The 53,300-nt window shown below is 73.7% G+C and carries 53 protein-coding genes, 1 tRNA gene and 1 riboswitch; of the genes, 21 read left to right on the top strand and 33 right to left on the bottom strand.

Annotation, left to right across the window (positions count from 1 at the left end; genetic code table 11):
* Positions 1 to 158: 158 nt before the first annotated feature.
* Positions 159 to 659 carry a DUF3145 domain-containing protein gene (locus QOZ86_RS04765; protein WP_284490813.1) on the bottom strand — a complete coding sequence of 167 codons (501 nt, stop codon included), beginning with the start codon at positions 657 to 659 and terminating at the stop codon, positions 159 to 161.
* Positions 660 to 1,316: 657 nt separating this feature from the next.
* The gene (locus QOZ86_RS04760; protein ID WP_284490814.1) at positions 1,317 to 1,538 is read right to left on the bottom strand and encodes a diguanylate cyclase domain-containing protein; all 222 of its coding nucleotides are present in this window, start codon (positions 1,536 to 1,538) and stop codon (positions 1,317 to 1,319) included.
* 559 nt (positions 1,539 to 2,097) lie between these two features.
* Between QOZ86_RS04760 and QOZ86_RS04755 the strand changes: the two genes are divergently transcribed.
* Complete coding sequence (locus QOZ86_RS04755) at positions 2,098 to 2,973, top strand: maleylpyruvate isomerase N-terminal domain-containing protein (protein ID WP_284490812.1); 876 nt, start codon at positions 2,098 to 2,100, stop codon at positions 2,971 to 2,973.
* Here QOZ86_RS04755 and QOZ86_RS04750 read toward each other — a convergent pair.
* Positions 2,970 to 3,641, bottom strand: a complete 672-nt coding sequence (locus QOZ86_RS04750) for a TVP38/TMEM64 family protein (RefSeq protein ID WP_284490811.1) — start codon at positions 3,639 to 3,641, stop codon at positions 2,970 to 2,972. The two genes, QOZ86_RS04755 and QOZ86_RS04750, sit on opposite strands and share 4 nt — an antisense overlap.
* Before the next feature lie 40 nt (positions 3,642 to 3,681).
* Complete coding sequence (locus QOZ86_RS04745) at positions 3,682 to 4,848, bottom strand: M23 family metallopeptidase (protein WP_284490810.1); 1,167 nt, start codon at positions 4,846 to 4,848, stop codon at positions 3,682 to 3,684.
* Between the two features lie 88 nt (positions 4,849 to 4,936).
* A riboswitch (cyclic di-AMP (ydaO/yuaA leader) is annotated at positions 4,937 to 5,085 on the bottom strand.
* 167 nt (positions 5,086 to 5,252) lie between these two features.
* Between QOZ86_RS04745 and QOZ86_RS04740 the strand changes: the two genes are divergently transcribed.
* Positions 5,253 to 5,329, top strand: a tRNA-Ile gene (locus QOZ86_RS04740).
* Positions 5,330 to 5,356: 27 nt separating this feature from the next.
* Here the strand turns inward: QOZ86_RS04740 and QOZ86_RS04735 are convergent.
* Genes QOZ86_RS04735 through QOZ86_RS04720 form a run of 4 tightly spaced genes read right to left on the bottom strand, consistent with a single transcriptional unit; the run spans position 5,357 to position 8,225 of the window.
* Positions 5,357 to 5,632 carry a hypothetical protein gene (locus QOZ86_RS04735; RefSeq protein ID WP_284490809.1) on the bottom strand — a complete coding sequence of 92 codons (276 nt, stop codon included), beginning with the start codon at positions 5,630 to 5,632 and terminating at the stop codon, positions 5,357 to 5,359.
* Between the two features lie 4 nt (positions 5,633 to 5,636).
* A complete protein-coding gene (locus QOZ86_RS04730) occupies positions 5,637 to 7,037 on the bottom strand; it encodes an esterase/lipase family protein (RefSeq protein ID WP_284490808.1) in 1,401 nt (466 codons plus the stop codon).
* Complete coding sequence (locus QOZ86_RS04725; protein ID WP_284490807.1) at positions 7,024 to 7,806, bottom strand: hypothetical protein; 783 nt, start codon at positions 7,804 to 7,806, stop codon at positions 7,024 to 7,026. Before QOZ86_RS04725 ends, QOZ86_RS04730 begins: the two co-directional genes overlap by 14 nt.
* Positions 7,803 to 8,225: a hypothetical protein gene (locus QOZ86_RS04720; RefSeq protein WP_284490806.1), complete on the bottom strand. Its 423-nt coding sequence runs from the start codon at positions 8,223 to 8,225 to the stop codon at positions 7,803 to 7,805. The genes QOZ86_RS04725 and QOZ86_RS04720 overlap by 4 nt, the downstream gene beginning before the upstream one ends.
* A 116-nt stretch (positions 8,226 to 8,341) precedes the next feature.
* Between QOZ86_RS04720 and QOZ86_RS04715 the strand changes: the two genes are divergently transcribed.
* Positions 8,342 to 8,758, top strand: coding sequence for a PaaI family thioesterase (locus QOZ86_RS04715; RefSeq protein WP_284490805.1), 417 nt, complete (start codon positions 8,342 to 8,344; stop codon positions 8,756 to 8,758).
* Positions 8,759 to 8,765: 7 nt separating this feature from the next.
* Here the strand turns inward: QOZ86_RS04715 and QOZ86_RS04710 are convergent, their stop codons facing one another.
* Complete coding sequence (locus QOZ86_RS04710) at positions 8,766 to 10,055, bottom strand: hydroxyacid-oxoacid transhydrogenase (protein ID WP_284490804.1); 1,290 nt, start codon at positions 10,053 to 10,055, stop codon at positions 8,766 to 8,768.
* Positions 10,056 to 10,400: 345 nt separating this feature from the next.
* Here QOZ86_RS04710 and QOZ86_RS04705 point away from each other — a divergent pair, with 345 nt between their 5' ends.
* Positions 10,401 to 10,544 (top strand): hypothetical protein, encoded by a 144-nt coding sequence (locus QOZ86_RS04705; protein WP_284490803.1) that lies wholly within the window; start codon positions 10,401 to 10,403, stop codon positions 10,542 to 10,544.
* A gap of 5 nt (positions 10,545 to 10,549) precedes the next feature.
* On the opposite strand, the gene QOZ86_RS04700 is transcribed toward QOZ86_RS04705, so the two are convergent.
* Positions 10,550 to 11,581 carry an ion channel gene (locus QOZ86_RS04700; RefSeq protein WP_284490802.1) on the bottom strand — a complete coding sequence of 344 codons (1,032 nt, stop codon included), beginning with the start codon at positions 11,579 to 11,581 and terminating at the stop codon, positions 10,550 to 10,552.
* 133 nt (positions 11,582 to 11,714) lie between these two features.
* Between QOZ86_RS04700 and QOZ86_RS04695 the strand changes: the two genes are divergently transcribed.
* Positions 11,715 to 12,902, top strand: coding sequence for an acyl-CoA dehydrogenase family protein (locus QOZ86_RS04695; protein ID WP_284490801.1), 1,188 nt, complete (start codon positions 11,715 to 11,717; stop codon positions 12,900 to 12,902).
* A 57-nt stretch (positions 12,903 to 12,959) separates the two neighbouring features.
* Here the strand turns inward: QOZ86_RS04695 and QOZ86_RS04690 are convergent, their stop codons facing one another.
* The gene (locus tag QOZ86_RS04690; protein ID WP_284490800.1) at positions 12,960 to 13,220 is read right to left on the bottom strand and encodes a hypothetical protein; all 261 of its coding nucleotides are present in this window, start codon (positions 13,218 to 13,220) and stop codon (positions 12,960 to 12,962) included.
* Between the two features lie 174 nt (positions 13,221 to 13,394).
* Here QOZ86_RS04690 and QOZ86_RS04685 point away from each other — a divergent pair, with 174 nt between their 5' ends.
* Together QOZ86_RS04685 and QOZ86_RS04680 are read left to right on the top strand one after the other, a co-directional pair.
* Positions 13,395 to 13,700 (top strand): hypothetical protein, encoded by a 306-nt coding sequence (locus tag QOZ86_RS04685; protein WP_284490799.1) that lies wholly within the window; start codon positions 13,395 to 13,397, stop codon positions 13,698 to 13,700.
* 30 nt (positions 13,701 to 13,730) lie between these two features.
* Positions 13,731 to 14,504: an esterase/lipase family protein gene (locus tag QOZ86_RS04680; RefSeq protein ID WP_284490798.1), complete on the top strand. Its 774-nt coding sequence runs from the start codon at positions 13,731 to 13,733 to the stop codon at positions 14,502 to 14,504.
* Positions 14,505 to 14,545: 41 nt separating this feature from the next.
* Here the strand turns inward: QOZ86_RS04680 and QOZ86_RS04675 are convergent, their stop codons facing one another.
* From QOZ86_RS04675 to QOZ86_RS04655, 5 genes are read right to left on the bottom strand one after another with little or no spacing between them, the layout of a single operon-like run.
* Positions 14,546 to 14,830: a hypothetical protein gene (locus tag QOZ86_RS04675; RefSeq protein WP_284490797.1), complete on the bottom strand. Its 285-nt coding sequence runs from the start codon at positions 14,828 to 14,830 to the stop codon at positions 14,546 to 14,548.
* A gap of 57 nt (positions 14,831 to 14,887) precedes the next feature.
* A complete protein-coding gene (locus QOZ86_RS04670; protein ID WP_284490796.1) occupies positions 14,888 to 15,688 on the bottom strand; it encodes an adenosylcobinamide-GDP ribazoletransferase in 801 nt (266 codons plus the stop codon).
* On the bottom strand, positions 15,685 to 16,227 hold the full coding sequence (locus QOZ86_RS04665; protein WP_284490795.1) for a bifunctional adenosylcobinamide kinase/adenosylcobinamide-phosphate guanylyltransferase: 543 nt from the start codon (positions 16,225 to 16,227) through the stop codon (positions 15,685 to 15,687). Before QOZ86_RS04665 ends, QOZ86_RS04670 begins: the two co-directional genes overlap by 4 nt.
* Positions 16,224 to 17,942 (bottom strand): 5,6-dimethylbenzimidazole synthase, encoded by a 1,719-nt coding sequence (bluB, locus tag QOZ86_RS04660; protein ID WP_284490794.1) that lies wholly within the window; start codon positions 17,940 to 17,942, stop codon positions 16,224 to 16,226. The genes QOZ86_RS04665 and bluB overlap by 4 nt, the downstream gene beginning before the upstream one ends.
* On the bottom strand, positions 17,939 to 18,388 hold the full coding sequence (locus tag QOZ86_RS04655; protein ID WP_284490793.1) for a MarR family winged helix-turn-helix transcriptional regulator: 450 nt from the start codon (positions 18,386 to 18,388) through the stop codon (positions 17,939 to 17,941). The genes bluB and QOZ86_RS04655 overlap by 4 nt, the downstream gene beginning before the upstream one ends.
* Before the next feature lie 21 nt (positions 18,389 to 18,409).
* Here QOZ86_RS04655 and QOZ86_RS04650 point away from each other — a divergent pair, with 21 nt between their 5' ends.
* The 4 genes from QOZ86_RS04650 to QOZ86_RS04635 all read left to right on the top strand — a co-directional run bounded on the left by QOZ86_RS04650 (position 18,410) and on the right by QOZ86_RS04635 (position 22,790).
* Positions 18,410 to 19,453, top strand: coding sequence for an ABC transporter substrate-binding protein (locus QOZ86_RS04650; RefSeq protein WP_284490792.1), 1,044 nt, complete (start codon positions 18,410 to 18,412; stop codon positions 19,451 to 19,453).
* Between the two features lie 85 nt (positions 19,454 to 19,538).
* Positions 19,539 to 20,984 (top strand): APC family permease, encoded by a 1,446-nt coding sequence (locus tag QOZ86_RS04645; RefSeq protein ID WP_284490791.1) that lies wholly within the window; start codon positions 19,539 to 19,541, stop codon positions 20,982 to 20,984.
* Entirely contained in the window at positions 20,981 to 22,012 is a 1,032-nt protein-coding gene (locus QOZ86_RS04640; protein ID WP_284490790.1) for an acetamidase/formamidase family protein, read from the top strand. Before QOZ86_RS04645 ends, QOZ86_RS04640 begins: the two co-directional genes overlap by 4 nt.
* Before the next feature lie 136 nt (positions 22,013 to 22,148).
* A complete protein-coding gene (locus QOZ86_RS04635) occupies positions 22,149 to 22,790 on the top strand; it encodes a Rho termination factor N-terminal domain-containing protein (protein WP_284490789.1) in 642 nt (213 codons plus the stop codon).
* 70 nt (positions 22,791 to 22,860) lie between these two features.
* Here the strand turns inward: QOZ86_RS04635 and ku are convergent, their stop codons facing one another.
* The 5 genes from ku to QOZ86_RS04610 all read right to left on the bottom strand — a co-directional run bounded on the left by ku (position 22,861) and on the right by QOZ86_RS04610 (position 27,483).
* Positions 22,861 to 23,865, bottom strand: a complete 1,005-nt coding sequence (gene ku, locus QOZ86_RS04630) for a non-homologous end joining protein Ku (RefSeq protein ID WP_284490788.1) — start codon at positions 23,863 to 23,865, stop codon at positions 22,861 to 22,863.
* A gap of 85 nt (positions 23,866 to 23,950) precedes the next feature.
* Positions 23,951 to 24,871 carry a hypothetical protein gene (locus tag QOZ86_RS04625; RefSeq protein ID WP_284490787.1) on the bottom strand — a complete coding sequence of 307 codons (921 nt, stop codon included), beginning with the start codon at positions 24,869 to 24,871 and terminating at the stop codon, positions 23,951 to 23,953.
* 136 nt (positions 24,872 to 25,007) lie between these two features.
* Complete coding sequence (locus QOZ86_RS04620) at positions 25,008 to 25,415, bottom strand: hypothetical protein (protein WP_284490786.1); 408 nt, start codon at positions 25,413 to 25,415, stop codon at positions 25,008 to 25,010.
* Between the two features lie 11 nt (positions 25,416 to 25,426).
* Complete coding sequence (locus tag QOZ86_RS04615) at positions 25,427 to 26,233, bottom strand: TIGR02587 family membrane protein (protein ID WP_284490785.1); 807 nt, start codon at positions 26,231 to 26,233, stop codon at positions 25,427 to 25,429.
* Entirely contained in the window at positions 26,230 to 27,483 is a 1,254-nt protein-coding gene (locus QOZ86_RS04610; RefSeq protein WP_284490784.1) for a cation:proton antiporter, read from the bottom strand. The genes QOZ86_RS04615 and QOZ86_RS04610 overlap by 4 nt, the downstream gene beginning before the upstream one ends.
* A gap of 113 nt (positions 27,484 to 27,596) precedes the next feature.
* Between QOZ86_RS04610 and QOZ86_RS04605 the strand changes: the two genes are divergently transcribed.
* From QOZ86_RS04605 to QOZ86_RS04580, 6 genes are all read left to right on the top strand, one after another.
* On the top strand, positions 27,597 to 29,660 hold the full coding sequence (locus tag QOZ86_RS04605; protein ID WP_284490783.1) for a PEP/pyruvate-binding domain-containing protein: 2,064 nt from the start codon (positions 27,597 to 27,599) through the stop codon (positions 29,658 to 29,660).
* Positions 29,657 to 30,208 (top strand): hypothetical protein, encoded by a 552-nt coding sequence (locus tag QOZ86_RS04600; RefSeq protein WP_284490782.1) that lies wholly within the window; start codon positions 29,657 to 29,659, stop codon positions 30,206 to 30,208. The genes QOZ86_RS04605 and QOZ86_RS04600 overlap by 4 nt, the downstream gene beginning before the upstream one ends.
* Complete coding sequence (locus QOZ86_RS04595; protein WP_284490781.1) at positions 30,205 to 30,603, top strand: hypothetical protein; 399 nt, start codon at positions 30,205 to 30,207, stop codon at positions 30,601 to 30,603. Before QOZ86_RS04600 ends, QOZ86_RS04595 begins: the two co-directional genes overlap by 4 nt.
* 101 nt (positions 30,604 to 30,704) lie before the next feature.
* Positions 30,705 to 32,198 (top strand): phosphatase PAP2 family protein, encoded by a 1,494-nt coding sequence (locus QOZ86_RS04590; RefSeq protein ID WP_284490780.1) that lies wholly within the window; start codon positions 30,705 to 30,707, stop codon positions 32,196 to 32,198.
* 71 nt (positions 32,199 to 32,269) lie between these two features.
* On the top strand, positions 32,270 to 33,679 hold the full coding sequence (locus QOZ86_RS04585; RefSeq protein WP_284490779.1) for a purple acid phosphatase family protein: 1,410 nt from the start codon (positions 32,270 to 32,272) through the stop codon (positions 33,677 to 33,679).
* A gap of 73 nt (positions 33,680 to 33,752) precedes the next feature.
* On the top strand, positions 33,753 to 34,637 hold the full coding sequence (locus QOZ86_RS04580) for an alpha/beta fold hydrolase (protein ID WP_284490778.1): 885 nt from the start codon (positions 33,753 to 33,755) through the stop codon (positions 34,635 to 34,637).
* 93 nt (positions 34,638 to 34,730) lie between these two features.
* Here QOZ86_RS04580 and QOZ86_RS04575 read toward each other — a convergent pair whose 3' ends face one another.
* The 5 genes from QOZ86_RS04575 to QOZ86_RS04555 all read right to left on the bottom strand — a co-directional run bounded on the left by QOZ86_RS04575 (position 34,731) and on the right by QOZ86_RS04555 (position 41,092).
* Complete coding sequence (locus QOZ86_RS04575) at positions 34,731 to 36,326, bottom strand: molybdopterin-dependent oxidoreductase (protein ID WP_284490777.1); 1,596 nt, start codon at positions 36,324 to 36,326, stop codon at positions 34,731 to 34,733.
* Between the two features lie 225 nt (positions 36,327 to 36,551).
* Positions 36,552 to 37,769 carry a phospholipase D-like domain-containing protein gene (locus QOZ86_RS04570; RefSeq protein ID WP_284490776.1) on the bottom strand — a complete coding sequence of 406 codons (1,218 nt, stop codon included), beginning with the start codon at positions 37,767 to 37,769 and terminating at the stop codon, positions 36,552 to 36,554.
* A gap of 157 nt (positions 37,770 to 37,926) precedes the next feature.
* Positions 37,927 to 39,510 (bottom strand): patatin-like phospholipase family protein, encoded by a 1,584-nt coding sequence (locus QOZ86_RS04565; protein ID WP_284490775.1) that lies wholly within the window; start codon positions 39,508 to 39,510, stop codon positions 37,927 to 37,929.
* On the bottom strand, positions 39,507 to 40,757 hold the full coding sequence (locus QOZ86_RS04560) for a cytochrome P450 (RefSeq protein WP_284490774.1): 1,251 nt from the start codon (positions 40,755 to 40,757) through the stop codon (positions 39,507 to 39,509). The genes QOZ86_RS04565 and QOZ86_RS04560 overlap by 4 nt, the downstream gene beginning before the upstream one ends.
* A 17-nt stretch (positions 40,758 to 40,774) precedes the next feature.
* Positions 40,775 to 41,092: a hypothetical protein gene (locus tag QOZ86_RS04555; protein ID WP_284490773.1), complete on the bottom strand. Its 318-nt coding sequence runs from the start codon at positions 41,090 to 41,092 to the stop codon at positions 40,775 to 40,777.
* A gap of 393 nt (positions 41,093 to 41,485) precedes the next feature.
* On the opposite strand from QOZ86_RS04555, the gene QOZ86_RS04550 reads away from it, so the two are divergent.
* Together QOZ86_RS04550 and QOZ86_RS04545 are read left to right on the top strand one after the other, a co-directional pair.
* Complete coding sequence (locus QOZ86_RS04550) at positions 41,486 to 42,115, top strand: hypothetical protein (protein ID WP_284490772.1); 630 nt, start codon at positions 41,486 to 41,488, stop codon at positions 42,113 to 42,115.
* A gap of 206 nt (positions 42,116 to 42,321) precedes the next feature.
* Positions 42,322 to 43,500, top strand: a complete 1,179-nt coding sequence (locus tag QOZ86_RS04545) for an AI-2E family transporter (RefSeq protein WP_284490771.1) — start codon at positions 42,322 to 42,324, stop codon at positions 43,498 to 43,500.
* Positions 43,501 to 43,539: 39 nt separating this feature from the next.
* Here QOZ86_RS04545 and QOZ86_RS04540 read toward each other — a convergent pair whose 3' ends face one another.
* From QOZ86_RS04540 to QOZ86_RS04530, 3 genes are all read right to left on the bottom strand, one after another.
* Entirely contained in the window at positions 43,540 to 44,175 is a 636-nt protein-coding gene (locus tag QOZ86_RS04540; protein ID WP_284490770.1) for a hypothetical protein, read from the bottom strand.
* Between the two features lie 201 nt (positions 44,176 to 44,376).
* Positions 44,377 to 45,312, bottom strand: a complete 936-nt coding sequence (locus QOZ86_RS04535; protein WP_284490769.1) for an alpha/beta hydrolase — start codon at positions 45,310 to 45,312, stop codon at positions 44,377 to 44,379.
* Between the two features lie 74 nt (positions 45,313 to 45,386).
* On the bottom strand, positions 45,387 to 46,901 hold the full coding sequence (locus QOZ86_RS04530) for a flavin-containing monooxygenase (protein ID WP_284490768.1): 1,515 nt from the start codon (positions 46,899 to 46,901) through the stop codon (positions 45,387 to 45,389).
* Between the two features lie 89 nt (positions 46,902 to 46,990).
* Here QOZ86_RS04530 and QOZ86_RS04525 point away from each other — a divergent pair, with 89 nt between their 5' ends.
* The gene (locus QOZ86_RS04525) at positions 46,991 to 48,025 is read left to right on the top strand and encodes an AraC family transcriptional regulator (RefSeq protein WP_284490767.1); all 1,035 of its coding nucleotides are present in this window, start codon (positions 46,991 to 46,993) and stop codon (positions 48,023 to 48,025) included.
* Between the two features lie 314 nt (positions 48,026 to 48,339).
* Here the strand turns inward: QOZ86_RS04525 and QOZ86_RS04520 are convergent, their stop codons facing one another.
* The 3 genes from QOZ86_RS04520 to QOZ86_RS04510 form a co-directional block, all read right to left on the bottom strand.
* Positions 48,340 to 49,527, bottom strand: a complete 1,188-nt coding sequence (locus QOZ86_RS04520; RefSeq protein ID WP_284490766.1) for a PP2C family protein-serine/threonine phosphatase — start codon at positions 49,525 to 49,527, stop codon at positions 48,340 to 48,342.
* Positions 49,528 to 49,823: 296 nt separating this feature from the next.
* The gene (locus QOZ86_RS04515) at positions 49,824 to 50,447 is read right to left on the bottom strand and encodes a GVDTG sorting domain-containing protein (protein ID WP_284490765.1); all 624 of its coding nucleotides are present in this window, start codon (positions 50,445 to 50,447) and stop codon (positions 49,824 to 49,826) included.
* A gap of 189 nt (positions 50,448 to 50,636) precedes the next feature.
* A complete protein-coding gene (locus QOZ86_RS04510; protein WP_284490764.1) occupies positions 50,637 to 51,623 on the bottom strand; it encodes a sensor histidine kinase in 987 nt (328 codons plus the stop codon).
* 443 nt (positions 51,624 to 52,066) lie between these two features.
* Between QOZ86_RS04510 and QOZ86_RS04505 the strand changes: the two genes are divergently transcribed.
* Positions 52,067 to 52,270, top strand: a complete 204-nt coding sequence (locus tag QOZ86_RS04505; protein WP_284490763.1) for an ANTAR domain-containing protein — start codon at positions 52,067 to 52,069, stop codon at positions 52,268 to 52,270.
* Between the two features lie 829 nt (positions 52,271 to 53,099).
* Here QOZ86_RS04505 and QOZ86_RS04500 read toward each other — a convergent pair.
* Positions 53,100 to 53,300, bottom strand: a 201-nt coding sequence (locus tag QOZ86_RS04500; RefSeq protein WP_284490762.1) for a transposase, incomplete at its 5' end; no start/stop codon positions are given.

Raw genomic sequence — 53,300 nt, 5'->3', positions numbered from 1 at the left:
GGGTCGCCCACCGCCCCGTCGTCCGGGGGGGGGGGGGGGGCGCCCCCCCCCCCCCCCCCCCCCCCCCCCCCCCCGGTTCCAGGCTACGACGCCTTCCGGGTCCGGCCGGAAGTGTCGTGTTCGTTTCGTGACCCGCCCGCGCGCGGCGGGGGCCCTCTTCAGACCACCTGGTGCAGCCAGGTCGCCGGGCTGCCGTCACCGGCGTGCCGGTAGACCTCGAGGTCGGCGTCCCAGGCCGCCCCCAGCAGCTGGTCGACGCCGTGCCGGAACGCCTCGATCGACGTGGTCGTGGCCGCCAGGTGGCGCAGCTGCTGCTCGGTGACGATGAGGTCGCCGTTGGCGCTGGTGGGCGCCCGGAACACCCCGTGCCCGGGCACGTAGGACATGCGCTCGCCGTCGTTGCCGTGGCTGGCTTCTTCGGTCACCTCGAAGCGCAGCATCGGCCACGCGCGCAGCGCAGCAACCAGCTTGGCGCCGGTACCGGGCGAACCGGTCCACGCCACTTCAGCACGGTAGGAACCGTGCGCTGCGGGCTGCTCAGCCCACGACAGGGAGACCGGCGCGCCGACGACGCGTTCCAGCGCCCACTCGACGTGCTGGCAGAGCGCCTTCGGGCACGCGTGCACGAAGACGACACCCTGGGTTGACCGTCGCTGCACGGGGCACCTCCATCGACTCGATCGGTCTCGTCTTCCCCTACGGACCCATCGATTCGGTGACGCGCTGTGTTCGGCAGTGACAGAGCAGGGCTCCCTGGACAAGTCTGCACGATGGTGCCCCCATCGCGCCAGCCCGGGTGCGATTCCTGGGGCGAAAGTGGTTCCTGACCACTCGGGCGCGGTCTTGTTGCTGGTCAGCGACCGATACCACGGCGGGAAGACGGCGTCTACCCGCTTGATGTCATTCGCCGGGTCGACACCTCGACCGATGTCCGACCGGACGGCATGCAGCGCCCGCTCCGGCGTGGGTGCGAGGTGGGCATCACGGAGAGTGACATACGGGCGGCCGGACACGCCGAGCCGCTGCATCCCACCTGCACAAATCGCGCCCACGACCGGTTACCAAGCGTGGTTATCGCAGCACGAGGCGTGGAGTTGGCGGGATGGGCGGCGGCACGGCACGCTCCGCCCGGTCCCCACCGAGGCCTTTCGCGCGGTACATCCCGACATCGGCGCGGTGCAGGAGGCCTCCACGTCGTCACCCGCTCGATCTCGACACTCCCACACTGGCGGTGACCCCGAGCCCTGTCCCCCGTGGCGGCGACGGCCTCGCGGAGCCGCGCCGCCATCAGCCCGGCGGAGAAGCCGGCGGTGGCCTCAGCGAGAACCGTGGACTCGTCGCCGCCCAGGCGGGCCACCGGGGTCGGGCTCCCGGACGGCGCTGCCGAGTGCCTCGGCGACCGCCGTGAGAAGCACGTCCCCCGCCGCGTGCCCCTCGGCGTCGTTGACCGCCTTGAAGCCGTCGAGGTCCACCAGGTGCACGACCGACGCGCGCCCCACGGCAGCGTCGTCCACGGCGGCTACCCGCTGGAGGAACAGCCGCCGGTTCGGTGATCCCCGTGAGTGCGTCGGTGGAGGCGAGCGTCTTCTGCGTGCGCATCAGCTCTACCTGCCGGTCGTAGGTGGCCCAGGAGTTCGCCGAGGACATCGCGCAGACGATGGTGAAGACCGCCATGACACCCACGAAGAACGCCCCGCGCGACGTCAGTGCGGGCATCTCCAGGAACAACAGGTAGACCACCGTCATCACGCTGCCCATGGCGACGACGCCCTGCGGCGGGTATGCGACGGCCAGGTGGGGAAGCGTGAGGAGCATCAACGCGTCCAGCGGGCTGGACGCCCCGCCGTCGAGCCACGTCGCGGTGATCACCACGGCGGCGGCGGCCGGCGACCGGAGGTGGAACAGCGTCGGGCCGCGCCAGTCGCGCATCATGGCTCCCACGGGCAGCACAGGATCGCCGGCGTGCCGACCAGCACGGTCGCGGTGACCGCGAGCAGCGCGGGGGCCCGGGGTGAGGAGGCACCGGACGCCCGGCGGCATCCATGCCTGCCGGGACGGGAGGCCGGGTAGGGGCCGGACGTGGGTGGACACCGGGGCATGGCCGGCAGGGGCCGGGACGAGATCGCCGGGATGGTGCTCGGCGCGTGGGATGCCTTCCTCGAGCGGGCAGAGTCGGTCGACCTCGACCGGAGCTCCCGCCTGCCGGGCTGGCGGGCACACGAGATCTGCGTGCACCTGGGGTGCTGGGACGACCACGCCGCCCTGCACGACCTCATCGTGTCGGCCCGCGCCGGTGCTCCGGGAACGCCGCCGGACCCCGACGCGGTCAACGCCCGGGTCACCACCGCCCACCGGGACGCCTCCCGGGACGAGGTCCTGCACGCTCTGCGGCGCAACCGGGCGGCCACCGCCCGGTACCTGAGCGAGGAGCCCGAGGAGCTCGACACGGCACCGGCCGTCTCCGTCGTCGGGCGCCTGCCCCTGCTGAGCGTCGTCCTGGGGCAGGCCTACGAGCTCGCCGTCCACGGGCTGGACCTGGTCTCGTGCGGCGCGGAGCCCCCGCCGCCGGCCGTGCTGCAGTCCGGCCTGGCGGCCCTGACCGACGTGACCGGCGCCCTGGCCGCCGCCACCGGCACCCGTGGCCGGGTGACCCTCGTGACCCCGGACGGCGGGTGGGGCTTCGTCGCGGACGGCGACGGGTGGCAGGTGCGGCGCACCCCGGCGGGGGTGGTCGACGGCCCGGCCGTGGAGGCGGCGGCCGATCTGCTGCTCGACGCCGCCTCCGGGCGGGTGAACCCGGTGCCGGCCGTGGCCCGGCGCGCCCTCAAGGTGCACGACGTCGGCGGTCTGCTGCAGCTGGCGCCGATCGTGCAGCAGGCGCCCGGCATCCCCGGCGGGCCGATCCTGCAGCTGGCCGCGCGCACCGTCGGCGGCGCCGGCGGGCTGCTGGGCCGGCTGTTCGGGCGCCGCTAGGCCGCTCCCCCGGCTCCCGCGCGCCGGCGGTACCACCACGCACCGCCCGCCCCGAGCGCGAGCAATCCGAGGACGACGGTCGGGACGGCGACCAGGGCGCCGGCCCGCGCGACGACGAAGCCGGCCGAGGCCCCGATGCCCACCTGGACGACCGTGCTGGGCACCAGCCCGATCGTGGTGGCGGCCAGGAAGGACATGAACCGCACCCCACCGACGCCGGCTGCGTAGTTGACGACGACGAACGGCACGACCGGGACCAGTCGCCCTACGAGCACCGAGACGAATCCACGCTCGGTGAGCAGCCGGTCGGCCCGCTGCAGCCGCGGCCCGGCGATCCGGGTGACGGCCGGGCGGCCGAGCACGCGGCCGAGCGCGAACGCCGCGCCGGCGCCCAGCAGACCGCCGGCGACCGCCACGGCGAGCCCCGGGCCGAAGCCGAGGACCACCCCGGCCAGCACCGAGAGGGCCGACCGCGGAACCGGCGCCACCAGCACCACGGCCAGCCCGGCCACCAGGAGCAGCCAGCCCTCCGGGCCGCGCCCGTCCAGCCACGTCCGCACCTGCGTTCCCGACGGCAGGTCCACGGTCAGCGCCAGGACCGCGCCGGCGAGCAGAACCGCGACCAGCGCGGCCGCCCGCAACCCGATGCGCTCTCCCCCCGTCCGCACGCCCCCATCCTGCGCGAGACGGCGCGACGGCTGGGTGGGATCAGCCGCAGCTGCCGCCGAGCGAGACGCCGCGCTGGGCCAGCCACGGCGCCGGGTTGGACCGGTCGGCGTACAGACCGCCGTGGTGCACCTCGAAGTGCAGGTGCGGGCCGGTGGACTGGCCGCGGTTGCCGACCTCGGCGATCTGCTGGCCGGCAGTCACCACCTGACCGGCCTGGACGAAGAACTGGTTCACGTGGCCGTAGACGGTGATGGCCCCGTCGGGGTGCTGGACGGCGACGGCGAGCCCGAAGCCGCTGGCCGGTCCGGCCTGGAGGACGACGCCCGGCTCCGGGGTGAAGACCGGCGTGCCGATCGGGGCAGCGATGTCCACCCCGAGGTGCATGGTCCCCCACCGGGCGCCGTAGCAGGAGGTGACCCGGCCCTGCGTGGGCGCGATACCGCCACCAGTGGCCGTCAAGGTGCTCACCGCCTGCTCGGCCGCCTCCTGTTCCGCCTTCTGCGCCGCCCACGCCGCGGCGGCATCCTCGGCCCCGCGCAGTTCGAGCAGGCGGACCTCCGCGTCACGCAGCTGCTCGTCCAGGGCTGCCTTCTCCGCGGTGAGGGCGTCGAAGGTGGTCTGCGCGCCGGCGAGCAGGGCATCGACCGCCGCCTGGGCCTCCTCCGCCTCCCGGGTGACCGCGTCGCGTTCCGCGACGGCTGCCTTCGCCTCCCGGTCCAGCCGGGCCTCCCGCGCCTCGGCGACCTCGAACTCCTCCAGGACCTGCGCCCGCTCCTCGCCGAGGATGTCGAGGGTGGCGGCCTGCTGGAGCAGCTCGCCGGGCCCGTCGGCGTGCAGGACCATCTCCATCTCACCGAAGGTCTCGTCGGCGCCCATGTAGGCCTCCCGGCCGAGGGTCGCGACGTCCTTCTGCGTGCTCGCCACGGCCGCCCGGACCGCGGCGAGTTCGGCGGCGACGGCGTCGGCGTGCTGCTGGGCGGTGACGAGAGCCACCTGTGCGGCCAGCGCGGCGCCGCTGGCCTCCTCGGCCCGGAGCGTCATCTGCTCGAGACGGGCCTCGGCGTCACGGACGCGCTGCTCGATGCCGGCGACCTCCGCGGCCATACGGTCGTGCTCGGACTGCGCCTCGGCGGCGGTGCTGGGCGCGGCGACCGCCGGCCAGGCACCGAGGAAGGACACGGCCAGCAGAACGGTGAGTGCCGCCACGTGCCGTCCAGTCCGGCGTGGATTCGCCCCGCGGCGCGTGGGTAGGGGCAGGTGACGCAGGTGGTGCAGAGTCGCCAAGGCGACGGTCTCCGTTCCTCGGTCCGCCTACCAGGTCAGCTGACGGGTTCGGGCCGGAACGTGGCCCTACCCGTCTGCCTGCGGGAGCGCAGACGGGATTCACCCCAGAGAACGTGGGTCCCCGGTCCACCCGGCCATCAGGACGGGCAGCTCGGCGGGGTCCGCCCGAGCCCCCGGGTTCGGGGGCGGGATCGGGTGGACCGCGAGGAAGGCTACAAGCGCGGAGCCAAAATGTCACAGGGTGATAACGGATCTTGCTGGTCCGCCCCATGCGCACCACGGCGCGGCGACGGCGCGGCCGCGGCATCTGGCAGGCTGTCCGCAGCGGGGCGGTAGCTCAGCCGGTCAGAGCATGGGACTCATAATCCCTGGGTCGTGGGTTCGAGCCCCACCCGCCCCACCAGCGGCTTTTCCGCAGGCCGTCGCGCGCCTAGTCGGGGTGCGGGCCGTGCTGCTCCTCCAGCACCTTGCGCTCGTCCCCCTCGTCGAGGTCGATCGACCGCGAGAGGCCCGACGGCGGGTCCCCGGGGATGTCGTCCCGGTAGCTCAGGTCCGCGCTCGCGACGTCCCCGCGGCCGGTGAGTCGCTCCTCGATGCCTGCTCCGGTGGTGGACCGGCCACCGGAGCAGGCGGCCATCGTGGCCAGGACGAGCGGCGCGAGGGCAGCGACCGCCCCACCTCGAGTGACGGAGCGGGTCGGGCGCACCGGGTCATCTCCTGCCGATCGAGTAGACGTGCGCGACCACCTCCGCACCCTCACCGGGACCGGCGAAGAACGGGGCGGCACTGGCCCGGTACGCGGCGATCGACGGGTCGTCGCTGCGGTCGATGATCCGGGCCGCCCCCAGGTACGCGCTGCCGATGCCGTGATTCTCGTCGACGGAGCCGTACTGGGTCCCGAACGTCACGGTGGTGACGTTCCGGTCGTCGTCGTTGGCCCGTCCCTCGAGGTACGGGACGACGTCGTGGGCGTTCTCCAGCGCGAGCACCTGGACCGACGAGGGAACGTCCGCCCGGCCGATCGGTGACCCCACCGTGAGGACGTTCCGCACGTCGTACGGGAAGTCGACCGTCCCGGCGTCGTGCGCGGCCTGGGCGGCCACCATCCCGCCCTGGCTGTGACCGACCAGCATCACCGGATCGCTCGACCCGGCGCCCGCCCGTCGCAACGCCTCGGCGACGGCCGCCTGCCGTGTGGTGCTGTCACCGCCCAGCACCCGGACGTTCGTGCCGAGGTCATGGGCCGACGGGTTGACCGACGCACCGGGCGGCGACCAGCTCCTCGTCCCGGGGATGTCCACGATGTAGGCCCTGCTCCCGTCGGCGCGGAAGAGCACCCGGACGCTGATCTGGTCCTCCTCGGCACTGGAGCGGACGGCGCGGAGATCGAGGGCCACCAGGAGGTCGCTGACGTTCCTGGGTGGTTTCGTCACCGGTCCGCGCTGGTCGTCCGGCAGCGGAGTGACGACGGGCCGGCCGTCGGGCCACAGCCGGCCGAGCCGGCGCGCGGCAGCCCGGACGTCGCTCCCACCGAGCCACGGGGAGAACAGGCCACCGGTCATGGCGTTCACCCGCGAGGCCAGACCCGGCGCCATGCCCACCGCGTGGTCGACCAGGCCGGGGTGCTCGGTGAGCCAGCGCTCCGGATCGTCGATCAGCGCGTCGGTCTCGGCGACCGTGCCGGCCGGGTCGACCAGGAACTGCCCCACCCCCAGTGTGACCAGCCCGGCCAGGGTGGCTGCGGGGAAGTAGCCCGCCGCCCAGTGCAGGTCGTCGGCCAGCTCGGCGAGGGCGGCGTCCGCCGCCTCGTACGCCGCGGCGGCCGCCTGCAGCGCCGCCGCCCGTGCCGTGAAGTGCACGGCCAGGGCGGTCAGACCCCGCGGACCGTGGAGAGACTCGAGCAGCGCAGCCTCGAACCGGACGACGCCGACCGGATCGAGTACGGCCGATGCGAGCAGATCCGGGTCGGTGAGCACTCCGGAGCAGGTTCCGCCGGTGCCGGCGAGCATCTCGGCCAGATCGAGGCTGCTGCGCCCCAGGACGGCGAGATCGGCGAGATCGGCCTCCAGGCCCCCTGCGCCACCGCTGACCCGGATCTCAGGACTGCTCACGGGGACTCTCCAGGAGCGCGCCCACGACCGGTGCCATCCAGGCGCCGATGTCTCCCGGCTCCACCCGCACCAGATCGACCATCCGGCGCGGCCCCCCGTCCGGTCGCGGCCGGAGGCCCACCCAGCCCGCGTCGGTCGCCAGCCAGGAGAGCTCGCCGGCGCCGACGGCCGAACCCGCCCGACCGACGACCAGGCAGCTCAGCGAGCCGGCCGTCCGCCGCTCCAGTTCCTGCGCCAGCGCCCGTTCCTCCGCGGTCGCACCGGGCGACGGCGCGTCCTCCAGCAGGGCCAGCGGGAGGCGACCGGCGACCGGGACGCCGTCGCCCGGCTCCTCCCCTGCCGGCCAGGGCCCGGTCACCTCCGCCGCGTCGGGCACGGCCCGCGCCAGCTCGACGCCCAGCCGCACGGCCGGCGCGAGCGACAGCTCCACGCCGCCGTCCGCCAGGGTGAGCAGCCCGACGACCACGTCCCGGCCAAGGGCGAACCACCCCTGACGGGCACCGGTACGGCCGGTGACCTGGAGCCGGATCGTCAGCAGCGGGCGGTCCAGCGTGGCCAGGTCGGCTGCCACGGGCGGCACCGGCTCGACCGCTCCCCCGCCCTGCGTCACCACGATCCCGGCCTCGACCAGCGCGGAGATCGCGACGTCCCGGCCGGCAGGGCTCAGCGGGACCGGGGCGAACGCCGGCGGTGGGTGCGTCAGCCGGCCGGCCGCGACCACCGACCATTCGGCGGCGGTGAGGGTCAGCCGCCGCGGCCCGGCGCTCACCACATGCCCAGTCGGCTCAGCCGGCCCGACGCCTGGCGCCAGGCGTCGGCGCCCGCCTCGGGCAGGTGGCCCAGCACGCCGCCGACGTCCTCGAACAGCTCGACTCCTCGGGCGGCCCGCTCGGAGAGCCAGGCCCGGACCGCCCGCTCGGCGCGGGCGATCTCCGCCAGCCGCTCGCGCAGCGCGTCGGCGTGCCGGCGCAACGCCTCCGCGGCCTGCTCCATGGCGTCGGTGGCGGCATCGACGTCGGCGCAGTCGCGAGCCACCTGCCGGCGGTACGCCGCGGCTGCGTCGGACACCCAGCGGGTGCGCTCGGCCTCGCGCCGGTGCTCGGCGCCGGCTGCACGCACGTCCCGGGCCCGCTGCGCGAGCTCCGCCGCCAGCGCGTCGAGCGCATCCGGGTCTCCGTACAACCCCACGGCGGCCGCCTCCCGGTTCCAGAACTGCAGCGGAGCCTAGGTTCGCGCCCGGTCCCCCGTGGGGCTTCCGGAGCACCTGTGGAGACCGGCTGGACCTGTTGAGGAATGCTGGGCCGGTGCCTGGTGAAGCCTCGTCCGACGCCCGCGTGCAGGCCGTCCTCGACATCCCGCTGCACCGGTTCCTCGGCGTCGAGCTGCGCGACGCGCGGGACCCGTCGGCGGGGATCCGCTTCCCGGTCGGCGAGGCCGCGCAGAACCCGGCGGGGATGCTGCACGGCGGCATCGTCTACGCGCTGCTCGACGTCGCCTCGTTCCTCGCCCTGCTGCCCTCGCTCGGCGACGGAGAGCACGCCGTGACCCACGACGTCGCCGCCTCGCTGCTGCGGCCGGTCGCCGCCGGCGCGACCGTGGAGCTCTCCGCGACAGTCCTGCGGCGGGGCCGGGCGGTGGCGTTCATGCGGGCCGAGGCCACCGTCGACGGGGTGCTCGTCGCCACCGGTCAGGTGACGAAGACGGTCCTCACCCCTCGCTGAGCCGGCGTCACCACAGGGACATCGACCGGCGGAAGATGCCGGCGAGGTCGTCCGCGGTGACGTCCCGGGGGCAGGTGGCCAGCAGTCGCTGCTGCTTCATGGCACCGTCCACGAGTTCGGGAACGTCGCCCTCGCCGAAGCCGACGGCGCCCACACCGTTGGGGATGCCGATGTCGCGCATGAGATCGGCCAGGACCGTGGGCAGGAACTCGGCGAGGTCGTCCGGCCGGTCGGCGCCCGGGGCCAGCAGCTCAGCCGCGCGCACGTGCCGCTCGGGCGAGGCATCGAAGGTGAACCGGAAGGCCTCCGGCGCGGTCAGGGCCACCGACATGCCGTGCGGCACCATCGGCTCGTCGCCCGGGTAGTCGTCGGGGTGGAAGTTCTTGACCTGCCCGGCGATCGGATAGGCGTTGGCGTGGGGGATGTGCACACCGGCGTTGCCGAAGCCCATGCCGGCGAACGTCGCGGCGAGCGCCATGTCGGAGCGGGCCTGCACGTCGTCCCCGTTGCGGACGGCCGTGCGGAAGGAGCCGGCCAGCAGCGTCATGGCCTTCTCCGACCACATGTCCGAGATCGGGTTGGAGCCGCAGTAGGGCACCCGGTTCCCGGCCGCTTTGCGCTCGTAGCTGGCGTACCAGCGGGCGGTGTAGCTCTCCAGGGCGTGGCAGAGGATGTCCATGCCCGACGCCGCGGTCACCCCGGCCGGCTGGCTGCGGGTGAGGTCGGGGTCGATGACGGCCAGGGTGGGGCGCAGCCGCGCGTGGCTGATCCCGGTCTTCACCTTCAGCGACAGCACGTCCATCACGCAGATCGTGGTGCTCTCCGAGCCGGTGCCGGTCGTCGTCGGCACGGCGACCAGCGGCTTGAGCTGCTCCGTCGGCGCCTGCCCCTTCCCCACCGGCACGTTGACGTAGTCCATCAGCTCGCCGGGGTTGGTGGTGAGCAGGTTGATCGCCTTCGCGGTGTCGATGGCCGAGCCGCCGCCGACCGCGACGAACGCGTCCCACGGGCCCGACGCCCGCGCCTCGTCGATGGCGGCGATCAGGCTGACGTCGGTCGGCTCGACGTGCACGCCGTCGAAGACGCGCGCCTCGATGCCGAACCGCTGCATCTGCTCGGCGACCCGCTGCGGATGGCCGGTGGCCGCGACACCCGGGTCGGTGATCACCAGCACCCGCCGCACGCCGTACCGGCTGAGGTCGTAGCCGATCTCGTCCGACGCGCCACTGCCGAACTTCAGCTGCGGGGCGCCGTAGGTGAAGACGGACTCCGGATTGCCGGGCACGCTGCTCGTCATGGAATCCCCCTGGGCGGGTCGGGCGGTGCGGTGACGGTGATCGGGTGGACCGAATGGTGCACCAGCGGTCGTGCTCGCCACCACGGCGGTCCGGACCACCCGCCAGAGCTGAAGGAGCCCGGCGAGTGCGACGGACTCGTGGTCATCACCCCGCTGATGGCCACGAGTTCGTCGCACTCGTCGCTCACATCCGTACGGGCGGCTCAGCCGCGGGCGACCAGACCCTCGGGACGTCGACGAGCTGCCCGAGACCGTCACCGGCAAGATCCTCAACCGGGAGCTGCGCGGCTGACCGTCGGTCGCGATGACCGGGCGCAGTAGGGCCGGTTGCGGCAGGGTGGGGCCATGACGACGCCGGAGACGCCGCAGCCCCGTGACATCGCCCTCGAGCAGGAGAGCGCCGATGTGGCGGCGGACCTGGAGGCGCAGAGCGAGCCGCGCGAGGCGCCGCAGGGCGACGAGAGCGACGTCGAGGGCCACCCCTCCTAGACGGGTCAGCGCCCGCCGGTGAACTGCCGGACGGGGATGCGGGCCTCGGCGACGTAGTACAGGGTCGCCCCGACCGGCACCGGCGTGTCCCACGGCGGGTTGAGCACCGGCCCGTCCGCACCGCGCAGGGCGAGCGCCGTCGCCCGGAATTCCCGACCGAAGTGGGTCTGGCAGTCACCGAAGGTCGCGTACGGGAACCCGGGCGGTACCGTCAGCGAGTAGGTGTTGCCGTTCCCGCCGCTGCGCATGAGGTCGGTGTAGACCTGCGCGATCCCGGGGTCGGTCGCCTCCTCGGTGAGGAGGAACGGCATGTGCCACTGCACGACCTGGATCGTGTTGTCGACGTAGCGGAGGTTCTCCGCGCGGTCGAGATCACGGACGGCGGCGACCACGTGCGCCCGCCGGTTGGCGTGGACGACGGCCACCGCGATCGCCAGCGTCTCGTTGTCGTCCCGTCCGTCTATGACGACGGTGCGGGCAGCGGCCACGCAGGCCCGGGACATCACGTCCTCGCGGGTGAGGTCGCCACGGACGAAGTGCACCGCCGCGCGGTCGGGCACGGGATTCTCCGGGACGTCGTCCCAGGCGCAGAGGACGACCTGGGTGCGCCCCTCGGCGGTCAGCTCGGTGAGGATCCGCTCGGTGCGCCCGGGCCGGTAGCCCAGCAGCACCAGGTGGTCGGACAGCTCCAGGGGGACCACACCTCTCAGACGCCGGCTCCGGACCGACTGCAGTGCCTCGGAGAGCCGGGTGAACAGCAGGGTCAAGGTGACGATGCCACCCACGATCACGTACGCGCCGACGATGCGGCCGCCGAGCGAGGACGGGAAGACGTCCCCGTAGCCGACGGTCGCGGCGGTGACCAGGAAGTACCACCAGTAGGTTCCCGGGGCGGCGATGTCGGTGCCGGCCGGTTCCACGAGGGCCATCGCCAGCCAGCTGCTCAGGAAGACGAACAGCGCCACCGCCAGCGGCAGCCGCCAGCCGGTCAGGCGCGCCCGGACGAACCGCGTGAAGCGGTGGAGGAGGAACGGCAACGGATCTCCTGGCGACGGCGTCCGGACGAGGCAAGCTACCGCGAGCCGTCCGAAGGTGGGCTGCCGCGACGGTGTGTTTTCCCGTTCCGTGCGCGACGGGCGGGCTGCCCGGGTTCGCCGTACGTTCGGTGCTGTGACCGCCGACACCCCTGACTTCTACGCCTTCGAGGACCTGCTCGAGCCCGAGGAGATCGCGATCCGGGACCGGGTCCGCACCTTCGGTGAGCAGGAGGTCCTCCCGCGGATCAACGACTACTGGGAACGGGCGGACTTCCCCTTCGAGCTGGTGCCCCGGCTGGCCGAGATCGGCGTCGTCGGGGGAATCATCGAGGGGTACGGCTGCCCGGGCATGAGCAACGTCGCCGCCGGTCTGGTGGCCGCCGAGCTGGCCCGCGCCGACGGGAGCATCGGCACCTTCAACGGGGTGCACAGCTTCCTGGCCATGCAGTCGATCGCGCTGCTCGGCGACGAGGAGCAGCGCGAACGCTGGCTGCCGGAGATGGCGCGGCTGGAGAAGATCGGTGCCTTCGGCCTGACCGAGCCCCGGCACGGCTCGGACGCCGTCGGGCTGGAGACCTCGGCCCGCCGCGACGGCGACGCCTACGTCCTCGACGGGCAGAAGAAGTGGATCGGCAACGGCTCGATCGCCGACTACGTGATCGTCTGGGCCCGCGGCGAGGACGGCGCCGTCGGCGGGTACGTCGTGGAGAAGGGCACGCCCGGCTTCGAGGCGGTCGTCATGACCGGGAAGACGGCGCTGCGGGCGGTGTGGCAGGCCGAGATCACGCTGACCGACGTCCGGGTGCCGGCGGAGAACAAGCTGGCCAACTGCCACTCGTTCAAGGACGTGTCCCAGGTGCTCGACCGCACCCGGTACACCGTCGCGTGGCGGGCGCTCGGGCTGGCGACGGCCTCCTACGAGCTCGCGCTCGCCCACGCCCTCCAGCGCGAGCAGTTCGGCCAGCCGATCGCCGGGTTCCAGCTGGTGCAGGACAAGCTCGCCCGGATGCTCGCCGAGATCACCTCGATGCAGTTGATGTGCTGGCGGCTGTCCAAGCTGGCCGACGCGGGGAAGATGACCGCCGCCATGGCGTCGCTGGCGAAGATGAACCATGCGGCCAAGGCCCGGGCGATCGTGGCCGACGCCCGGGACATCCTCGGCGGCGACGGCATCCTCATCGACCACCACGTCGCCCGGCACCACGCGGACATGGAAGCGGTGTTCACCTTCGAGGGCACCGATTCGGTGCAGGCGCTGATCGTCGGCCGGGCGATCACCGGGCTGTCGGCGATCAGCGGCCGCAAGCCGGAGAAGGGCTGACCGGCAGAACACAACCCCGGGTCGCGTCGGGGCGGGATCCGGGGAGGGGCGGAGCGGTCAGCTGGCGGTGGACAGCCGCCGGCCGACGGCGGTGATGCGGGCACACTCCGGGCATCCGGTGCGGCCGATGCCGACCCGCTGCCACTTCTGCGTGCCCCACACCTGGACGATGGCGCCGCAGACCGCCAGCTCCACCTCGCCGTCGAGCTCGGCCGGCGGGCGGTGGGCCTCCACGGCGTGCCAGGGGTAGCTCTGCTCGTTGCGCGACCCACCCGACCATCGATCGGGACGGGCGAACCCCACCGCGTACGTGTCCACGGAGGTCAACGTGCCCCGGAGACACGACCGCCAATCCCCCCGATCGGGGGAAACGTGCTGTGCATCACCACCTCGGCGCGGCCACGCTCCGCAGTCGGGGATGCGCCGGCCACTCCTCCGGGGGACAGCGCCGGCGCGCTACCGTCGGAGGCCTCGCGCGGGAGGTGCACGACGATGGATCCGATCAGCCTGGCCGTGGGCGCGGCCCTGCTCGGGGCCGGCTTCCTGGCCGGGCGGCTGGGCCGTGGCCGGCCGGCAGCCGCTCCCCCACCGGTCACCCCGCTGTGCGGGTGCGGGCACACGCTGAGCCAGCACGACACGGAGAGCAACACCTGCTACGCGGAGCTGCGCCGCGACACCTACGACAAGCGCGGCCGCTGGTCGGGGCACAGCTGGGTGCCCTGCACCTGCCGCCAGTACGTCGGGCCGCGCCCCATCGACGAGGTGTTCGTCCCCCGGGTCCTCCCACCCGGCGACTGATCCGCCGGCTCTCCGGGCATCGGAAACCGGGTGACCACCCGTCCCGCCCCGGCCCGCGGCGAACGCGCCGACACCCTGCTGGCCCTCACCGAGCCGGCCCGCGCGCTGGTGAGCGTCGGCGCCCTCGCCGCCGGCCTGCCGCTGCTGCGCCTGGCACCTCGCGGGGAGCCGCACCCGGTCGTCGTGCTGCCCGGCTGGCTGGCCTCGGACGTCTCCACCCGCACGCTGCGCCGGTGGCTGGGGCGCCTCGGCTATCCGACGGTGGGCTGGGACCTCGGGCGCAACCACGGCTCCCGGCCGGAGGTGGTGGAAGGGGTGCGCACGCTCGTGGAGCGGCTGGTCGACGAGCACGGCACCCCGGTGAGCATCGTGGGCCAGAGCCTGGGCGGGATCTTCGCCCGGCGGCTGGCCGAGCGCAGCCCCCGGCTGGTCCGGCAGGTCGTCTCGCTGGGGTCCCCGTTCGCCGCGGTCGCTCCCCGGCCGCGCCGCCCGTCGGGGGCGGGCGTGTACCGGGAGTACCGCCGGCTGCGGGCGGTCGAGCAGGTGCGGCCGGCCCCGGCTCTGTCCGTGCCGAGCACCTCGGTCTACTCGCGCTGGGACGGCGTCGTCGACTGGCGCGGCTGTCTCCAGGAGGAGGGGCGGACGAGTGAGAACGTCGCCGTGCACGCCAGCCACCTCGGCATGGGCGTGGACCCGGCCGTTCTCTGGATCGTCGCGGACCGGCTGGCGCAGCCGGCCGCTGGCTGGCGGCCGTTCGTCCGCCCGACCCGGTTCGGCCTGCGCGCCCTCTTCCCGGCCGACTGATCGGGCGCCGCATTCGCGGGGCGGTGCCACCCTCCGCGGAGCTACTCGCCCGCTTCGGGCTCGACGCCGACGGACATGCCCGTGAACCGCACACCGGGGACGACGGGATACGCCGAGCGCCCCAGGACGAAGGCGACGCTCGGCTCCGGCCCGGGCGCCACCACCGCGGCCTCCTCGGCCGTGGCCTCCGCGCCACCACCGTCGTCGTCCACCCGGACCGCCCACCCCCCGGCCGACGCCGCCCAGGCGGCCGCACCGGCTCGCAGGAGCGCCTCGTCGTCCACCACGTCGATCGTGTAGGTCACCGTCACCCGGTAGGTCGCCACCGGGCGATCCTGGCATCCGCGCGCTCTGTCACCCTCCCGTCCGGCAGCGCGCCCCGGTCAGGCCCAGGCGTCCGAGGCCGCCAGCACCACCAGGGCGACGGTCGTCCCCGTCTCCACCACCGCACCGAAGACGTCGCCGTTCACGCCACCGAGACGGTGGGCGGCATGCCGGGTCACGAGCGCCGCGGCACCCAGGGCGAGGAGGACTCCGGCCGCCCACCACAGCCCACCCCGTGCCCCGTCGACGGCCAGCCCGGCCGCGGCGGCCCCGGCGAGCGCGACGGCCGTCGCCGTCGCGCGCACGGTGGGCGAGCCCGCACCGGCGACCAGCACCCCGAGGGACGAGCCGGCGGCGGCCGGCCGGGCCGCGGCGTGCAGCACGGCCACCCGGCCGGAGACCGTCGTCAGCACCACGGCCAGCACCCCCTCGGCCGCCGTGCCGGCGGCCAGGACGGCCGACAGCGCGGCGACCTGCACGAGCAGGGTGCCCACGAGGGCGACCACCGCGAAGGCGCCCACCTCGGGACGGCGCATGATCGCCAGCGCCTGCTCGGCGGGCCGGCCGCTGCCCAGGCCGTCGGCGAGGTCGGCCGCGCCGTCCAGGTGCAGGCCCCGGGTGAGCAGCGCCAGCGTCCCGATCACCAGCGCAGCGGCCAGCAGCGGCGTGCCGCGCTCCCCGCCCCGCCACACCGCGAGCGCCGGCACGGACGCCAGTACGCCGAGCAGGGCGCCGACCAGCGGCAGCCACCGCAGCACCCCGGGGCCGGGCACGCGGGCGCTCGCAGGCACGGGCAGCACGGTGAACATCCCGAGCGCCGCGAGGAGTCCGCCGCTGCCCGTGGCTGCGGGCCCGGTCACCGCAGCCGCTGCGGCAGCCCGGCGGTGAGCAGCCACACCCGCTGGGACGCCGTCGCGATCCGCGCGTTCAGGATGCCGAGTTCGTCGCGGTACCGGCGGCCCGACGCGGTGGCGGGTACGACGCCGGAGCCGACCTCGTTGCTCACCGCGACCACCCGCCGGCGGGTGCCCTCCCACGCCGTGACCAGCGCATCGACGGCTGCGCCCAGCCGGGCATCGGCGCCCGCGGCATCGGTCCACACCCCGCAGTCGTCCATCACGCGGGCCAGCCAGGTGGAGAGGCAGTCGACGAGGACCGGCGGGCCCGGTTCGCCCAGCACCGTCACCAGGTCGACGGTCTCGACCGTCCGCCAGGACGCCGGGCGCCGATCACGGTGCAGGGCCACCCGGTCGGCCCACTCGGGATCGCTGCCGTCGGCCGGCAGCCCGCAGGCCACGTAGTCGGCCTGCCGCACCCGGGCGAGCAGCTGCTCGGCGTGCCGGGACTTGCCGGACCGCGCGCCGCCGAGCACCAGCGTCCGGCGCGGCCGGCCGATCACGAGACCCGCCCGGCGGTGCGCCGGGCGCGGAGCGCGGTGAGCAGCAGCTGCGCGGCGAGCACCGCGCCGACGCCCTCCCCCGCGCGGAGCCGCAGGTCGAGCAGCGGCTCCAGGCCCAGCTCGGTGAGCACCCGGGCGTGCGCCCGTTCGCGGCTGCGCTGACCCGCGACCAGCGCGCTCTGGGCCGCCGGCTCCAGCCGCACGGCGACGAGGGCGGAGACGGAGGTGACGAGGCCGTCGAGCACCACCGGGACACCGGCCGCGGCCGCGCCGAGGGTGATCCCGGCCAGGACGGCGAACTCGGGGCCGCCCAGTGCCGCGAGCGCGGGGAGCGGCTCGGCCAGCGCGGGGCCGTGCTCGGTCCGCGCCCGCTCGAGCGCCGCCGCCACGACGGCGCGCTTGCGTGCCAGCATCCCCGCGTCGGCGCCCGCGCCGAGCCCCACCGCGTCGTCGGGTGCCAGGCCCAGCAGCGCACCGGCCAGCGCGGCGGCCACCGTGGTGTTGCCGATGCCGACCTCGCCGAGGCAGACGAGACCGTGCGCGGCCAGCTGCCCGCCCAGCTCCCGGCCCTCGGCGACCAGCTCCGCGGCTGCCGTGCGGGTCAGCGCGTCGGCACCGACCAGGTCGCCCTGGGCGCCGGAGGGAACGGCGGCGTGCCCGTGCACCCGGAGCCCGGCCTGCCGCGCCGTCGCCGCACCCAGCGACTCCCCGGCCCGGGTGGCGGCGAGCACGTCGGCGGTGACCGACGCCGGATAGGCCGACACCTGGTGCGCGGCGGCCACCGGGTGCTCACCGGCCACCACGACCAGGGTGCCGGTGCCCGGCTCCGTGCCCGGGAGGGCGAGCACGCGGTCGACGGCCCGGTCGAGCACACCGAGCGAGCCCGGCACGGCCAGCAGGTCATCGCCGCTGTCCCGCGCGGCGACCACGGCCTCGGGCCGCGGGCCGGCGAGGTGCGAGACCGGTGCCTGCGGGCTGCCCTCGGCCGGCCAGCGCTCGGCGAGCACCACATCGTCGAGCGAGAGCCGGCTGGACCAGCCGTGCCGCACCAGACCCGGCTCGGGCGGGCGCTCGTCGGGCCAGCCCAGGCACAGCCAGCCGAGGGTCTGCACGCCCTCGGGCAGGTGCAGCAGCTCCGCGAGGTCGGCCGGCTGGAACAACGTGACCCAGCCCAGGCCGAGCCCCGCGGCGCGGGCGGCCAGCCAGATGTTCTGGATGGCGCAGGCGCAGCTCCACAGGTCGGCGTCGGGAAAGGTGGCCCGGCCGAGCACCCCGGTGGCGTGCGCCCGCCGGTCGCAGGCGACGACGACGCCGACCGGCGCCTCCCGGATGCCCTCGAGCTGCAGGTCGAGCAGCCGGGCCCGCCGGTCGGGGGTGAGCAGCTCGGCCTGCCGGAGCCGCTCGCGATCGGCGAGCACCGCCGCCCGGTCCCGGGTCGCCTGCTCGGTGACGACGACGAAGCGCCACGGCTGCGAGTGCCCGACCGACGGCGCACGGTGGCCGGCGCCGAGGACCGTCCGCAGGAGGTCCGGCGGCACCGGGTCGGGGCGGTAGCGGCGGATGTCGCGGCGCGCGTCGACGACGGCGTGCAGTGCCGCGACGCTGCCGGCGTCGAACGCCCAGCCTGCCGGGTCGGCCGCGCGCTGCGCCGCGTGCGTGCGGTCGCCGATCACCGGGACCGGCCGGGGCCAGGGCATGCCGGGCTCGCCGGTCACCGGTCGGTGGGGAGGTCTTCGAGCGCGCGGGTCAGGGCGGCGACCCGCTCGGGCCCGAGGGAGGCGGCCAGCGCCGACTCGTGCGCCCGCACCAGCGCCTCCTGACGGCGCAGCCGGTCCCGTCCGGGGTCGGACAGGTGGACGACGACCTTGCGGCCGTCGTCCGGGTGCGGCAGCCGGTAGGCCAGCGCCCGGTCGACGGCGGCATCGACCAGCCGGGTGAGCGTGGGGGCCGGGAGACCGAGGGCGGCGACGAGCTCACCCATGGTCCGGCCGTCTCCGGCCAGTGCCCGCAGCAGCCGGTAGCCGTCGAGCGTGGCGCCGTCCTCGGCCAGTGCCGCGGCGACGCCCCCGGCGACCCGGCGATGGGTGACCGTGAGCAGCTCGACGAGGTCGTCGGCGACGCGCCCGTCGCGCGCCCCGGCTCCGCCGCCGCCCGGAAACATGGGGGCACCATACTTCTCCCCGTGTCCGGCTCTCCCCGTCCGCTGGACCCGTGGGACGTCCTGCTCACCGGTCCGCGGTCCGACGTGCTCCGGGTGGGGCTCGCCGTTCCGCTGTCGGGGCCCCTGGCGCTCACCGCCCCGTCGGCCCTCGACCTCGCCGGTCTGGCCACCGAGGAGGCCAACGCGGCCGGCGGGGTGTGCGGCCGGGAGGTGCAGCTGGTCGCCGTCGACTCCGGTCGCGCGCCCGCCGTCGTGGCGGCCGAGGTGGCGTCGCTGATCGAGGCGGGCGTCTTCGAGGTCCTCGTCGGCTTCCACACCAGCGACGTGCACCGGGCACTCGAGGCCGCGCTGCCCGCCGGAGCCCGGTACGTGTACACCCCGCCGCACGAGGGCGGCCGGCGACGGCCAGGAGTGCTGCGAACAGGTGTCTCACCGGTGGACCAGCACGCCGCCGCGCTCACCTGGCTGGTGCGCCACCGCGGCGCGCGGCGGTGGGTGCTGCTCGGCACCGACTACGTGTGGCCCCGCGCCGTCCACCGGGCCGCCCGTCAGGTGCTCGCCGACGCCGGTGCCGACGTGGTCGGGGAGGCCCTGGTGCCCTTCGGGCCGAACGACACCGGCCCGCTGCTGGACCTGGTGCGGCGCACGCGGACCGACGGCGTGCTGCTGAGCATGGTGGGGCGCGACCTGGTCACCTTCAACCGGGAGTTCGCCCGGGCCGGGATGGACCGGCGGGTCGTGCGGCTGTCGGGCGCGCTGGAGGAGAACGGCCTGTATGCGGTGGGCGGCGACGGCACGGGCGAGCTGTACGCCTGCATGCCCTCGTTCGCCGCCGCCGGGGACGGCCCGGACGAGGTGCAGCTGGCCCTGCAGGAGCGCTCCGCCCGTCGCTCGGGTCCGTCGGCGCCGGTGGTGTGCGCCTACGCCCGCGGCGTGTACGACGGTGTCCGCCTCGCGCTCTCCCCTCCCCGCCTCGACCGGTCGGGCCGCTGCCGGCCCACGGCCCGGCTGGCCCGGGCCGACGGGCTGGCCCTGCGGGAGATCCCCGGCCGTCTCACGGCCTGAGACGGTACTTCCACTTGGAAGGAATGCGTCCTACTCTGCTCGCGCCCCGGCACGGAACCGGGAGAAGAGACGGAGTGAACCCGCGATGAGCCAGCCCCGCACCACCACCGGCGCCCCCGCCGGCCCGCCCGGCGACGGAGGCGCGACCCCCGCCACAGTCGCATCCGGCGTCGAGTCCTTCGGCTACAAGCAGGAGCTGAAGCGGACGCTCGGCTTCGGCGACCTGCTGGTCTACGGCCTGGTCTTCATGGTCCCGATCGCGCCGTTCGGCATCTTCGGCGGCGTCTTCCAGGCCTCCGGCGGGATGGTCGCCCTGGCCTACGCCATCGGCATGCTGGCCATGGCCTTCACCGCCGCCTCGTACTCGCAGATGTCGCGGGCCTTCCCGATGGCCGGCTCGGTCTACACCTACGCGGGGCGCGGCATCGCCCGCCCGGTGGGCTTTCTCGCCGGCTGGATGGTCCTGCTGGATTACCTGCTGATCCCCGGGCTGCTGTACCTGATCTCCGGGTTCGCCATGACGTCGATCCTCCCGGGGATCCCCGTATGGGCCTGGATCGTCGGCTTCGTCCTGCTGAACACCGTGGTCAACTACTTCGGCATCGAGTTCACCGCACGGGTGACCAAGGTCGTGCTGGTCGCCGAACTGATCGTGCTCGCGATCTTCCTGGTGGTCGGCATCGCCGCACTGGCCGGTGGCGAGGGCGGCGGCTGGGACCTCTCCCCCATCTACAACAGCGACACGTTCTCCCTCGAACTCGTCTTCGGCGCGGTCTCCATCGCGGTGCTCAGCTTCCTGGGCTTCGACGCCATCTCCACCCTCGCCGAGGAGAACCGCGACTCGGTCCGCTCCCTCGGCAAGTCGATGATCGCCGCGCTCGTGCTCGCCGGGACGCTGTTCATCGTCCAGACCTGGGTCGCGGCACTGCTGGTGCCCGAGCCGGACACGCTGATCACCGAGGGTGACGCCGCCGGTACCGCGTTCTACGACGCCGCCGGTGTCGCCGGCGGCGAATGGCTGGCCACGCTGACCGCCGTCGCCACCGCCATCGCCTGGGGTTTCGCCAACTCGCTGGTCGCCCAGGCCGCCACCTCGCGGCTGCTGTTCGCCATGGCCCGCGACCGCCAGCTGCCCGGGTTCCTCGCCACGGTGCACCCGGTGCGACGGGTGCCGGTCAACGCGACGTTCCTCGTCGCGGCGATCTCCCTGGCGCTCGGCTACTACATGAGCACCCGCGACGACGGCATCACCCTGCTGTCCACGCTGGTGAACTTCGGCGCGCTGTCGGCCTTCCTGCTGCTGCACGTGTCGGTGGTCGTCCACTACATCGGCCGGCTGCGCAGCCGGAACTGGTGGCTGCACCTGGTCGTCCCCGTCGTCGGGTTCGCGATCCTGGCCTACGTGGTCTACAACGCCCAGGTGGCCGCACAGGAGCTCGGTTTCGTGTGGTTCGCCGTCGGCCTGGTCCTGCTGACCTTCCTGCTGGCCACCGGCCGGCGGCCGGAGTTGCGGACGGAGGAGAAGCTGTGACCGCATCGCTCGAGGTGGTCTCGGTGCAGCCCACCCCCGACCAGTACCGCTACGTCTTCGGCGGCGCCGCCGAGCCGTTGCTGCGGGTGCGCCCGGGCACCGTCGTCGAGCTCACCACCGAGGACTGCTTCGGCGGCCGGGTGACCGGCACCGGTGACCTGCCCAGCCAGGTCTGCGACTTCTCGCAGCTCAACCCGGTCACCGGGCCGATCCACGTGGAGGGCGCCGAGCCCGGCGACACCCTGGCGGTGCACTTCGTGGAGATCGCGCCGGTGCGCGACTGGGCGGTCTCCACGACCTTCCCGCACTTCGGGGCGCTCACCGCCACGCACAGCACGGCGATGCTGCACGACCCCCTGGAAGAGGTCGTGTGGGTCTACGAGATCGACCGCGAGCGGGGCACCTGCCTGTTCCGGCCGCGTCACGGCGGCCCGGAGGTGGAGCTGCCGCTGGACCCTATGCACGGGACCGTCGGCGTCGCCCCGGCCGGCGGTGAGGTGTTCGCCAGCATCACGCCGGGCGCGCACGGCGGGAACATGGACACCCCCGAGCTGCGGGCCGGCACGACGGCGTACTTCGGCGTCAACGTCGAGGGCGGCCAGCTCGGCATCGGCGACGGGCACTGCCGGCAGGGTGAGGGCGAGGTCTGCGGCACCGCCGTCGAGGCGGCCATGCGCACCGTCGTCGTCGTCGACCTGATCAAGGGCAGCGCCACGCCGTGGCCGCGGCTGGAGACCGACGACTTCCTCATGTCCACCGGCTCGACGCGACCGCTCGAGGACGCCTACCGGGTCAGCCAGCACGACCTGGTCACCTGGGCCGCCGCGCTCACCGGCTGGGACACCCTCGATGCCTACCAGCTGGTCAGCCAGGCCGGGCTGGCGCCCACGGGCAACGTCGTGGACACGAACTACACGATGGTCGCCAAGCTGGCCAAGAAGTACCTGGGCCGCGAGGGGGTCGTCGTCGCCGACGGCCTGCACGACCGGCTGCGGCAGACCGGGGCGGCCTACCTCGACCAGCGGTAGCGCCCGCTGTCCAGTTGTCGCCGTGTCGACGCCGGTCGACACGGCGACAACTCGACATGCCGGTGCGCGTGCGACGCCGGGTGACGGGTACGGCGGAGATCGATCGCCTGCACCGACCCCGGAGGAGGACTGACGCATGACGAACGAGACACCGGGCACCCCCGGCCTGAGCGAGACCGAGCTGCGCGAGATGAAGGTCGACGAGCTCCGGGAGAAGGCCAGGGACAGCGGCGTGGAAGGCACGTCGTCGATGAAGAAGGAAGAACTCGTCGACGCGGTCTCCCAGGCGTACAAGGAGAACCGTGGCGACGGCGGTAAGGGCGACGGCGGTAAGGGCGACGGCGGTAAGGGCGACGGCGGTAAGGGCGACGGCGGGGCCGGGGCCCCGGGCGACCGCGGCCCCGACGACGGGCACCTGCGCACCGGCGAGCAGACGTCGAAGTCCCTCAAGTACTCCCAGGAGATCACCTCGCTGGACGAGGACCCCGAGCGCGCCGGACGCAGCCTCGCCACGACCAGCCACGAGGTCATCCGCCGCTGGGCCGAGGACCGCGGCGGCGTCCCGGCCACGGTGGAGGGCACCGAGCACGGCGACCACCTGGGTGTGCTGCGCTTCGACTTCGGCGGGGACTCCGGGAACCTGCGTCACGTCAGCTGGGACGAGTGGTTCGACACCTTCGACGCCCGCACGCTGAACTTCCTCTACCAGGAGGAGCGCAAGGACGGGAACCAGAGCACCTTCTTCCGGCTGGAGAGCCCGGACCGCGAGGACGCCTGACCGCAGGACCCGGTCGGGCCGTGGTCGTCACACCCCGGCGCCACGGCCCGCACCCGGCGTCCGAGCCGGGTCAGGACGCCTTGCCCCTCCCCGCCGACCGGGCCGTCGCCACCGCGTCGAGGAGCTCGTCCCGGGTCATCTTCGACCGACCGGAGACATCCAGCTCCTGCGCCAGGTCGTACAGCTCCTGCTTCGACATGTCCTGCAGTTCCTCGTCCGATCCGCCGGCCGTCGGTCCGCCATCGGCCTTCCGGGTCGCCAGTTTCCGGTCGGGCCCGCGGTTGCCCGGGCGGTGCTTGCCGGCAGCCTCCACGCTGGCGCGCAGGGCCTCCATCAGGTCCACGACGTTCCCGGCCGTCTCCGGTGCCCCCTCGGTGACCACTTCCTCCCCGCGACGCTTGGCCTCGATCAGCTCGTTGACCCGGTCGCGGTAGGTGTCGCGGTAGTTGGTGGGGTCCCAGTCGGTGCTCATCGAGTCGATCAGGGAGACGGCCATGTCCAGGTCGCGGGACTTGAACGAGTGCCGGACCGGCAGCTGCTCGATCTCCTCCACCGGGTCGCGCACCTCGTCGGCGAAGAACATGGTCTCCAGCGTCAGCACGTCCCCCTGGGGCCGTACGGCGGCCAGGTACTGCTTGGACCGCATCACGAACGTGGCGATGCCCACCCGTTCGGCTCGCTCCATCGCCTGCAGCAGCAGCGCGTACGCGCGCTGCGCCCCCTCGTCCTGCGGCGCCAGGTAGTAGGTCTTCCCGTAGTAGACGGGGTCGATCTGGGCCACGTCCACGAAGTCGGAGATGTCGATGACCCGTGATCGCCCGGGCTCGATCTCCTCGAGCTCCTCCGGCGCGACGATCACGTACCGCCCGTCGCCGACCTCCTCGCCCTTGACGATGTCGTCGTAGTCCACCTCCTCACCGGTGTCCTCGTTGATCCGCTTGTACCGGATGCGGGAGGACGTGCCGCGCTCGAACTGGTTGAAGTGGACCGACTTGTCCTGGGTCGCCGAGTACAGCCCGACCGGTACGTTCACCAGCCCGAACGTCAGGGCCCCCGTCCAGATGGCTCGTGCCACGACAGCGCCTCCTCACCGAGCGACTGCGGACCGCCCTACCCGGCGACCGCCCACGTCACTCCGGTCGGACGCGGCGTCCGTCGGCTCAGTCCTCCCCGCATCCCCTGCTCACCTCGGCCGACAGCCGCTCGACGCGCGCCCGCGCCCGGTCGTGCACGGTGCGGGCACGCCCCGACCGGCGCTCGCTGACGTCCCGGCGCCGCTGCGCCGTCCGGAACTCCTCGCCGAGAGCACCGGCCTCCTTCTCCGCGCGCCGGAGCTGCTGCTCCAGATCGTCGATCCGCGCCCTGGCGTCGTCCCGGCGAGCGCCGACCTGCTCGACCCGCTCCCGGTCAGCCGCCGCCTCGTCGTCCGCCTCGGCCGCGGCCGCCTCGGCCTCCACCAGATCGGCACGGGCCTTCTCGAGCGCCTCCTCCCGCGCCCGCCGGCGCCGCGGGTCGGCCGAGGAGCGGGCACTGCGCGAGGCACCGTTCCGGGCCGCAGCCGGCTTCCGCTCCCGGGACCCGACGTCGGCGACCGCGCCCTCGACCTCGACGTGCGCCATGCCGCTGTGCGACAGGGCGGTCAGGAGGTGGCCCGAGAGCACCGCCTGCCCGGCGTCCTCGTCGGCGATGGCGGCGCGCAGCGTGTCCTGGACCTGCTCGGCGACGGAGTCGCTGACCGGACGGCCCAGCTCCTGCGCCAGCGACCGCGCCTGGCGGGTCAAGGCCGCCACGACCCGGTGGCGTTGCTGGGCAAGATCCTTGAGCTCGTCGCCCTCGAGGGTCTCCTGCGCCTCGCGCAGCGCCGCGCCGAGATCCACCAGCTGGGCCATCTCGGTCGCTTCCCGCCGGGTGACCGTGTTCACCACCCACGCGGCGGTGGACGGCTTGCGCAGCTTCCCGACGGCGCGGGCCAGGTCGCGGTCGCCATCGGCGCGTGCCTCCTTTCGCCGGGCCTCACGGGCACCGATGAACTCGTCGGGTGGCAGGCCGTACAGCTCATCGGCGACGTCGGAGAGCTTCACCGCGACCGGCTCCGTCCGGCAGGGATGCGCGGCACGGCGCGGGGCTGGTCGGGCACGGCACCGATCCTCCGGTCGGACCCACCCCGCCGTCCACCGGGGGCATCGTCACGACCAGCCCGGCTGTCGGCCGCCCGTCTCACGGCGCGGTGTACCCCGACGGCCCCACCTGCAGCCGCCCCGTCCCCGGGTCCTCGGAGAACAGCAGCGCCCCGACCCGCCAGCTCTCCGGCGGCACGTAGGCGACGGTGGCGGTCGACTGCTCCACCTCGCTGCCGTTCTGCGACAGCGTGCCGGAGACCTGCACCTGCTCCGCCGTCCGCCCGCCGGTGTTCACGACCCGGAAGTGCACCGCGTAGCCGTCCCCGCTGGGCTCCACCGAGGTGACGGTCACCGACAGCTCCGCGCCGGACTCCCGCACCGCCACGGCCTGGTAGGTCAGGAAGCCCAGCAGCAGCACGACGAGCAGTCCGCCGAGCGCGCCGAGGGCGTACTCGCCGCCCGTCGTCCGCTCCTTCCCCCCGCTGCGGTCCTCGTCGTCGTCCACGTCGTCCTCCGTCACAGGATGAGCCGTGCTGCCGCGGCGCCGATGCTGCCGGGAAGGGCGAGCACGACGGTCTGGCTCACGGCCATGGTGAGGCCGGTGCCGTCGAACCGGCCGAAGGTCCACAGGATGTAGGCCGAGACGGCGAAGGCGGCGGCGTACCCCACCACGGTCAAGGTCAGGAACGACCGCACCAACCCGCTCGTGGCCTTCTCCTGCCCACCGAACCCCACGGCGTACACGAAGCCGTGCATCAGCACGAGGCTGAGGACGACGAGCAGCACGACGCGGACCGGGCCGGCGTCGGCGGCCAGCAGCACCACCTCCTCGGTCGGTGCGATGTTCGCCGCGAAGACGACGGCTCCGGCGGTCATCAGGAACACCTCGTGGCCGTACCCCGTGCCAGCAGGCCGTCTGCTGCCCTGGCCCAGCTGGCTGCGCGCGTACGAGGCACCGATGGCCGCCGGCAGCGTCTCCATCGCGATCACCGACAGGGCCGCGCGCCAGTCCCGCAGCGGATCGATGACCCCCAGCGTCCCGAGGACCACCGTCGCGGCCACCGCGGCGGCCAGGAGCGCGACCCCCGCGTCGGCCAGGTACCCGCCCACGCCGACCCCGTCGGGGCCCGATCCGAAGGAACGGTTCAGCCCGAGCACCAGGAGCACGGTCACCACGACCAGGAGCGCCAGGCGGTACCGCTCCACGGTGTGTGCGAGCCGCCAGAACTCCATCGTCATCAGCAGCGGCAGGGCGAACAGCAGCGCTCCCGCGAGCGCCCGCCCGACGCCCTTGGCCAGCTCCTGATCGCCGGTCCGGCTCACCTCCCGCCGGCTTCCGTGCGCCTGGGTCCCGGCATGCCCACGCCCTCCGGTGCCACGTCGACCGGCTGGTCGGGTACCTCGCGTCCCGCTCGCGCCTCGGCCCGTGCGAAGGCGTGCGCGATGGGCACGTCGGTCGAGGAGTGGGCGAGGATCGAGGCGACGATGACCAGCGCGATCAGGTGGAACATGGCATCCGCCCCGGGCGCCCCGGCCTCGAGGATCAGCAGCCCGTAGACCACCGAGGCGAACCCCTTGGGCCCGAACCAGGCCGCGACCGCCTTCTCGGCGGTCGGCAGGCCGCTGCGGAACAGCGACACCGCGCTCGCCAGCGGACGGGCGAGGAGCAGCGCCAGCACGGCGAACACGTAGCCGGTCAGCGGGATCTCGCCGAGGAACGCCGGCGAGATGAGCGCGCCGAACACGAGGATCGCGGCGAGCTTCAGCAACTCGGTGACCAGCTCGCCGAACTCGGCGAACGACTTCTCCACCTTCGGCGCGAAGGTGGCGATGGTGACACCCGCGCTGAACGCTGCCAGGAAGAGGTTCCCGTGGGTGAGGTTCGCCAGGCCGAGCACCATCAGCCCGATCGACAGCCCGCCGAGGGACGCGTAGAGCGGAGTGGCCGAGGTGAACCGGCTGCGGATCAGCAGGATCGCCAGCGCCGGGACGGCGAAGCCGATGCCGACGCCCACCGCCAGCTCGGTGGCCAGCGCCCCGTAGGAGACGTCGTCCCGGGCGAGCACGGAGAGCAGGACGAGGACGACCGGCAGCGCCAGCCCGTCGTTGACCCCGCTCTCCACGTTGAGCAGCGACCGCAGCCGCCCGGGCACCTCCTCGCGGCCGACGATGGCCGAGGCGAAGACCGGGTCGGTGGGCGCCAGCACGGCCCCGACGAGCATGGCCTGGATCCACGGCAGGCCGGCGACGTAGTGCGCGAGGAGCGCGGTGATCCCGAAGGTGAGCGGCATGCCCAGCACGAGCGCCCGGCCGGGCAGCCGCCAGGCCGTCCGGAGATGGGAGAAGCCGACCCGCATGCCGTCGGTGTAGAGCACCGAGAACAGCGCGAGCTCGGCCAGCCCCACGACGATCTCGTCCTCCGGCTGCAGGTCGAGCACGCCGGTCACGCCGTCCCCCAGCACGAACCCGGCCAGCAGGAACAGCACGGCGGTGGACAGCACGGTCCGGTGCGCCAGGCCGGAGAACAGGACACCGACGAACAGCAGCACCGCGAAGACCAGGAGGAGTTCCACCGCAGTCCGGTACCCCCGGACACCGTCTCCCGGCTCATTACGGTTTGTCGACGAAACGGCCGGTCAGCGCTCCGGAACGATTGCGTGCGCCTGCACCCGGCAACCCATCCCTGGTGTCTGCGACCTCCACCGACGGCAGCTTCCGCGCCGCGCCGCTCACCGACGGCCCGCCGGTCGTGGCCCTCGACGACGCGGCCGCGACCGACGACGGGCTGACCGGCGCGAAGGCGGCGGCACTGGCGCGCGCCCGCGCCAAGGGCCTGCCGATCGTGCCGGGGTTCGTGATCACCACCGCCACCGTGGAGCGGCTGGCCTCCGGCGCCCCGCTCCCCGACGAGGCGCTGGCCGCCTGGCGGGAGCTGTCCGAGGACGGGCGGCGGTCCCTGGTGGTGCGCAGCAGCTCGACGGTGGAGGACCTCGGGGACTCCTCGATGGCCGGCCGCTTCGAGTCGGTCGTGGGGGTCGAGGGCCGCGAGGCGTTCGACCGCGCGGTGGCCACCGTCATCGCCTCGCGGGAGACGGCGGCCGCCGGGTCCGACGCCCTCACCGGGAGCGAGCCCCTCGCCGTCCTCGTCCAGCCGCTGCTCGAGGCCCGCAGCGGCGGTGTGCTCTTCGGGATCGACCCGGTGTCGGGCCGGGAGGACCGGCTGGTCGTCGCCGCGGTGACCGGCGGCCCGGACCGGCTGGTGAGCGGCGAGGTCGATGGCGACCGCTACGAGCTGGACCGCTCCGGGCGACGCACCGACGTCACCCGGGGCGACGGCGGCGTCCGCCTGCGCCGTCCCCAGCTGCGCGCCCTGGCCGACCTGGCCCGCCGGACGGCGGCGGTCTTCGGCGGACCGCAGGACGTCGAGTGGGCGTTCGACGAGCAGGGGCACCTGCGGCTGCTGCAGAGCCGCCCGGTCACCGCGGAGGGTCGCGGCCGCCCCCACGGACCGGTGCTCGGGCCCGGTCCCGTGGCGGAGACGTTCCCCGAGCCGCTGCAGCCGCTGGAGACCGACCTCTGGATCCCCCCGCTGCGCGAGGCGCTCCGGCACGCCGTCCTGCTGGCCGGCACCGCCGACCGCACCGCCGTCGACGACTCACCGCTGGTCACCGTCCTGGGCGGCTGGCCGGCCGTCGACCTCGACCTGCTGGAGAGCCGTCAGGAAGCGCCGCGGCTGCGGGAGCGGCTCGACCCCCGCCCACGGCTGCGCCGGTTGCGGGCGTCCTGGCGGGTGGGCCGGCTGCGGTCCGCGCTGCCGGTGCTGGCGCAGGACGTCCTCGGCTCCGCCGACCACGTCCTCGGTGGTGTCCCGCCCCTCGCCGCGCTCTCCGACCGCCAGCTGGTCGCCGTCCTGCACCGCGTGCAGCCGGCCCTGCGCTCGGTGCACGCGCACGAGGTCCTCATGGGGATGCTCGTCGACCCGGCGGCGCCCCGGCTCACCGGGGTCAGCGCGGCCCTGCGCGTGCTGGCCCGGTCCCGGCAGTCCGGGCTGACCGACGCCGAGATCGTGGCCGCGAACCCGGTGGTGCTCGCGCTCGCGGCGCCGCGCATCTGCGCCGTTCCGCAGCTGCCGCCCGACGTCGACGCACCCGACAGCGCGCCGCCCGGCGACGAGACCGACGCCGGCCTGCTCCGCGAGGCGCTCCGCCTCCGCGTCCGCTGGCTGCAGGAGGTGACCGCCCGGGCCTCCTGGACGCTCGGGGAGCGGCTGGCCGCGGCCGGTCGGCTGGGCGGCGCCGAGCAGGTGCGGGGCTTGCGGCTGGAGGAGCTGGCGGCCGCCGTGCACGCCACCGATCGAGAGCTCCGGCCGCAGCTGGCGGAGCCGGGCGAGCCGCTGCCCGCGCGGTTCCGGATGAGCGACACCGGCCGGCCGGTGGCGGTCACGGGCACGTCCGGCGGAACGGGCGCCGGTGGCGGGGCCGGCAGCGGCCCGGTGCACCACGGCGAGAACCCGCCGGAGGGAGCCGTGCTCGTCGTCCGGAACCTCGATCCCTCGCTCGCCCCGGTGCTGCCGCGGCTGGCCGGCCTGGTCGCCGAGACCGGCAGCGTGCTGGCGCACCTGGCCATCCTGGCGCGGGAGTCCGGCGTGCCGACCGTCGTCGGCTTCTCCGGGGCGCTCGAGCGGTTCCAGCCCGGCACGACCGTCCGGATCGACGGCGACACCGGTTCGGTGGAGGAGGAGACGTCGTGAAGAAGCTGAGCTGGCTCATCGGCGTGGTGGCCCTGATCGCCACCGGCGCCTACCTCTTCGTCTACATCTACCGGTGGGAGTGGCACCGCGCCCTCCTGGTGGGGATCCTCTTCCTCGCCACCCTGGTCGGCCTGTGCACCGCCCTGGTCCTGCGCCGGGTGACGTCGATGGACGAACGCGTGCGGGCCATGGCCGGTGATCCGAGGCCCCCCGGCGCGCTTGAACGGCTGCGCGCCGCGCCGGTGGAGACCCAGCCCTTCCGGTGGTTGTCCCCGGATGCGCTCGACCGCACGCACATCTTCATCCCGGTGCTGCTCGGCGGCGGCTTCGTCGTCTCCGGCATCGCCTGGCTGGTCGAGCGCGTCGCCGGGGGCTCCGCCCGCGCGGGCGTGGAGGAAGAGCTCGCCACCGAACTGGAGGAGATCGCCTTCCCGGCCACCTCCCTGGTGCCGACCGACGCCGAGTTGCTGGCCGGCGGCGACGACTACGCCGACGACGCCGGGCTCCGCGTGCTCCTGGGCCCGGCGGCGACGAGGGCCGCCCGGTGAAGCGGGTCCTCACCTGGCTGGCCGCCGCCCTCGTGGCCGGGACCGGGATCCTGTTCCTGCGCGCCGAGCTGATGACGGTCGACATCCCGCAGCCCGAGGGGTCCTACACCGACGTGGTGCTCGCCGTCTCCATCCGGGAGGACGAGGCCGTGCGCGAGGAGATGACCCGGGGGCTGGTCAGCACCTGCCGGCTGCTGGTCAACGCCGACGTGGTCGAGGACTCCTTCGCCGCCGTCGACGAGGGCGTGTTCGCGTTCCGGTTGCGCCCCGGGCTCGACGAGTTCGACCGGCGCGAGCTCGAGGGGTGCCTCCGGGACACCAAGGTGCAGCACCTGCTGGCCGACGTCCGGCTGCTGGAGACGATCACTCCCGGGAGCGCCGGCTCCCGCCAGTGACGCGGGCGAGCAACTCCGCGCGCGCCGGCTCCGGCAGCCGTAACGGGATCGTCGGGTGGGCGGCCGTTGGCTCCCTCGGCGGTCGGGTACCTCCGGTGTCCATGAGCCGGGCCCAGCACGTGGACACATCCCCCGAGGCCGCGGAGAGCACGGCCGGGGCCGGCCGGTTCGGGGCGCGCGCCGCCCTCGGGCTGGTCGCCCTGCTGATCGGAGCGGTCCCGTTCCTGCTGCTCATGCTCCTGGTCCAGGAGGAGTGGTCGCCGCTGGCCTCCCTGGACGGCGAGGTGGCCGCCGACCTCAACGCGGTGGTCAGCGACTCCCCCACGCTGGTGAGCGTGCTCCGGGCCGTCACCGACCTCGGCGGCAATTTCGCCGCCATCCTCGTCTTCACACTGACGACTCTCTTCCTGCTGGTCCGGGGGCAACGCCGCCTGGCCGCCTTCTCCGCGGCCACCGGTATCGGCCTGGCGATCCTGGTGCCCGTCACCAAGGCGCTCATCGGGCGGGCGCGGCCGCTCGTCGAGAGCCCGGTCTCCGAGCTCCCGTCCAACGCCAGCTTCCCCAGCGGCCACGCGATGGTCGCCGTCGTCACCTACGGCATGCTCGCCCTGCTGGCCCTGCCCGCAGTGCGCAGTCGCGCCCGTCGCTGGGTGCTCGCCGGAACGCTGCTGATCGTCCTGGCCGTGGGCTTCACCCGGCTGGCCCTCGGCGTGCACTTCGTGACCGACGTCCTCGCGGGCTGGGCCCTGGGGGCCGGTCTGCTCGCCGTCACGACGGCCGCCTTCCGCGGATGGCAGCACGACCACCACCACCGCCCGGACGAATCACTCGACCCGTTGGACGTGGACCCGCACGAAGGACCGCACCTGGCCCACTCCGGTCGGTCCGCGCTGCCCCGGGGGCGCTCCCCGGTGGTCCCCCTGCTCGTCGTCGCCGCCGCACTCGCCGCGGCCCTGATCCTGCTCGGGCTCCTGATCACCGCCGTCCTCGGCGACAGCGTCATCGGCCGCTTCGACCGCGCGGTGGTGCAGGCACTCACCGAGGCGCGCACCCCCACCCTGACCGACGTCTTCGACGTCATCAGCATGCTGTCCGGGACGCCGATGGTCATCGCGGTGTCGCTGGCCCTCGCCGTGGTGGCCCTGGCGATCACCGCGAGCTGGCGGCCGGTCGCCTTCGTCGTCGTCACCGTGCTGGGGGAACTCGGGATCTACTTCGTCGTCTCCCGCACCGTGGACCGGGCCCGGCCGGCGGTGGCCGACCTGACCTCCAACCTGCCGACCGCGGCGAGCTGGCCCTCGGGCCACGTGGCCGCCGCCGTGGCCGTCTACGGCGCCCTCGCCGCCCTGGTGATCACCCTGAGCCGCAGCAGGTGGCGTTGGGCGGTGCTCGCCGTGCCGGTGCTCGTGGCCCCGGCGGTCGGCCTGGCCCGCATCTACACGGCGGCCCACTACCCGACCGACGTGCTGGCCGGGCTCGTCCTCGGCACCGTCTGGGTGCTCGCCTGCGCCCATTACCTCCTCCCCGGCGTCGCAGGGCACGTCCGCTACCCCCGCTCGGCCGACGCGACCCGGCCGGTGACGGCCGCGCGCTGACGCCGGCGTCGTCACCGAACCGCAAGCTGCCGCGGCTGTTCCTCACCAGCGCGGAGGGTACGTCCGCCACCATGCCGGACACGCACTTCGAGCCCTTCGTGCACCTCGTCGACCTCGCCCCCGACCGGGCGCTGATCGCCTGGGGTGGCTTCTGGTTCCGGCGCGATGATTCCGACGGACGCTGGCAGGTGGTGGGGGACGACGAGCTCGGCGACCTGGACCTCGGCCGGACCGGCAGCATCGGGGCCCGGTCGGAGCCGTACGGCAGCGCCGTGGTGGAGGTGTTCGACCGCTCGGGCGACATCGTGGCCGAAGCCCGCACCGACACCGGCAACCACGTCCGGGTCGACGGGCTCTCCCCGGACACCGGGTACCGCTACCGCATCCGCGTGGACGGGCTGCCGTGGGCAGAGGGGCCCCGCATGGACTGGGGTCCCGTCCCGCGGGGAGGCCTGGACCTGCGGCCCGGCGACCGGGCCTACGACCTGCGCTTCCGTACCCACCCGTCACCCGACGTGGCCGTCCCCCTGGACTTCGCCGTGCTCGGCGACTACGGCATCGGCGTACTCACCGACACCGGGAGCGGCCGCCGTCAGCGGCAGGTCGCCGACGTGCTCGACCGGCTGACCGAGGAGCCCGGCGTGCGCGTGGTCATCACCGTCGGGGACAACGTCTACCCGAGCGCGGGCACGCGGGGGTCGCAAGGAAGTGGGGCGCAGGACTCCGACTGGTACGGCAGCTTCTACCAGCCCTACCGGTACGCGCTCGCCCGGGTGCCGATGTACCCGACGGTGGGCAACCACGACACGAGCGACGCCGAGTCCAGCGACGACCGCGAGCAGATCCGCGACAACTTCCACACCGACGCCCGGTTCACCCCGGAGGTCGCCGGGTCACGCGCATCGGCGGACCCGGGGATGTTCTACCGGTTCGGCTTCGGCGCGGACGTGGAGTTCGTCTGCATCGACACCTCCCTGTCCCGGGAACTACCCACCGAGCACTTCTTCGAGGACCCGGGCCACCAGGATTTCCTGGACGAGGCCTTTCCGGACGACGGCGGCGCCGGACGGTGGTGGCGGTTCCCGTTCTCCCACCACCCCGCCTACTGCGCCGGGCCGCACCACCCCAACACCGCGGCGATGGTCGAGCGCCTGGTTCCGCTGTTCGCCCGTGCCGGGGTCCGGGCGGCATTCGCCGGGCACGAGCACAACTTCCAGCTCTCCCGCGTCGACGGCATCGACTACTTCGTCTCGGGGGCGGGCGGCAAGCTGCGCGAGGATCCACCGGAGGGCTTCGGACCGGCCGGGACGGTGGCGTGGGCGGCCCAGGCGCACCTGCTGCTGGCGCGGGTGGACGGGGACACGCTGACCGTCACCCCGCTGACCGCGGTGGGACGCGACGGAGCCGCGGAACGGTTGACCCCACGGGCACCCGACGGCGCTGTCGTGGAGGTGCCGTTCGTGGTCCGCCGCGACCGGTGAGCGCCGGTTGCGCACGACCGGATCGTCACCACATCGACGCAGCGCCGGGCATGACCGTGGGTACGCCCGGTGCATGACCGATGCGACCTCCTTCGACGGCACCCGCCTTGCCCTCTACTCCTGGGGACCCGAGGGCGCTCCGCTGCTCGTGCTCGTGCACGGCCTGGGGATGTCCGCCGACTCCTGGGGCGACGTGCCGCAACGGCTCGCCGAGAACCACCGGGTGGTCGCCTACGACCTGCGCGGGCACGCCCAGAGCGGTGATGCGCGCTCCCATGACTACAGCTTTCCGGCGCATGCGCAGGACCTGTCCGCGGTGCTGGACGCGGTCGTCCCGGACAGCGGCTCCGCGGTCGTCGTGGCGCACAGCCTCGGCGGCGGCATCCTCCTGAAGCACGTGCACGGGTCCGCCGACGCCCGGATCGCCGGCGCCGTCCTCGTCGGCTCGGGCGGGTCGGGCGTGACGGCGCCCGGTTTTCCCGCACACGGGCTGCCGCCGTGGGCCCGGGGCCGGCTCCGCTCGGCGTGGTTCGCGCTGCTCCGCTCGGGCGTCCGGCTGGCGAGGAAGATCCGGCCGCTGCACGCGGTGTCCGACCGGGCGATCCGACACTTCGCCTTCGCCCCCGGCGAGCCGCAGGAGCTGGTGGAGCGGATGCGCGACGACTTCCTGAGCACGCGGCCTCTCGCCCTTGCCGGGACGACGCTGGCCGGCGTCAGCCACGACGGCGTCGAACTGGCCCCGAGCCTCACGGCGCCGACGCTGGTCGTGCACGGCAGCCGCGACCCGGAGGTGCCGGGCGAGGAGGCCGAGAGGCTCGTGGCCGCGTTGCCCGACGCCGAGCTGGTGACCGTCCCCGGCGCCGGCCACATGCTGCCGCTGACCAACCCCGACGTCGTCGTCACGCAGGTGGCCAGGTGGGTGCGGCGGCTCACCGGCGAGCGAGGGGCCGCCGCCTAGCGGCACCGGTGGTCCTGCATCGCCCGATGCGGGGCGCAGCTGCGACGTCCGGAGGACCGGGCGGTGACGCCCGGTCTTCCGGACCGTTGCGGGTCAGGAGACGACGACCTCGATGATCGGGTAACCCGAGGCGCCGTCGGGTGCGACCGGCGTCCGCTCGTCGGTCTGCACCTCGCCTCGCCCGTCGGTCGCGCGCGCGGCGATGACGTGCCGGCCGGGGGTCGCGTCCCACGGCAGCACCCACTGGCGCCACACGTCCACGTCGTAGGGGGCGGACAGCTCGGCCTCCTGCCACGGCCCGTCGTCGATCCGCACCTCGACCCGTTCGATGCCCCGGGTGGGCGCCCAGGCCACACCCGCGATGGGTCGCCGGCCGGCGGCCACGGCACCCCCGGGGACGTCGATGCGGGCCTGGGTCTTGATCGGGCCCTCCCTCGCCCAGCCACGGGGGATCCAGTAGCCGGCGACGTCCCAGTCGGTGAGCTCGATCGCCGCCAGCCACTTCGTGGCCGAGACGTAGCCGTAGAGGCCGGGGACGATCAGCCGGGCGGGGAAGCCGTGCTCGGCCGGCAGCGGCTCGCCGTTCATGGCGACCGCCACCATCGCCTCCTCGAGATCCAGCGCGGTCACGGTGGGAAAGCCTGCGGTGAAGCCGTCGACCGAGCGGCCGATCAGCTGGGTCGCCCCTTCCTGGAGGCCCGCGCGCTCGAGCAGGGGCCGCAGCGGCACGCCCTGCCAGCGGGCATTGCCCACGAGGTCTCCGCCCACCTCGTTGGAGACGCAGGCGATGGTGATGTCGGCCTCGATCTGCGGCAGCTCCATGAGGTCGGCGTAGGTGAGGGTGAACGGGTTGTCGACCATCCCGCGGATCTCCAGCTGCCAGGTCTCGGGGTCGACGACCGGCACCCGGAGCGCGGTGTCGATCCGGTAGAACTCCTCGTTCGGGATGAACAGCGGGGTCAGGCCGGCGATCTCCAGGTCGGCGCCCTCCGGTACGGGACCCGCCTGCTTCACCGGAACGGGCAGCCGGATGGCGGCGCGCAGGTCGTTCAGCCGCTCCCGCCCCGAGAGCAGGTAGCCCCCGACACCGGCGAGGACGCCCAGCACCGTGGCGCCGCCGGTCACGGCGAGGAAACGGCGGCGGTCGACCGGGCTGAGCGCGGGAGTTCCACCGGCGTCCGCGTCGGCAGCGGGTTCGGGCGGCACCGCACGGCTCGGGAGGGCGACCACCAGGGTGTAGAGCACGGCGATGCCGGCGGCGGCACCCAACGCGCCGACGAGCACGCTGAGGAAGACCGGGTTGCGGTCGTCGGCCAGTGCGGCCACGACCCCGAGCAGGGCGAACAGCGCGATGCCCCCGGCTGCCAGGACGAACCAACGACGGGCGAGCACCCCCAGGGCGGCCCCGAGCAGGACCGAGATGACCAGGATGCCCCCGATGAGCACCGGCTTGTCGGCGGTGCCCAGGGTCGCGATGGCCCACTGCTCCAGCCACCCGGGCACGCTGTCGATGACGAAGTCCCCGACCGCGATGATCAGGGAGGGCGCCTGCGCGATCAGCCCGGCGACCAGTTCGGCGAGCCCGAGCGCCACGGCCACCGCCGCGATCCCGGCGAGCGCGGCCCAGCCGCGGCTCATCGGGCGGGCGCCGCCGGTCCGTTCCTCTGCAGTTCGTACGTCGTCAGCCACCCCCGTGCAATGTCCCCGGGACCACGACCGGACACCGGCGGGGCGGCCATCGACGCAGAACTGTCATGCACGATCGGATGATCGCCCCATGCCCGGGGGCGCCGTCTCCCACCCGACCGGACGGCGAAGTGCGGCGCCGTCCGACCCTCCGACCATGCCCCGACCGGGAGCGGCCGCCGCCCCGGCGACCGCTCCGTCATGGTTCTGCAAGGAGGCCGTGGCCGGTCAGGGCCGGCGCCCGGACAGTCCGACCGCGCCCGAGCCGCGCAGCGGCCGTCCCACCACGTCGGCGGCGACCTCCAGCGCCCGCCGGCAGAGTCCGCGGGCGCGCCACTGCTCGGCGTGCACCTGCTCGCTGCGGGTGAGGTCGTCGGCGAAGTGCTCGTCGAGCAGCCCGACCACGGACCGGTCGTCGACCACCAGGCAGACCTGCTCGTTCAGCGCGAACGAGCGGGTATCGAAGTTGGCGGTGCCCACCATGGCCACGGCGCCGTCCACGGTGACGACCTTGGCGTGCATCAGGGAAGGCTGGTAACGCCAGATCTCCACCCCGGCGTCCAGCAGCGGCTGGAAGTCCAGCTCTGCCTCCAGGTGGACCCCGGGGCGTTCGGCGTGCGGCCCGCCGACCAGCACCTGCACGTGCACCCCGCGACGCGCGGTCGCCCCGACCAGCTGACGCAGCCAGCGCGGCAGCCGGATGTAGGGGGAGGTGATCCGGACGTGCTCGCGGGCCGTATCGAGCAGCGCGACGACCGCGATGGCCGCCTCGCTCCAGCCCGGCTGCGACGGCGTCCGGAGGACCTGCACGGCCGTGTTCCCCGCGGGTCCGAGCTCGGGGAACCGGTCGGCCTCGGACACCAGTCCGCCCTCGAGCCGGACCTGCGCCTGCATCCACGCGGAGACGAATGCCGACCGGAGCCCGGCCACGGCCGGCCCCTGCACGCGGAAGGAGGTGTCCCGCCAGCTGCCCTCGTGCCGGCCGTCACCCGCCCACGACTGAGCGATCCCGGTCCCGCCGGTGAACGCCACCGTCTCGTCGCAGACCAGCACCCGCCGGTGCGTACGCAGGTTCCAGACGGTGAACCGGGGACTGGACAGCGGCCGGTAGAAGGCGACCGTGCAGCCGGCCTCGCGCACGCGACGCAGATCGCCGCGGTCGATGTTCTTGGCGCCGTAGCCGTCGAGCAGGAGCCGCACCCGTACCCCGGCCCGCGCCCGCTCGGCAAGGGCGCCGGCCACCTCGTGGCTGACGGCGCCCCCGTGCCAGGCGAACCAGAGCATGTCGATGCTCCGGCGTGCCGCGGCGATGGCTCCCAGCAGCGCCGGGAAGGTCTCCTCGCCGTTCCTCAGGACGTCGATCCGGTTGCCCTCGGTGAACGGGACGCCGACCAGTGACCCGAGCACCCGCCGGGTGCCGCTCCGTGCGGTGAGCTGTTCGGTCATCGGTTGCCGGCCTTCCTGCCGTGATCAGCGTCCGCCCGTCGGGTGGCGGACACGCGAGCACTTCTCCGCATCCGGGGCGCCGTCCTCGGGTGCCCGCCGGACCGGTCCGGGAACCGCCTGGTCGGGCGCTCGTCACAGCCTCGCCGCGCGCCACCGGTCAGCGGCCACGCGGGCCCGGGCGCAGCACGTCGATCACCACGCTGCGCGCGGCATGGGCCATGAGTCCGGCCATGCGGAGGCGCGTGCGCAGCGGCACGTCCGCGAGCGCGGCCTGCCCGCGCCGTCCCGGGTCGCGGTACCGGACGTCCCGCTCCTCCACCGCCTCGACCGCGGCCACGACCGCCGGCTCCGGGAGGCCCGCCCGCCGCAACGCATCGGGCAGCCACGCCTGCAGGCTCCGCCAGCCGAGCACGAAGTCGCTGTGCCGGAAGGCCTGTCCGCCGAAGCCACCGAACCGCACCAGGAACTCCCCGGCGAGCAGGTCGGGCACCTGCTCCTGCCCGGCGGGCGGGCGCGCGTCGCCCGAGGGCTGCTGCAGCAGCCGGAGCGGGGAGATGACCTCCGTGCTCACCGGCACCCGGCCGGCCACGCCGCCGGCCTCGCGCAGCGCCCGGCGCAGGACGTCGGCGGTGTCCCCCGGGGCCTCGTCACCCAGCGCCCGGCGCAGCGCCTGCTCGGCCCCGGCGTCCAGGTGCGGCGCCAGGGCCCCGGCCAGCTGATCGAGTCGGCGCAGGCGCACGTTCACGTCCTCGATCCCGCGCAGGTCGGCGTACGACGACTCCACCGGCAAGGTGGTCACCATCCGCACGAGGGTGTCGTTCCAGGTGGGCCGGTGGTCGGGATCGGTCCACCGGCCGTCGTCATCGGGCGCGGTCGTGTGCGGGTGGACGAGGACGTGCACCCGGCGGGGCTTCCCCTCGGCGGCCGTCGCGTCCGGCGAGGAGCCCCATGCCTGGTGGTCGGCCCGGCGCGCCGCACCGAGGGTCGCACCGAGCGGGCGCCGGTCCAGTGCTCCGCCGTCGGCGTACCAGAAGTGCCCGGACTCCGGGAAGTTCGCGACCCCGGCCCGACGGTAGCTCTGCTCGTCGGTCCGCCGGTCCAGCAGCCGCGGATCGAACAGCGCGGGATGCGACATCGAGGCGACGGCGGCATCCACGGGGCTGCTGCGCCGGGGCTGCACGTACCGGTCGCGGTCGTCGTCCGGGTCGAGGGTGAAGGCGACCCGGTCCGCGTGGGTCAGTCCGCTGTGCGCCGGGCCGTCGCCCGCGCTCTCGATGAGCGAGGTCAGACCCTGCAGGTTGCCCAGTCCGGCGGTGAACTCGATCGGCTGCCGCTGCCGGGCCGCGTCCGGCACACGGTGCATCGGCCGGCCTCGCCGGTCCCGCGGCTCGAGCAGTCCGATCGTGTCGGAGTGGACCGTCGCCATCGTCAAGGGGGCGTCGCTGCGCCCCCGGGACAGCCGCCGCAGGCTCGCGTTCCGCACCCATGCGTCGCGCAGCACGGGCAGCGGATCGAGACCGGCCAGCAGGCAGCGCGTGGCGAGCAGGCCGACCATGGCGCCGGCCGACGTCCCCCCGACGGCGTCCACGCGCACCGACGCAGGACGTCCGTCCCGGAAGTCCCGCTCGTTGAGCCGTTGCAGGGCGACGACGAGCCCGGCGGTCGCGCCGGCCTCGTAGGCACCGAGTGACGCCCCGCTGCTCACCGTGAGCGCGATCCGGACCGGATCCGCAGCGGTCATGCCGGCCGCACCCGGGAGATCCGCACCCCGCTGGCCGGGGCAGCCGGCATCCGGGCCAGGTCGATGCTCAGGTCCTGAAGCGGCACGTCGTAGCTCATGGCGGCGGTCAGCAGGCGGACCGCCCGCTCGACCACCGAGATGGTGAGCCACTCCCCCGCGCACCGGTGCGCCGAGTCGTGGTCGCCGCCGCCCTGCGGCACGAAACTGTAGGGCCCGCCGTCCCAGCCGGCGAATCGCTCGGGACGGAAGTCGGCCGGCTCCTGCCAGATCCGGGGATCGTGGTTGGTGGCGTAGATGTCGAGCAGGAACCACGCTCCTCGGTCGAACCGGCGGCCGCGCCACTCGAACTCCTCCCGCGCCCGGCCGCCGACCATCGGGAAGAACGGGAAGTAGCGGCGGACCTCCTGCACGAACCAGCGGAGGTACTCGTCGTCCTCGCGGACCTTCGCCCGGCAGTCGGGGTGCTGGTGCAGGGCGAGCGCCGCGAACACGACGTACCGGGCCACCGCGACGGTCGGCCGCAGCACGTTGATCAGCTCGACGCGTGCCACGTCGACGTCCAGCAGGCGGCCGTCCTCGTCACGGTGCTCGGCGATGACCCTCGCGGGGCGCCCTTCCTCCACCGGCAGGTCCCCGCTGCGGATCCGCTCGATCACCTGACCGGCCCAGCGCTCGGCGCGGTGCCGGAGGGCCTGCCCGCGGAGGTTGCGGGGTCCGGCAGAACCGGCGCCCTCGACCATGGCGGCGAACTGCCGGGTGCGGATCGCCACCTCGTCGTCGGCGAGCGGTATGCCGCTCCACGCGCAGACCGCCCGGCACAGCACCTCGCGGACGGCGTCGAAGAGGACGACGTCCCGGGCCTGCGCCCACTCGGGGGTCCGGACCCGCCACTCGCGATCGACCAGGTCGCCCAGCTCGGTGAGGGCGGCCGGCGTCATCAGCGACATGAACATCGCCTTGCGGTGGCGGTGCGGCTGCTCGTCGAGCAGCTCGACGCTGCCGAAGTCCTGCAGCAGCGTCAGTACGGTCACCGGCAGGGCCCGACGGCGGGTCATCCGGTCCGGCTCGTACAACAGCCGGGCCGCCTCCTCCCCGTAGGCGACGACGGCCCTGCGCAGCATCAGGCGCGTCTCGAAGGCGTCGGACCCCGACCGCAGGAAGCGGTGGGCGCCGAACGCATAGCCCTCCCGGAGCAGGGCAGCGCTCTGGTCCCCGCGGTCGAGCCGTGGGATCTGGTCGATGGGCACCGTGAGGTCCCACCCGATCACGGCAGGCTGGTCAGCGGTCGGCTGGACACGGCGGGCGCGGAGAGCCGGAGACTGCCCGCGCCCGCGGCCCGCAGGCGTTCGTCGAGCAGGTGGTCGACGAGCCGCGACCGCGTGTCGATGGTGACCAGCAGGATGGCCTCCAGGTCGGCGAGCTCCTCCTGCCGACGCCGGATCTCGACCAGCTCCTTCTCCGCGTCCCGCCGGATGGTGCGGGAGGAGTGCAGGTCCGCATCGATGGCGGCCAGTGTCCGGGCGACGGGCCGCGCCACCACTGGCTGTGACGTGGAGGGCTGTGGCGCGAGGGGCTGAGACATGGCGTCCTCCGGGCGGAGCGGGCGACGAGGAGCGGTCACCCGGACGGGTGCCGCGCCGTCGGTTGTGCCCGCACGGCGCGCGACCACCGCGATGCCGCCGTCCTGACACCGATCCGCAAGACGCGCGCAACATCGCCCGTTGCCGGGGACACCACCGGCCGCCGCGGCCCCTGTGACACAGGGCTCGGTCGCCGGCCGTGCACCGCGGTCAACCAGGACGGAGGCGATCCGCCGGTCCTGTGACCTCCTCGTGACCATGTGGCGGAGTGGTGTCGGGTCTGTGTCGGAGCCGCAACGGTCGGCGTTCTCCGTTCCTCGCCGGGCAGGAGACGGGTCGTCCGCTACTTCGCGGGCCGCACCCCGTAGCGGCCCCGACGACACAGAGGAGACGACATGAACACCAACGCTGCACGCCTGACCTCCACCCCCAAGCGCCGTGCCGGCCGTACCGCCGGCGCCGTGATCGCCGCGGTCGTCGGCATGGGCGGGCTCGCCGCCTGCAGCGACGACTCGGCCGGTCCCGAGGCCGGCGGGGTCTCCGCCGAGGACCTTCAGGGGGTCGAGGACCAGATCGCCGGCCTGGACGAGCGCGTGGGCGTCCTCGAGGAGGGCGGGGTGGAAGGCACCGACGTGGGCGTCGCCCCGCTCGGCGCCGAGGACGACACCGAAGCCTTCTTCGGGGACAACGAGTCCTTCGTCGGCCAGGAGGTGACGGTCAGCGCGGAGATCTCCGAGATGGTCACGACGACCGACATCGGTAGCTCCTTCCGCATCGCGGGTGAGTCGGGCGACCCGATCCCCGTCGTCTCGGCCTCCCCGATGGCAGAGATGGACGCCAACGACGTGGTCCAGGTCTCGGGCACCGTCGTCCAGGTGCAGCGGGACACCTTCGAGGAGGACTTCGGCGTCGCCGCCGATGAGCTCTTCGAGGACGCCGACGCGTTCTTCGAGGAGGAAGAGGGCTCGATCGCCATCGCCGCCGACCGCATCGAGGTGCTGCAGGAGCAGGGCCAGAACGACTGACCCCGGCAGTCGGCCGCGGCTCGGTCCACGGGGCAGTGCTATCGCCCCATCCCGTGTGTCAACCGGTTGACGGTGGCACTGTCCGTGCACACATCGCCGCCTCCCGGGGAAGTGGGAGGGCGCAGGACGGCCGGCCTCCGGTCGACTTCCCACGAGAGGACCGGGTGACCGCGGTGAGATGGTGGTCGAGAACAGAGGCCCCGGGCGTGGATACCCTCCCCGAGCGGCCGGAGACGGCTGCGGACGGCGCCCGGAGTCCGCGGGACAGGACCTCCTCCCCCGGTCCCTGGCCGGCCGCCGTCGCGCCGCGCTGGGCGCTGAGGGTGCTGGCCACCGGAGCGGCGGTCCTGATGCTCGCCGCGGTGGGTTGGCTGTTGTTCTGGTTCCTGCTGCGCCTGCCGCTGCTGACCGTGGCCGTCGCGGTGGCGCTGCTGCTCACCGCGCTGGTCCAGCCCATCACGCGGTGGCTGCACCGCCGAGGGCTGGGCGAGGGGCTCTCCGCGCTCCTGTCGGTGCTGTTCCTCCTCGGCGTCATGATCGGCATCGGCTTCCTCGTCGGATTCCGGGCTGCCGACAGGCTGCGCGGCCTGACGCGCCCCCTGACCGCGGGTATCGACCGCATCCGCGTCTGGCTCACCGAGGGGCCGCTCGGTCTGGACCCCCGGCAGGTCACCCAGATCCGGAACACCGTGGTCGACCGCCTCTACGCGCTGACCCCCGACCCTGCGGTCGCCGCCCGGATGGCCGTCTACGTGCTGGCCGCCGTGATCCTGGTGGCCTTCCTGACGTTCTTCCTGCTGAAGGACGGTGCCGCCATGTGGTCCTGGCTGCTGAGCTGGGTCCCCGAACGGCGGAGGGAACAGGTGGACGGGGCGGGGAACTCGGCCTGGACGGCCCTCTCGCAGTACGTCCACGGCGTCGTCCTGGTGGCCTTGATCGACGCGGTGGGCATCGGCGCGGTGCTGCTCTTCCTCGGGGTACCGCTGTGGGTGTCGCTGACCCTCCTGACGTTCATCGGCGCGTTCGTCCCGCTCTTCGGCGCGACAGTCAGCGGGGCGGTGGCCGTGCTGGTCACCCTCGTGACCAATGGCCTCACCGACGCGATCATCGTGCTGGTCGCGGTCCTCGTGGTGCAGCAGCTGGAGGGGAACGTGCTGCAGCCGATCATCGTCGGCCGCACACTGCGCCTGCACCCGGTGGTCATCCTCGTGGCGGTCACGGCCGGCAGCCTGCTGTGGGGGCTCGCCGGGGCCCTGCTCGCGGTGCCGCTCGTGGCGGTCACCTACCGGGTCCTGGGATTCATCAGGGAGCACCCGGTGCCCGGGGCCACGGCACCGGAGCGCCCCGGGTCGGACGCGCTCCCGGTGCCGGAACACGCGGCCTGAGCGCGCGGGTGGGCGGACCGGCCGGGCGCCTCCGGCGGGTCAGTCCGCCTGGGCCTGCACGACCTCGAGGCGGGCCGCCGAGATGGCGATCTGACCCCCGGAGTCGGCGAAGAAGGCGGCGGGGTCCTCGAACAGCTGGTCCGCGGCGATGCCGAAGTCCACCTCGAAGCTGTCCTCGGCGATCCGGACGACCGTGCCGGTGACCTCCACCGTGTCGTCGGCCTGCAGCTCGGCCGGTGGCGTCGCCATGATGACCACGATCGGGTCGCCGCTGTCGCCCGAGATGCGGAAGGAGGCCCCGACGTCGGCCACCGTCACCGGCTCGGTGACCTCACCGCTGACCGTGACGCCCTGGCCGATCAGCGCCTCGGCGTCGCCGAGGACACCAGGCTCCTCCTCGCCGGGCCGGTCCTCCTCGGGCCGCTCCTCGGCGGCCGGCTCGTCCTCGAGGACGCCGACCCGGTCCTCGATCGCGGCGAGCCGGTCCTCGATCCCGGTGAGACGCTCCTCGATCGCCTGCACCTCCGTGGCCGCCGGCCCGGTCTCCGGGCCGATCGGGTCATCGCTGCACGCAGCGACCCCGCCCATCCCGACGGCCGTGGCGAGGACCGCGGCCGCGGCCCGCCACGCTCGTCCGTCTCCCGTCCGGACCGACCGCGCTGCACTGGCGCTCATGGGGGTCTCCTCTGCTCGACGCGGGCCGCAGCCGTCGCACGCGTCGCCTGCGACGGGACCTGAGTGCCCGCGCCGGGGCGCCGGATGCCTGACCCGGCCCTTCGACACGAGGCCGCAACACCACGAGCCCCACCCCAGGCAAAGGAGGCTATGCATACGGATCGGCGTCCGAAACCGTATGCATAGCCTCCTATGCCGTGGTCAGCCGCGCAGCACCTCGCCGAACCGGGCGCAGCTCTCGTCGATCGCCGTCTGGGCGGCCGGTGAGATCGTGCCCATGTCGAAGAAGCCGTGGATCATCCCGTCGTAGCGATGTACCTGTGCTTTGACCCCCGCGGCACGCAGCGCCTCGCCGTAGGCCTCGCCCTCGTCGCGCAGCGGGTCGAACTCGGCCGTGACGATCACCGCCGGCGGCAGACCGGAGAGGTCCGAGCCGTGCAGGGGCGACAGGCGCGGGTCCTTCGCGTCGTCCCAGGCCCCGGCGTAGTGCCCGTAGAACCAGTCCATCGTGTCCTTCTCGAGGAAGTAGCCCTTGGCGTTCTCCACGCGCGACGGGTACTCGCCCTCGGCGTCCACGGCCGGGTAGATCAGGAACTGGCCGGCCAGCGGCGTGCCGTCGGCCTGCAGCACCTGCGCCACGACGGCGGAGAGGTTGCCGCCGGCGCTGTCCCCGGCGACGCCCAGCCGCTGGTCGCCGCCGAACTCGTCGAGGTGCCCGGCGATCCACCGGGCGGCGGCCACCGCGTCGTCGGCCGCCGCGGGGAACGGGTGCTCGGGAGCCAGCCGGTAGTCGACGGCCACGACCACCGCACGACTCCCCCGGCAGATGTTGCGCGCCATGTTGTCGTGGGTGTCGAGGTCACCGATCACCCAGCCGCCACCGTGGAAGAAGATGACCGTCGGGAAGGGGCCCTCGCCCTCCGGGCGGTAGATCCGGGCCCGGATGTCTTCCCCGTCACCGGGAACGGTGCGGTCCTCGGTGCCGGCCACGGGGACGATCTGCTCGGGGGCCCGGGCGCCGTGCGTGAGGGCGAGGTAGAGGCCGCGTCCGGCCTCCGGGGTGCCCTCGTACATGGGCGGCATCCCGGATTCGTCGATCATGGTCAGCATTGCGGCGATGTGCGGGTCGACGGGCACAGGGCAACTCCAGGGTCTCTGCGGGACGAACGGAACATGGAAGAGGGACGGGCGGGCGCGGCCGGTCGCGCCGGTCAGTGGTAGACGAGAGACTCGTCGTCGAGGTCGAGGGCGGGCAGCGACGTCCGCTCCTCCGCGTACTCGAGCAGGTGCGTCCACGGCTCCCGGTCGCCCTGCTTGAACATCCGGCCCGCCGAGCGCATGACGTAGCCGGAGTTGAAGTTCTCCGGCACGGCCCAGGGGCGCAGCGGCATGTCGGCATCCTGCGGCCGGAGCGTCGGGACGACGGTCGTCGCGCCCCGCTCCTGCAGGTGCGCCAGCAGCCGGCAGACGAACTCGCTGACCAGGTCGGCGCGCAGGGTCCAGCTGGCGCGGAAGTAGCCGAACACGTAGGCCATGTTCGGCACTCCGCTCATCATCATCCCGCGCCAGGTGATCCGGGAAGTGAAGTCGACCGGTTCGCCGTCGACGGTGAACGCGACGCCGCCGAAGAGGCTGAGGTCGAAGCCGGTCGCCGTCACGACGATGTCGGCCTGCAGCTCCTCGCCGGAGGACGTGCGGATCCCGGTCTCGGTGAATGTCTCGATCGTGTCGGTGACGACCGACGCCTTTCCCTCCCGGATGGCGGTGAACATGTCGCCGTCGGGCAGCAGGGCCAGCCGCTGCTGCCAGGGCCGGTAGCTCGGGTTGAAGTGCTTGTCGATGTCGAAGCCCTCGGGCAGCTGCGGGCGCATGGACTCGATCAGCAGCTCGCGGAGCTCGTCGGGCGACTCGAAGGACATCCGGGTGATCTCGTCGCCCTCGGCGATGTAGGCCCGGCGGAGGATCTCGTGCGTCCAGTCGTCGGGGACGTCGAGGGCGCGCAGCGTCTCGGCGAGCTCGTGGGTCCGGGGCCGGGCGAAGAAGAACGTCGGCGACCGCTGCAGCATCGTGACGTGCGCGGCGGTGGTCGCGAGCGCGGGGATCAGGGTGGCCGCGGTGGCGCCGGAACCGATGACGACGACGCGCTTGCCGGCGGTGTCCAGGTCGGCGGGCCACTGCTGCGGGTGCACCACCACGCCACGGAACCGGTCGAGCCCCTCCCACCGCGGCTGGTAGGGCTGGTCGTGGTCGTAGTAGCCCTGGCACATCCAGAGGAAGTCGGTGGTGAGGCGGACGGTGTCACCGGTGTCGTCACGGGTGACCTCGACGGTCCAGCGCCGTTCCGCGGACGACCAGCTCGCCGTCGTGACCCGGTGCCGGTACCGGATGCGCTCCGCCAGCTGGTCCTCGTCGATGACCTCGTCCAGGTAGGACAGGATCTCCTCCGACGTGGCGATCGACGCCCCGCGCCACGGCTTGAACTTGTAGCCGAAGGTGAACAGGTCGCTGTCGGACCGGACCCCGGGATAGCGGTGGGTCCACCACGTGCCGCCACGGCTGTCGAGCGCGTCGAGGATGACGAAGCTCTTCCCGGGGAAGCGTTCCCGCAGGTGGTGGGCGGCCCCGATGCCCGAGATCCCCGCACCCACGATGAGCACGTCGACGTGCTCGGTCTGCGTGTCGGTGGTGGTGGTGGTGGTGGTGGCGCGTTCCGCGGTCGTCGTCATGCCCGTCCCCAACTGTCGGCTGATCCCCTCGCCGGCGGACGCTAGAGGCGGGCGCACCTGTGAGCCATGGCACAATCGGCCGCGAGTTGATGAATCCGGCCAACCCACTGCACGCCGCCGCCCGTGGCACGGGCAGCGCGGCGCTGATGTGCGCGCTCGCCGAGGAGCACGGCCTGCCCCGGGCTCGGGCGATCGCCGGCACCGGCATCGACGAGGCCGCACTGCGCGATCCCGACGCCGAGATCAGCGCCGAGCAGGAGGCGCGGCTGGTCGCCACGCTCGCCGCCGAGCTCCCCGAGACGGCCGGGCTCGTGGCCGGGACCCGGTACCGGCTCGCCACCTACGGGATCTGGGGCTTCGCCCTGCTCTCCAGCCGCACCCTCCGGGATGGCCACCAGGTCGCGATGCGCTTCGTCGACCTGACGTACGCGCTCACCCGGATCAGCGCGGAGGAGAACACCGACGAGGTCTCCGTCTTCTTCGACGACCTCGACCTACCCGAGCCGGTCCGCCGCTTCGTCCTGCTGCGGGACACCGCGGCAGCGCTGCAGCTGTGGCGGGAATCGCTCGGCCAGGCCGTGGTGCCCCGGCAGGTGGCGCTGCGCCTCCCCGAGCCCGCCGACCCCGAGCCGTACGAAACCACCTTCGGCGTGCGGCCCCGGTTCGCGGCGCCGCGGTCGGTGCTCGCCTTCGACGTGGCACTGCTCGACCGGCCACTTCCCCAGGCCGCTCCGTTGACCGCTGCCCTGTGCGAGGCGCAGTGCCGGGTGCTTCTCGAGCGCCGTCAGTCCCGCCGCGGGGTGAGCGGACAGGTACGGGACCTGCTGCTGCGCGGCCCGCAGCGGATGCCCCGCCAGGAGGAGGTGGCCGCGACGCTGCACATGAGCGTGCGGACCCTGCGCCGGCACCTCGACGACGAGGGCACCAGCTTCCGGGCCGTCGTCGACCAGACGCGCAGGCACCTGGCCGAGGAGCTGCTGGTGACCGTCGGCCTGAGCGTCGAGCAGGTCGCGGAGCGCATCGGCTACTCCGAGGCCTCGGCCTTCGTGCACGCGTTCCAGCGCTGGCACGGCGTCAGCCCGCGGCGGTGGGCGCGGTCGGCCCCTGCAGCCGAACGGGGATGACGGGGACGCCGACCGGCGTCCGGTCGCGTGCACTGCTCGTGGAGAACTCGCCGCCAGCTCATGTGCAGCAGTTCTCGACGGCGCTCACGAGGACGGATCTCTCGCCCTACGGTCGCGGGCCTCGGATCGGAGCTGGTGCCGTGACCGCCCAGGCCGCCGGCGCGTCCGGCCTTCGACCACCTCGCCACCCAGGCCGATCCGGCGTTGATCACCGGCGGCGAGGAGCACTCCACAGCCATCGCCGAGAGCCTCGGGCAGTCGGTGGCCGGCCTGTCCGATCGCCCAGGCGATCTCCGTCCGTGACGCCGTCGAGGTCAGATCTGCAGCTGCCGCTCGTCCCCGGTCCGCCATTCGACCATGACGATGCTGGCGTCGTCCTGCAGGTGGTCGGCCTGATGGTCCAGCACGCGGCGCATCAGCCGACGCAGGGTCTCCGGTGCCGGATCGCCATCGGCGCTCGCCCGGTGGATGAAGTCCGCGAGCCGGTCCTCGCCGAAGAACTCGCCGTCCGGGGAGCGCGCCTCCACGACCCCGTCGGTGTAGAGGACGACCCTGTCCCCCGCGTGCAGCTGCATCGCGCAGACATCGGGCTTCCTGGTCTGCAGCCCGAGCGGTGGATGCGGCTTGCAGGGCCCCGGGCGCAGCAGCGCGCCGTTCCGGACGACCAGCGGGTCGGGATGGCCGGCGTTGACCCATCGCAGCTGGCCGGTGTCGAGATGCAGGCGCGCGATGGCGGCGGTGGCGAACCGGCTGCCGGTGAACTCACCGGCGATGACGTCGTTCATCGCCGCCGCGATGTCGGGCAGGTCCCACATGTTGCGGCGTGCGTGGCGGTAGGCGCCCACGGCCGCCGCAGCCAGCAGCGCAGCGGGCAGCCCGTGGCCCACGGCGTCGAGGACCATCAGATCGGCCGTGGGGCCGTTGACGGCGTAGTCGAAGGTGTCCCCGCCGATGTCGTAGGCCGGCTCCAGCGCGCCGGAGATGACGACCCGGTCGGAGCCGAAGGTCAGCGGCGGCAGGAGCTCCCACTGGATCTCGGCGGCCAGGCTGAGCGTCTTGCGTCGCCGGAGCTGGGCGAAGATGTCGGTGTACTTGTCGTTCACCACGAACAACTCGCTGGCCAGCGAGACCAGGGCGCGAAGCCGTGCCTCGAGGGTCGGGGTGAGGTCGCGGACGAGCATCTCGACCACGCCGAGCCGTTCCACCCCGTCGAGCAACGGCATCCAGAGGCGGCTCGTGCGGCCGTCCACCCGGGTGGACAGCACCTCCACCCGGCGGAACGCTCGCCCCCCGATGGACCCCTCGACGCTGAGCTCCTGCCGAGGCGGCACCCCCTCGCCGCGCACGGGCTGCAGCAGCAGCTGCTCGTAGTCCGCGAGGTACACGACGGTCTCCTCGGCACCGAGCTGGCGGCCGCGGCTGGCCACCGCCGTGGATAGCCGGTCGGGGGCCAGCAGGTGCACGTCGTCCAGAAAGGCCTGCAGCGGGTCCTCGTCGGTCACAGCGCACAACCCTCGCAGGTGCGACGACACATGACATGGTGGCACTGGTCTCGTCGGCGGCGGCATCCGCAGTGACCGCTACACAGGAAGGACGAGCGTGGATGGTCCGACATGCCCGGCGAGCTCAGGTCTGAGGCCCTGACCAGGGCGACGGCACCGCGACCACCGTCCGGCTGCGGGCACTCCCGCTGGCCGGTGGTCCGGCCATGGTCGGTCCTCTATGTGGCCGGCAGAACAGACCGCCGCGCCGCCCGGGTCGTCCCGTGCGGCGCGGCGGTGCGCTCACTGCTGGTCGATCAGGCCTGGTCGATCGCCTGACGACGGCGGTAGGCCACCGCACCGGCGGCAGCAGCACCGGCGAGGGCAGCGGCACCGACGCCGATCGCGGCCTCCTGCTCGATCCCTGCGGTGCCACCCGCGCCGGTCTCCGCGCCACCGGCGGGCATCTGACCCATCTGGGAGGCGGTGAAGGTACCGCAGGCAGCCGGAGCCGTGGCCTCCAGTCGCAGCTCCGGGTCCAGATCGCTCATGGCCTCGCCGTCGTAGGCGCCGCTGTTGCCCGGGTCGATGCCGTGCACGACCAGGACGGCGGTGCCGGCCTCGAAGGCGTCCACCACGCTCGGGTCCACGGTGAACGTCCGCTCGTAGGCGAACGAGCCGCCCTCGGCGGTCGGGAAGCGCTCGACGGCCAGGGCACTGTCCGCGCCCGTGTCACCCGTCGTGGTCAGCGAGGTGCCGATGGAGCCGTAGAACGGCTGCCCCTCGACGGTGCTGATGATCCCGTCGCCGTTCTCGTCGGCAGACGCCGGCGGGCAGACGCCCTGTGCTCCGATGTGGAAGTGCTGCCCGTGCGGCGCACCGGCCAGCAGCCCAGAGGCCTCGACGGTGACGGTCGGCTGGTCGCCCTGGAAGGTCACCATGCCCATGCCGGTGGCGCGGGAGTCGTTCAGGGCGCCCAGCTCGGCCTGGTAGCTGCCATCGGCTGCCGATGTCCTCTTCGACGCGAGGTGCCCGGGAATGCCTGCCCGGCAGCGAACCGGGTCCCACCCAGCCTCCGGGCCGACTGACGGCAGCCCGCGGTGGTCGTGGCCGGGAGCTCCGATGTCCGGTCAGGCCCAGCGAGTGGTCAGTCGGACGCTCGCGCCGTGCTCGTCGCGACGTAGGGCGACGTGGTCGCACAGCTGGCGGGCGAGCCACAGGCCCATGCCGCCGCGGGAGAGGTCTTCCCCGTGTGCGGGCCCGTACCCGGCGAACGGGTCCGCCCAGCCGGCTCCGGCATCCCTGATGGTGCAGACCACGGTGCCCGGAGCGGTCCACAGCGACAGCTCGACCGGTGGGGCGCCGTGCCGGAGAGCGTTGGACGTCATCTCGTCCACGGCCAGGACGAAGTCCTCCAGCAGGTCCGCCGGGCCGCCGGTCTCGGCCAGGCGCGCCTGCACGGAGTGCCGCAGCCCGACGAAGTCCGATACGTCCCCGGCGACCAGCCGCGGTGCGGTGGCCTCCAGCGGTTCGACCGGCACGGGCAGCGCGCCCAGATAGCGAACCGGGTCCACGAAGGCTGGGTTGGCGCGACGTCCGCCCGCGTCCACCAGCTGCGGGTGGGTGTGCCGGGCGCAGCTGAGGACCGGCTCGGCGCACCGGCGCGTGTCGAACACGCACAGTCCCCACAACGGGGTGACGGCGAGCGCGTGATTGATCACCGCTTCGTACCGCTGCCACTCCAACTGCTCAGCGGCCGTGCTCCCGAAGTCCACCTCGCCGATCACGCGCAGGCGGCCGAAGCCCTCTGCGGAGCGCTGGGCCGCCAGCCGGCGCCAGCCGGCGATGGTCGCAGCTGCCCGGCTGTGGTAGCTGCCGCCGCCGTCGAGGATGACGACCCGCGGATCGTCGCCGACCGCCTTCCGCAGATGGCCGGAGTTCTGCGAGCTGACCGCGATGGCGACGGCGTCGCCGGCGGCCAGGCCGTCGAGGACGAACGGCGCCGCGACGCCGACGAGCTCGTCCGGGGAGTCGAAGAACAGGCCGTCATGCACGAATCCGGAGACAGCGGCGGAGCCGGCCGCGCCGTCGCTGTCCTCGCGCGTCCACGCACCCACTGCTCACCCCTCCTGCTCGACTCCGATGTCCCTCGCGGGCCACGGCCCTCGACGGTAGACGGAGGTGTCGGGATCCGGTCACCCGTCGCCGACTCTGCCATCGCGCACGGCGCAGCCCGCCGCACCGGGGGGGGCGACCGCCTCGGGAGATCGGCGGACCGGGGCTCACCCAGTGCCTGGAGCCGCCAGGGCCCCGGTCCCCGGGGCATCGCAAGGTCCCGCGAAGGAGCCGACCGCGTCCACCGCATGCGCACGACACCGCGTAGGCGGGCCGGGCGGAGCCCCGCGACATCCAGCGCATCATCGCGGGACAGCCCCGTACACAATGGCGTCAGGTGGCGAGAGGAGACCTGCCTCTCGGGCAGTTGGGGGTCGGCATGGCGGAGCAGCTGTGGCATTCCGAGCAGGAAGCGCAGGGAGAGCTCGCGGCTGCCCTGAGCCGCGTGACCCAACTCGAGCAGGCCGTGCTGAGCAATCGCAGGATCGGCATGGCGATCGGCGTCCTCATGGCATCCCTGAAGATCACCGAGGACCGGGCGTTCGACCTGCTCCGCACGGCGAGCAGCCGCCGGAACCAGAAGCTCCGTGACATCGCCGAGGAGGTCCTGCTGACCGGCGAGCTGGTCACCGTGCCGTCCGGCGTCTGACCGACCGGCGACGCCGGAGCCTCCGCCCGGGGCCGCACCGCGGCCCGCGCCCACGCCGTCGCATCCGCCGGTGCGCTGCCGGCGGATGGACAGGCACCACCCACGACGTCCGCCGTGGCGGAGGCGCTCCGACAGTGCCGGTCGTCCCGTGCCGCGGCGCGGACTCACGCGGCCGAAGAGTCCGGAGAGTCCGGCCGGTCCGCTCTCCGCTGCCGTCGCACTATGAACACCCCCATGCCCAGATTGGCGACGGCGATGAACGTGATGCCGACCTTCGCGACCATGCTGTCGGACACGCCCCACTGCCCGATGGCAAGAACCAACCACATGGCTCCCAGGACGAAGTACCAGGTGGGGCGTGGTTGCCGTCGGTTGGGCGTAGTCACGCACCGTTGGTAGCCGACGAGATCACCGATGGGCAAGTTCGACGACTCCCGACCTGCACCCCGGAGCATGGGGACGGACGTCTACGCACGTCCGTCGGACGACCAGCGACCGCGTGCCCCACCTGCTGGGGGCGCGGTGCTGACTCGATCGTCGGCACCGGCGACGACAAAGGTCCTCGACCGGCGGAGCTGCTGGTCAACGGCCTGAGGTGGCTCCCCCGACTCGACTTGAACCAGTAACCCTGCGAGTTCATCCACGGCGTTGACGGTTCGTGTCAGAGGGGCGCCTCTTCGGATCGGGCGCAGGGACGCATGCTGGAGCGCACCTGAGGAACGCCCGACGTCGAGCCCCAGGCCGTCCAGTCAAGATCGACTAGCGTGACCAGCGGCTCCCACCGGCACTACCTGCGAATCCGGGTCTGAGTGCGTGTCCGGGAATTGAGTCAGCGGGCCAGTCGGCGTGACATGGTCATGATCATCGCGGTGTGGATCATGGCCTCGCTGGTGTCGATGCGTCGCTCGTAGTCGCGTACGCAGCGGCGGTACTTGCTGATCCAGGCGAAGGTTCGTTCCACCACCCACCGTCGGTGCAGCAGCTTGAAGCCGACCTGGTCATCGGCACGCTTGACGATCTCGACGGTGAA

It is taken from the genome of Blastococcus capsensis, from assembly GCF_030165005.1.
GTDB classification, from domain to species: Bacteria; Actinomycetota; Actinomycetes; order Mycobacteriales; family Geodermatophilaceae; genus Blastococcus; species Blastococcus capsensis.
Note: the sequence above shows the minus strand (reverse complement) of the source record. Positions and strands in the feature narration are given on the sequence as shown.

Coding starts and splice junctions, on each gene's coding strand:
- QOZ86_RS04550 (WP_284490772.1), top strand. CDS start 41,486: ATGAACACCAACGCTGCACGCCTGACCTCCACCCCCAAGCGCCGTGCC.
- QOZ86_RS04570 (WP_284490776.1), bottom strand. CDS start 37,769: ATGACCGAACAGCTCACCGCACGGAGCGGCACCCGGCGGGTGCTCGGG.
- QOZ86_RS04755 (WP_284490812.1), top strand. CDS start 2,098: ATGGCCGGCAGGGGCCGGGACGAGATCGCCGGGATGGTGCTCGGCGCG.
- QOZ86_RS04530 (WP_284490768.1), bottom strand. CDS start 46,901: ATGACGACGACCGCGGAACGCGCCACCACCACCACCACCACCACCGAC.
- QOZ86_RS04635 (WP_284490789.1), top strand. CDS start 22,149: ATGACGAACGAGACACCGGGCACCCCCGGCCTGAGCGAGACCGAGCTG.
- QOZ86_RS04515 (WP_284490765.1), bottom strand. CDS start 50,447: ATGGTGACCTTCCAGGGCGACCAGCCGACCGTCACCGTCGAGGCCTCT.
- QOZ86_RS04555 (WP_284490773.1), bottom strand. CDS start 41,092: ATGTCTCAGCCCCTCGCGCCACAGCCCTCCACGTCACAGCCAGTGGTG.
- QOZ86_RS04590 (WP_284490780.1), top strand. CDS start 30,705: ATGAGCCGGGCCCAGCACGTGGACACATCCCCCGAGGCCGCGGAGAGC.
- QOZ86_RS04705 (WP_284490803.1), top strand. CDS start 10,401: ATGACGACGCCGGAGACGCCGCAGCCCCGTGACATCGCCCTCGAGCAG.
- QOZ86_RS04525 (WP_284490767.1), top strand. CDS start 46,991: ATGAATCCGGCCAACCCACTGCACGCCGCCGCCCGTGGCACGGGCAGC.
- QOZ86_RS04580 (WP_284490778.1), top strand. CDS start 33,753: ATGACCGATGCGACCTCCTTCGACGGCACCCGCCTTGCCCTCTACTCC.
- QOZ86_RS04540 (WP_284490770.1), bottom strand. CDS start 44,175: ATGAGCGCCAGTGCAGCGCGGTCGGTCCGGACGGGAGACGGACGAGCG.
- QOZ86_RS04645 (WP_284490791.1), top strand. CDS start 19,539: ATGAGCCAGCCCCGCACCACCACCGGCGCCCCCGCCGGCCCGCCCGGC.
- QOZ86_RS04585 (WP_284490779.1), top strand. CDS start 32,270: ATGCCGGACACGCACTTCGAGCCCTTCGTGCACCTCGTCGACCTCGCC.
- QOZ86_RS04685 (WP_284490799.1), top strand. CDS start 13,395: ATGGATCCGATCAGCCTGGCCGTGGGCGCGGCCCTGCTCGGGGCCGGC.
- QOZ86_RS04565 (WP_284490775.1), bottom strand. CDS start 39,510: ATGACCGCTGCGGATCCGGTCCGGATCGCGCTCACGGTGAGCAGCGGG.
- QOZ86_RS04655 (WP_284490793.1), bottom strand. CDS start 18,388: ATGTTTCCGGGCGGCGGCGGAGCCGGGGCGCGCGACGGGCGCGTCGCC.
- QOZ86_RS04710 (WP_284490804.1), bottom strand. CDS start 10,055: ATGACGAGCAGCGTGCCCGGCAATCCGGAGTCCGTCTTCACCTACGGC.